This window comes from Sorangium sp. So ce145, from assembly GCF_051525985.1.
GTDB classification, from domain to species: Bacteria; Myxococcota_A; Polyangia; order Polyangiales; family Polyangiaceae; genus Sorangium; species Sorangium cellulosum_B.
Map to the genome: position 1 here is coordinate 4,359,802 of NZ_CP150315.1, position 57,671 is coordinate 4,417,472.

The 57,671-nt window shown below is 71.4% G+C and carries 36 protein-coding genes and 1 tRNA gene (2 of these 37 only partly in view); 16 read left to right on the forward strand and 21 right to left on the reverse strand.

Annotated features, from left to right (window positions below; genetic code table 11):
* A protein-coding gene (locus WMF34_RS16410; protein WP_437993846.1) for a DUF4112 domain-containing protein crosses the window boundary here: on the reverse strand, positions 1-165 show its start. It extends 342 nt beyond the left edge of the window; the window shows 165 of its 507 coding nt (coding positions 1-165); its start codon is at positions 163-165; its stop codon lies beyond the left edge, outside the window.
* 237 nt (positions 166-402) lie between these two features.
* Here WMF34_RS16410 and WMF34_RS16415 point away from each other — a divergent pair, with 237 nt between their 5' ends.
* Positions 403-1,968, forward strand: coding sequence for a hypothetical protein (locus WMF34_RS16415; RefSeq protein WP_437993847.1), 1,566 nt, complete (start codon positions 403-405; stop codon positions 1,966-1,968).
* Between the two features lie 112 nt (positions 1,969-2,080).
* Here WMF34_RS16415 and WMF34_RS16420 read toward each other — a convergent pair whose 3' ends face one another.
* The 5 genes from WMF34_RS16420 to WMF34_RS16440 all read right to left on the reverse strand — a co-directional run bounded on the left by WMF34_RS16420 (position 2,081) and on the right by WMF34_RS16440 (position 9,657).
* Positions 2,081-4,009, reverse strand: a complete 1,929-nt coding sequence (locus WMF34_RS16420) for a hypothetical protein (RefSeq protein ID WP_437993848.1) — start codon at positions 4,007-4,009, stop codon at positions 2,081-2,083.
* 115 nt (positions 4,010-4,124) lie between these two features.
* Positions 4,125-6,074 carry a molybdopterin-dependent oxidoreductase gene (locus WMF34_RS16425; protein WP_437993849.1) on the reverse strand — a complete coding sequence of 650 codons (1,950 nt, stop codon included), beginning with the start codon at positions 6,072-6,074 and terminating at the stop codon, positions 4,125-4,127.
* 111 nt (positions 6,075-6,185) lie between these two features.
* Positions 6,186-7,124 (reverse strand): hypothetical protein, encoded by a 939-nt coding sequence (locus tag WMF34_RS16430; protein ID WP_157906708.1) that lies wholly within the window; start codon positions 7,122-7,124, stop codon positions 6,186-6,188.
* Positions 7,125-7,317: 193 nt separating this feature from the next.
* Positions 7,318-8,370, reverse strand: a complete 1,053-nt coding sequence (locus WMF34_RS16435) for an RluA family pseudouridine synthase (protein ID WP_012235790.1) — start codon at positions 8,368-8,370, stop codon at positions 7,318-7,320.
* A gap of 87 nt (positions 8,371-8,457) precedes the next feature.
* Positions 8,458-9,657 carry a vWA domain-containing protein gene (locus WMF34_RS16440; protein ID WP_437993850.1) on the reverse strand — a complete coding sequence of 400 codons (1,200 nt, stop codon included), beginning with the start codon at positions 9,655-9,657 and terminating at the stop codon, positions 8,458-8,460.
* 208 nt (positions 9,658-9,865) lie between these two features.
* Between WMF34_RS16440 and glgA the strand changes: the two genes are divergently transcribed.
* The 6 genes from glgA to hflX all read left to right on the forward strand — a co-directional run bounded on the left by glgA (position 9,866) and on the right by hflX (position 18,198).
* The gene (gene glgA / locus WMF34_RS16445) at positions 9,866-11,320 is read left to right on the forward strand and encodes a glycogen synthase GlgA (RefSeq protein WP_012235792.1); all 1,455 of its coding nucleotides are present in this window, start codon (positions 9,866-9,868) and stop codon (positions 11,318-11,320) included.
* A gap of 161 nt (positions 11,321-11,481) precedes the next feature.
* Positions 11,482-12,477: a hypothetical protein gene (locus WMF34_RS16450; protein WP_012235793.1), complete on the forward strand. Its 996-nt coding sequence runs from the start codon at positions 11,482-11,484 to the stop codon at positions 12,475-12,477.
* Positions 12,470-12,931 carry a FixH family protein gene (locus WMF34_RS16455; RefSeq protein WP_437993851.1) on the forward strand — a complete coding sequence of 154 codons (462 nt, stop codon included), beginning with the start codon at positions 12,470-12,472 and terminating at the stop codon, positions 12,929-12,931. Before WMF34_RS16450 ends, WMF34_RS16455 begins: the two co-directional genes overlap by 8 nt.
* A 35-nt stretch (positions 12,932-12,966) precedes the next feature.
* Positions 12,967-14,379: a WD40/YVTN/BNR-like repeat-containing protein gene (locus WMF34_RS16460; protein WP_437993852.1), complete on the forward strand. Its 1,413-nt coding sequence runs from the start codon at positions 12,967-12,969 to the stop codon at positions 14,377-14,379.
* A 232-nt stretch (positions 14,380-14,611) separates the two neighbouring features.
* Positions 14,612-16,534 (forward strand): GAF domain-containing protein, encoded by a 1,923-nt coding sequence (locus WMF34_RS16465; protein ID WP_437993853.1) that lies wholly within the window; start codon positions 14,612-14,614, stop codon positions 16,532-16,534.
* Positions 16,535-16,767: 233 nt separating this feature from the next.
* On the forward strand, positions 16,768-18,198 hold the full coding sequence (gene hflX / locus WMF34_RS16470; protein ID WP_012235797.1) for a GTPase HflX: 1,431 nt from the start codon (positions 16,768-16,770) through the stop codon (positions 18,196-18,198).
* Between the two features lie 51 nt (positions 18,199-18,249).
* On the opposite strand, the gene WMF34_RS16475 is transcribed toward hflX, so the two are convergent.
* Complete coding sequence (locus WMF34_RS16475) at positions 18,250-18,420, reverse strand: hypothetical protein (RefSeq protein ID WP_157906709.1); 171 nt, start codon at positions 18,418-18,420, stop codon at positions 18,250-18,252.
* Between the two features lie 82 nt (positions 18,421-18,502).
* On the opposite strand from WMF34_RS16475, the gene WMF34_RS16480 reads away from it, so the two are divergent.
* Both WMF34_RS16480 and WMF34_RS16485 read left to right on the forward strand, forming a co-directional pair.
* Positions 18,503-18,937 carry a DUF309 domain-containing protein gene (locus tag WMF34_RS16480; protein ID WP_437993854.1) on the forward strand — a complete coding sequence of 145 codons (435 nt, stop codon included), beginning with the start codon at positions 18,503-18,505 and terminating at the stop codon, positions 18,935-18,937.
* Between the two features lie 208 nt (positions 18,938-19,145).
* Entirely contained in the window at positions 19,146-19,538 is a 393-nt protein-coding gene (locus tag WMF34_RS16485) for a response regulator (protein WP_231864879.1), read from the forward strand.
* Between the two features lie 193 nt (positions 19,539-19,731).
* Here WMF34_RS16485 and WMF34_RS16490 read toward each other — a convergent pair whose 3' ends face one another.
* On the reverse strand, positions 19,732-20,478 hold the full coding sequence (locus WMF34_RS16490; protein ID WP_437993855.1) for a hypothetical protein: 747 nt from the start codon (positions 20,476-20,478) through the stop codon (positions 19,732-19,734).
* 474 nt (positions 20,479-20,952) lie between these two features.
* Between WMF34_RS16490 and WMF34_RS16495 the strand changes: the two genes are divergently transcribed.
* The gene (locus WMF34_RS16495; RefSeq protein ID WP_231864880.1) at positions 20,953-21,399 is read left to right on the forward strand and encodes an acyltransferase; all 447 of its coding nucleotides are present in this window, start codon (positions 20,953-20,955) and stop codon (positions 21,397-21,399) included.
* A 139-nt stretch (positions 21,400-21,538) separates the two neighbouring features.
* Here the strand turns inward: WMF34_RS16495 and WMF34_RS16500 are convergent, their stop codons facing one another.
* Complete coding sequence (locus WMF34_RS16500; RefSeq protein WP_012235803.1) at positions 21,539-23,137, reverse strand: L,D-transpeptidase; 1,599 nt, start codon at positions 23,135-23,137, stop codon at positions 21,539-21,541.
* 587 nt (positions 23,138-23,724) lie between these two features.
* The gene (locus tag WMF34_RS16505; RefSeq protein ID WP_012235804.1) at positions 23,725-24,480 is read right to left on the reverse strand and encodes a S1 RNA-binding domain-containing protein; all 756 of its coding nucleotides are present in this window, start codon (positions 24,478-24,480) and stop codon (positions 23,725-23,727) included.
* Positions 24,481-24,710: 230 nt separating this feature from the next.
* Here WMF34_RS16505 and WMF34_RS16510 point away from each other — a divergent pair.
* A tRNA-Lys gene (locus WMF34_RS16510) sits at positions 24,711-24,783 on the forward strand.
* Positions 24,784-25,683: 900 nt separating this feature from the next.
* Here WMF34_RS16510 and WMF34_RS16515 read toward each other — a convergent pair.
* The 11 genes from WMF34_RS16515 to WMF34_RS16565 form a co-directional block, all read right to left on the reverse strand.
* On the reverse strand, positions 25,684-26,103 hold the full coding sequence (locus tag WMF34_RS16515) for a DUF3037 domain-containing protein (protein ID WP_044965056.1): 420 nt from the start codon (positions 26,101-26,103) through the stop codon (positions 25,684-25,686).
* On the reverse strand, positions 26,084-26,872 hold the full coding sequence (locus WMF34_RS16520) for a HipA family kinase (protein WP_012235806.1): 789 nt from the start codon (positions 26,870-26,872) through the stop codon (positions 26,084-26,086). Before WMF34_RS16520 ends, WMF34_RS16515 begins: the two co-directional genes overlap by 20 nt.
* A gap of 162 nt (positions 26,873-27,034) precedes the next feature.
* Positions 27,035-28,426 carry an amidase gene (locus WMF34_RS16525; protein ID WP_012235807.1) on the reverse strand — a complete coding sequence of 464 codons (1,392 nt, stop codon included), beginning with the start codon at positions 28,424-28,426 and terminating at the stop codon, positions 27,035-27,037.
* A 14-nt stretch (positions 28,427-28,440) separates the two neighbouring features.
* The gene (locus tag WMF34_RS16530; RefSeq protein ID WP_012235808.1) at positions 28,441-28,806 is read right to left on the reverse strand and encodes a DUF4180 domain-containing protein; all 366 of its coding nucleotides are present in this window, start codon (positions 28,804-28,806) and stop codon (positions 28,441-28,443) included.
* A gap of 24 nt (positions 28,807-28,830) precedes the next feature.
* On the reverse strand, positions 28,831-32,166 hold the full coding sequence (locus WMF34_RS16535; RefSeq protein WP_437993856.1) for an NACHT domain-containing protein: 3,336 nt from the start codon (positions 32,164-32,166) through the stop codon (positions 28,831-28,833).
* Between the two features lie 41 nt (positions 32,167-32,207).
* Positions 32,208-32,957: a polyketide synthase gene (locus WMF34_RS16540; protein ID WP_012235810.1), complete on the reverse strand. Its 750-nt coding sequence runs from the start codon at positions 32,955-32,957 to the stop codon at positions 32,208-32,210.
* A gap of 1 nt (position 32,958) precedes the next feature.
* The gene (locus WMF34_RS16545; protein WP_012235811.1) at positions 32,959-33,735 is read right to left on the reverse strand and encodes an enoyl-CoA hydratase/isomerase; all 777 of its coding nucleotides are present in this window, start codon (positions 33,733-33,735) and stop codon (positions 32,959-32,961) included.
* Positions 33,723-34,985: a hydroxymethylglutaryl-CoA synthase family protein gene (locus tag WMF34_RS16550; protein WP_437993857.1), complete on the reverse strand. Its 1,263-nt coding sequence runs from the start codon at positions 34,983-34,985 to the stop codon at positions 33,723-33,725. Before WMF34_RS16550 ends, WMF34_RS16545 begins: the two co-directional genes overlap by 13 nt.
* 16 nt (positions 34,986-35,001) lie before the next feature.
* Positions 35,002-36,234, reverse strand: a complete 1,233-nt coding sequence (locus WMF34_RS16555) for a beta-ketoacyl synthase N-terminal-like domain-containing protein (protein WP_012235813.1) — start codon at positions 36,232-36,234, stop codon at positions 35,002-35,004.
* Positions 36,212-36,460 (reverse strand): acyl carrier protein, encoded by a 249-nt coding sequence (locus WMF34_RS16560; protein ID WP_012235814.1) that lies wholly within the window; start codon positions 36,458-36,460, stop codon positions 36,212-36,214. The genes WMF34_RS16555 and WMF34_RS16560 overlap by 23 nt, the downstream gene beginning before the upstream one ends.
* 2 nt (positions 36,461-36,462) lie before the next feature.
* The gene (locus WMF34_RS16565; RefSeq protein ID WP_437993858.1) at positions 36,463-37,842 is read right to left on the reverse strand and encodes a PfaD family polyunsaturated fatty acid/polyketide biosynthesis protein; all 1,380 of its coding nucleotides are present in this window, start codon (positions 37,840-37,842) and stop codon (positions 36,463-36,465) included.
* A gap of 569 nt (positions 37,843-38,411) precedes the next feature.
* Between WMF34_RS16565 and WMF34_RS16570 the strand changes: the two genes are divergently transcribed.
* The 5 genes from WMF34_RS16570 to WMF34_RS16590 form a co-directional block, all read left to right on the forward strand.
* Complete coding sequence (locus tag WMF34_RS16570; protein ID WP_044965058.1) at positions 38,412-38,618, forward strand: hypothetical protein; 207 nt, start codon at positions 38,412-38,414, stop codon at positions 38,616-38,618.
* Positions 38,619-38,949: 331 nt separating this feature from the next.
* Positions 38,950-39,264: an acyl carrier protein gene (locus WMF34_RS16575; RefSeq protein ID WP_012235816.1), complete on the forward strand. Its 315-nt coding sequence runs from the start codon at positions 38,950-38,952 to the stop codon at positions 39,262-39,264.
* A complete protein-coding gene (locus WMF34_RS16580; RefSeq protein WP_012235817.1) occupies positions 39,261-40,178 on the forward strand; it encodes an ACP S-malonyltransferase in 918 nt (305 codons plus the stop codon). Before WMF34_RS16575 ends, WMF34_RS16580 begins: the two co-directional genes overlap by 4 nt.
* Positions 40,179-40,225: 47 nt before the next feature.
* Positions 40,226-42,130 carry an asparagine synthase (glutamine-hydrolyzing) gene (gene asnB, locus WMF34_RS16585; protein WP_437993859.1) on the forward strand — a complete coding sequence of 635 codons (1,905 nt, stop codon included), beginning with the start codon at positions 40,226-40,228 and terminating at the stop codon, positions 42,128-42,130.
* A protein-coding gene (locus WMF34_RS16590; RefSeq protein WP_437993860.1) for an SDR family NAD(P)-dependent oxidoreductase crosses the window boundary here: on the forward strand, positions 42,127-57,671 show its 5' portion. The gene runs 4,348 nt beyond the window's last position; the window shows 15,545 of its 19,893 coding nt (coding positions 1-15,545); the start codon lies at positions 42,127-42,129; its stop codon lies off the right edge, out of view. Before asnB ends, WMF34_RS16590 begins: the two co-directional genes overlap by 4 nt.

Sequence of the window (57,671 nt, forward strand, 5' to 3'; positions counted from 1 at the left end):
GCCGACCCCAGGGATCAACCCGATCACGGCGTCATAACCGACCCGGTAGCCGACTCCAGGGATTCGGATGGAGTTGTCCAGAAAATGCCCGAGGGCGTTCAAGCGTTTTAGCCGGTCGTCCTCGAGATCAACCGCCTTCAGCGGGGCGAGGGGCGGCACGGGCATGGCGGACCCATCTCTGCGAAGCGGATCAGACATCCCTCGCAGTTTACTTCTCGCCCCCTCCAGCGGCGACTCAAGAGAGACCGCGGGGCGGCGTCGCAGGGACACGCGGCGCGGCGGGCGAGGATCGGGCAGGAGCACGCGGCCTCAGGAGGTGGCCGTGGGCGGGCGGGCGCTGCCGCCATTGCGGCGACGGCGCTGTGATCCATGCTGGCGCCTGCCATGCCGAGCCCGCGCGCCATGGTTCGCAGCTCTGGAGCGCGCCGAGCGCTGCTCGGCCTCGCCAGCGCGCTGCTCGGGACGCTCGGCGGAGGCGCGGCACGCGCGCAGGGAAGGTACGAATCCGCGCTGCTCGGCGGGCGATCGGCGCTCCTGGGGGGCACGGGGGTCGTGCTGGGCGTCGACGGCGCCGCGCCCTTCCTGAACCCAGCCACGATCGTCCGCATCGAGGACCGGAACATCGCGTTCTCGTCGGCGTTCTTCCGCTACGCGCACCGCACACTGCAACGGTGGCACCAGCCAGGGCCGGTCGACCCCGGCCTCTACGGCGATCTCCGGCTCGATCGCACGTCGGTGAGCGATCATGGGCTGGACAGCCTCCCCGACGCGACATGCTATTTCTTCAACTGGAAGAGCGGCGCACGAGGCGCGGAGTCGACGCGGGTGCCGGTCGGCCGCCAAGTCGTCGCCGCCTGCCTCGGCAAGACGGAGGAGAACGAGTTCGGGTTCGACGCGCTGCGATTCTCGGGGGAGTCCGCCTCGCGGCGCGTGAGCCAGGCGCAGACGCTCCGCTACGCGTGGGGTCGCTTCAGCGCCGGCCCTTCGTGGAGCTACAGCGCCACCTCGCGCCTCGCCGTGGGCGCCTCGCTCTCGCTCGTGCGCACCCGCTACACGAGCTCGCTCGGCGTCGCCAGCGTCGTGGAGGACACCAGCGCGGGCTCGGCGAGCAGCGCTACCTACCAGGCCGCGCTTTCGGGCGATTCATGGGACCTCCTGGCGCACCTCGGCGTGACGTACCGGCTGAACCGGGTGTTCTCGGCCGGGATCAGCCTGCGGACGCCCAGCGTTCATGCCGTCGACTCCCTGGACGCGAGCTACGTCGACACGCGCGCCGACGGGACGGCGGCGGCGCGCTACTGGGCCGGTGAAGGGGAGTTCGTGGCCCCCTCCCCAGCCCGCGTCGCGGTCGGCGCGAGCGCGGAGTGGAGCAGGCTGCGGCTGGAGCTCGACGGATTCTTCTACATGGGCCAGCGCGAGTTCGCGCGGATCACCGCCGATCGCGAGGAGATCGCGATCGCGGGGGGCGCAGTGACGAGCCGGGCGCGGGGCCGCCTCGACATCGTCGAGGCGGCGGCGCCCATCGTCAACGTCGGGCTCGGCGCCGAGGTGTTCCTCACGCGCGACCTCAGCCTCGTGGGCGGCGTCGCCTCCGATTTCAACGCGCTGTCGAGCCTGCGAGGCCCCATGTCCGCCGAGTCGAAGCTCTTCTTCGAGCGGATGAGCGGCGCCCACGCGTCGCTCGGGTTGGTCTCCTATACCCGGTACGGCGACCTCGTGTTCGGCGCGCGACTCGATTACGCCGCCGGGCAGATGGCGGCCGTCAACGCGTTCGCGTCGCCCGTGCGGCTGGATCCCATCGACTGCAGCGAGATCGGCGCGACCCTGGTGCTCGCCGGGAGGATCAGCCTGCGCACCGTGGAGGACGTGGCGCGCGAGATCGGCGACGCCGTGGAGGGCTCGGCCGCCGCGCCCCCCGAGCGGACCAGGCCGAGGGAGCCGATGCGGGCGCCTGCGCGAGAAGACTGAGCGGCGACGCGCGCGCCGCGGATGATCGATCGGGCGCCGCGTGCGTCCGGCGCGAGGAGCTGCGCCCGCAGCTGCGCGTGAAGCCTGGTCCGCTCGGGGGGCGCGGCGGCGCTCAGGCCGCCCCGGCGTCCGGCGGGCGCACCCCGGCGCGCTCCGCGAGGGCCTCGGCCTCCGCGAGCGCTTCCGTCTCCGCGAGGGCCTCGGCCCCGGCGAGCGCCTCCGCGTCGCCTTGCTCCCTCAGGCGCTCGAACGCCGCGAGCGCCGCCGGCGCGACCGCCGAGAGCCAGCGCCGGCTCGCGGCGTCGAGCCGGAGCTCCTCGCGGAGCCGCTCGACCTCGCCAGCGCCAGCGGCGCCCGGGCTCGCCGCCGCGCGGCACACGTCGGCGAGCAGCTCGTCGCGCGCGTTCAGCGGCAGGTCCGCGTCCCGCTCGGTGATGCGCGCGGCCCCGGCGATGTCGCCCTCGCGCGCGCGCAGCGCGAGCGCCACCCGCATCCTGGCCCTCTCCAGGAACGGGTACGACGCGTACCGCTCCGCGAGCAGCGCCATCTCGGCGCGCGCGTCGGCGCGCCGGTCCATCGCCGCGAACAGGAACGCGCGCTCGGCCAGGAGCGCAGGCAGCAGGATGTCCGCCGCCATCGCGCGCGCCGCCGCGGTGCCCAGCCGCGCGAGCCCCGCCTCGCACGCCGCGAGCGCCGCCGGCAGCTCCCCTTGCCGCTCCGAGAGCTCGGCGAGCGCGAGGTGCGCCTGCGCCGCGGCCGCGGGCACCATGCTCCGCGTGAGGGCCTCGAGCTCACCCTTCCCCCGCTGCTCCTCGCCCTTCGCCACGGCGACCTGGGCGGCCATGAAGCGCTGCGAGAGCTTGCGCGCGCGCGCCATGTTCACGAGCACGGCCCCGACGAGCATCACGATGAAGATGATCGGCAACGCCAGGACGATGGAGAGCGGTCCGAAGATCGGCTCCGCTGGCAGGCGCTCGACCTCGGGCGCCACCGGCGGCGCCCGATCGGAGCTCAAGAGCTGCCACACCCCCAGGAACAGCATCACCAGGGCCACCCACAGGAGCAGCACGCGGCGCGCCGCCTTCGTCACCGGCTGGCGGTTGCTCCCCGCGCGCCCCTCCGCCGCGGCGCGCGCGGAGGCGTCCGCGCGGTCCACCTCCGCGCGCGACAGCTCCTCGACACCGCCCGCCGCCATCGCGGGGGCGCGCATGAACGGCGCCGCGTCGGGCGAGATGCGCGCCGCCCAGTCCGCCGCCGAGAGCTCGCCTCCGGCCTCCGGCTCCCGCTTCGCGCCGGTGCGGTAGACCGAGCTCGCCTTCGCCTTCAGCATGCGCTGGTAGGCGCGGACGAGGGCGCGCTCGCGCGGGCGCGTGTGCTCGACGAGGAGGCCCCGCTCGCGGAGCAGGTGCGCCCGCAGCGCCTCCCTGTCGCCCGAGCGCTCCAGGAGCACCGCGGCCGCGAGCTCCGCGCGGGCGAGCACCTCGGGCGACGCCAGGGCGCTCGTCCGTACGAACTCGATGTCCGCCGCGGCGCCGTCGCGATCGCTCGTCGAGGCGCGGAGCAGGGCCCTCAGCGAGCGCGCCGCGGCGATCGTCGCGTGCTCCAGGTGAAAGGAGAGCGGGTCGGTGCGGCGGGTCACCGCCGCGTCGGCGCGGGCGAGCGCGCCCGCGAGATCGCCGCGCTGCATGGCGGCGAGCGCGCGCTGGACGTCGATGACGCGCAGGACGTAGCGCGAGCGGCACGTCGCTTCCGCGTAGTCGAGCAGCTCGGCGGCGTCCTCGCGCTGGCCGGACGCCGCGAGGTTGTACGCCTTGTTGACGACCTGCACGGCGACGCCGATCGATCGGGCGCGTAGCCCGATCGCGATCAAGAGCGCGCCGGCCATCCCGAACGGCACCCCGGCCGCGACGCTGCCGATCCCCGCCGCGCTCACTCCCGCGCCCACCAGCGCCATCGCCCCGCCGATCGCGATCTGCCGGTTCGCGAGGCGGCGCGCCGCGTGCGGTGTGATCCCGAACCTTGCAGGCAGCTCTCTCGCCATCCCGCGAGCGTAAGAGACCGCCGGCCGCGCGGGCCAGGGGATCTCGCGGGCGCGGCCTGGCCGACCGGAGCGGGAGCTCCGTCGCGCCCGGAGCGCGTCCGCGGCGCGCCGCGGGCTAGGGCAGGGGCGCCGGCGGGTCGATCGGCTCGACGCGCACCCGCTCCTCGTAGAGCGCGCCGCCCTCGCCGATGTCGGTGGTGCGCGCGGTGATCAGCGCGTTGGCGCAGCGGCCGTCCCGGAGGTGGCCTCCCTTCGGGAGGAGCGCGACGTCGCGGCGCTGGGCAGGATCGTGGCGGAGCAGCGCCGTCATGGCGCCGACGCGCGACGTGATCCGGCAGGCGCCGCCGTCGGGCACGCCGCCGGCCGCGTCCGGGTGGACCGTGACGACGGCCGGACCGTGCTGGGGTCGCGCCCACTGCGACGACTGGGACTTCTCGGTGGAGAGCGCCATGAGCAGCAGCGGGAACTCGCTCGCGTCGGGATCCACGCGCTCCTCGGGCGCTTCGGTGATGAGGTTGACCCGGCCGCTCGGGGTCGGGAACTTGCGGTCCTCGAACAGCACCTTCGGCGCCAGCGGGTTGCGCACCGGCCCGCGCTCCAGCGTCTCGAGCGTGACGCCGAGCGGCGCGAGCCTGGGCTCGGTGACCCGCCGCTTCCAGTCGCGGGCGCTGCCGTCGAGCGCGCCGCCGAGGCCCACGCGCCGCGCGAGCGCCTGCATGATCTCGAGATCGCTCTTCACCCCCGCAGGGGGCGGGACCACGGGCGTGGCGACGCCGAGGTAATGGTGGCCGTAGGCGCCGACCACGTCGTCCGCCTCGAGGAGCGTCGTCGTGGGCAGCACGAGGTGGGCGACCCGCGCCGTGTCCGTGAGGAAGGAGTCGACCACGACGACGAGCTCACGCGTCCGGAGCGCCTCCGCGACGGTGTCGGACGCGGGCAGCATGGCGACCGGGTTGCCTGCAGTCACCCAGACGGCGCGGATCGGCGGGTCGCTCATCTCGAGCACCTCGCGCCCGAGCAGGGGCTCGCAGACGGTGCGGGGCGCCGGGCGCTCGCCCTCGAACGGCGAGAGATCGAACGCGCGGCGCCGCTTGAAATAGAACGAGACGCCGCCGCCCGGGATGCCGAGGTTCCCGCTCACCGCACCCAGCGCGTCGAGGGCGCGCACGATCGCGCCGCCCGTGGTGCGCCGGCCCATGCCCCAGCCCACGAGGATCGCCGCGGGCCGCTCGGCGAGGCGGCGCGCGAGGTCCAGGGCCGCGCGCTCGGGCACGTCGGCGTCGCGGCACCACGCGGCGACCGAGCTCCGGCGCGCGAGCGCGCGGAAGGCGTCGAGGTGATCGCAGTAGTCCGCGGCGCGCGGATCGGCCCACCTCTCGTCGAAGAGCACGCGCGCGACGGCCATCGCGAGCGCGAAGTCGCCGCCGGGGCGCGGCTGGTAGAACGCCCCGCAGAGCGATGCCGTCCTGTGGTGCACCGGATCGATGAGCACGAGCTCGGCGCCGCGCGCCTTCGCCTCGCGCAGCACCGGGAGCGTGTGAGGGCTCGAGGTGAAGACGTTCTTGCCCCAGAGGAGGATGTGCCGGGCATTGAGCAGATCGGCGAGGTCATGGCTGTCCTCCTCCCCGAAATCGGCGAGCTGCGCGGCGTCGCCCGCGCCGGAGCAGATGTCGCCGCGCTTGACCGTGACCGGCCCGAACCGCGCGAAGAACGCGTCGGCGATGCCCGTGAGCATCCCGAGCGAGCCGCCGCTCCGGTAATGGAAGATCGCGGCCGGGCCCGACTCGCGCCGGATCGTGAGGAGCTGCTCGGCCGCTGTGTCGAGCGCTTCCTCCCAGGAGACGGGCGTGAGCTCGCCGCCCTTGCGGAGCAGCGGCGTCGTCAGCCGCTCGGGCGAGTACTGGGTCTCCAGGAAGCGCGACGTGCGGTAGCAGAGGAAGCCCCGCGTGATCGGGTGGTCCGGATCGCCGCCGAGGCGCACGACGCGGCCGTCCTCCACGGTGGCCACGATGCTGCAGGCGTCGGGGCAGTCGCGGTTACAGGTCGTCTTGCGGAGCTCCTGCATGGCGGCAGCGTAGATCGAGCCCGCGGGGCGGTACACCCGCCCCGCCCCCCGGAGGTCCGTCCGGACCTGGTCGGGCTTCCACGCCGCGCCGGGGCGGCTCCGCGCGCCGGATCAATCGGCCGCGAGCCGCTCGGGCGCGTACTCCCGCGAGTCGTCGCCCGAGACCTCCTGGGCGATCGCCCGCAGCTGCTCGTAGCGCTCGCGCAGGAGCGACCACAGCCGATCGCGGATGTCCCTCGAGTCGAGCCGCTCCGGCGGGCGCGTGTTGCTGAGCAGCCACTTCGCGGTGCTGTTCAGCTGCGTCAGCTCCTCCCTCGTGATCGGGATCCGGCTCTGCACGTGGCTCCACCGGTCCAGGATGAGGTTGGTGATGGTGGCCGTCGCGCTCGCGGGATCGCCGGCGACGAGCGCGCGCCGGACGATGCCGAAGGTCTCCGGGACGATGCTGCGCGGGAAGTACACCTCGGCCGTGGCGAGCGTCGGGCGCAGCGCCCCGTACAGCAGATCGAGCTTCTCGACGATCTCGGGCGGCGGCGCGATCTCGGGCTGCATGCGCGTCACCGCGTAGTCGAGCGCCATCGCGAGCTCCGGCAAGCTGCGGATCGCGTCGAAGCGGGACTTCGGCAGCCGCCGCCGGTGGCGCGCCGGATCGCGCGTGACGGACTGCACGGCGCGCCGGACGATCGCGAGCACCCCGCTCGCGTCGCCGCGAAAGGCCTGCACGTTGGCCGCGGGCAGGTCGCTCGCCGGCATCGCGTACCGCTCGTAGCGCTCCCGATCCAGGCTCTCGTCGCCCCGGGCCCGCGGGTCGGCCTGCAGCGGCGCGGCGCCGGCCGACGAGGTCGCTGCGGCCCGCTCCGGGCCCCCCTGCCGCGGCTCTCCGGCGCCGGCAGGCGCTCCCGGAGAGGGCGCCGCCGCGTCCTGCATCGTCTCTCCCGGACCAGGCGCCGGCCCGGATGTCGTGCTCTGGGCGGTGCTCTCGGCCTCGAGCGGTGTGGACCGGAGCGCTGGATCCCGCAGCGCCTCGAGGTCGTCTCGCGCACGCGTCATCTCGGCCATCGTACGTAAGTCGGCACTTCGGCACAAGATCCGCAGGCGCTCGCGCGGGGCTCCGGTCTGCAGCGTCCATGGCGCGCCGCAGGCGCCGCCTCGCCCACCGGTGTCATCGCGTCCCGCAAGCGTCACCCCGCACACACACGAGCGGAGGGGTGGCCCGCGATGGATCCTCCGCCTTCCGCGTGGATCACGCGTCGAGCGCGTCCCAGAAGGTGCGCAGATCGTCCGAGAGCGGCGCCTCGATGCGCACGCGTTCGCCTGTCATCGGGTGCGTGAGCTCAAGGAGCGCGGCGTGGAGGGCGTGACGGTCGAGCTCGAGCGCGCGGCGGTCGTCGTCGGTGAGCACGCCGTCGGCGCCGCGCGCGAACATGCCCTCGTCCGGGCCGTAGAGCTTGTCGCCGACGAGCGGGAGGCCGCTCGCCGCGAGGTGGACCCGGATCTGGTGCTGCCGGCCGGTCTCGAGCGTGCAGCGGACGAGCGCGTAGCGCCGGCCGGTGAGGGGATCGGCGCGGCGGCCCAGCACCTCGCACGCGGTGGCCGACGCGAGGCCGCGGCCCGGCGGCGCGACCCGCATCTTGACCTTGTAGCGGCTCGCGTCGTCGAGCTCGAGCGGCAGCTCGACCCGGAACGTATCGCGCTCGGGCCAGCCCCAGGCGATCGCGGCGTAGCGCTTGACGACGCCGGTGCGCTCCTCGAACTGCGCCTTCACGGTCCGGTCGGCCTCGGGCGTGCGGCAGAGCAGCAGCACGCCGCTCGTCTCCCGGTCGAGCCGGTGGGCCAGGAACAGCCGCTCGCCGGGGCGCGCGGCCTCCATCATCTTGATCACGGTGCTCTTGTGGTACCGCGCCGTGGGGTGCACCGGCAGGCCCGCCGGCTTGTCGATGGCGAGCAGCGCGTCGTCCTCGTGGAGGACCGGGATCGGGGTGTCGGGCGCCTGCTCGTCCCACGGCTCGCGCCAGAGGAGGATGCACTGCTCCGGCCGGACGCGATCGCTGCCGCGCAGGCGCCGCGCCTCGGGCGAGTAGGCGCCGCGGGCGACGATCTCGGCGGCGCGCGTGCGGCTCGTCCGCTTGAGCTGGGTCTGCACGAACCGGTCGAGCCGCATGCCGGCCGACTCGGGCGGCACGCGCAGCACGGTGACGACCGACCCCTCCGGCACCTCCGCGGGGCGCACCACCGGCGTGCCGCGGCCGAATGGGCCGCTCGTGCCGGCGAGCTCTCGCGCGCTGATCCTGGTCATGGGTCGAGCCGGCCTTCGCCTTTAGCAAAAGCGCCGGCCCGTGGCGCGGAAAAGGGGCGGCGCGCGCCCGCGCGCCGTTCGCCGGGTTTACTGGGGGACGAGGATCTCGCAGGGGAAGTCGAACGAGATCTCCTGCGCGTCCTTGAGCTGCTCGCAGGCGTCGCCGACGAGGGTGAGCTGGGTGGCGCTCTCCATCGTCCAGCCGTTCTGCGCGTCGTAGGGCACGGGCGTGCCGTCGAGGAGCACCTGGCCGAGCGACGCGTTGCGGAGGTCGACCTCGATCGACCCCTGGAGGTCGAACGTGCAGCTCTTGACGCCGGCGATGGCCGCGTCGAGCTCGTCCTCCAGGGAGGACGCGTCGGTGGGATCCGGCGTGTAGTACGTGGCGGTGCCGCCGGCGTCGGCGTAAGTGCCTGCGCCGAGGAAGCAGTCCGCGTCCGTGCCGCTCCTGGGCCGCTCGACCGGCTGGCCCGCGCCGGCGTTCGCCACGTCCTGCAGGTGCTGCGCGAGCGCGCCCGACCCGAGGCCGAAGACGAACGTGCCGATGCCCTGCTCGTAGGCGTCCTGCACCGCGCCGACGACGTCGTCGCGCGCGCACTCGGCCCGCACGTCGTCGCAGCGATCGGGCTCGCCGTCGGTGACGAACAGGATGTACTTGGGGCCGGGCTCCGGGAACGCGAGGAGCTCCGGGACGACCGTCTCGTTGAACGTCATGGCGGTGGGCGTCTCGAGCTTGCCGGGCGGCACCGTGGAGGCCTCGTCGTAGGCGGCCGCGATGGCGGCGTGGTGGTTGAGGGCGATGCCGTCGGCCCCCGCGAGCAGCGGGCACTGCTGGTTGGCGGTCCCGGTGAACGTCAGGAAGCCGAACCGCACCCTGTCCTGCAGCCTGTCGACGACGCTGAGCACCGCGGTCTTGAGCGGATCCCAGAAGCCGCTGCCGTACATGCTGCCCGAGCGATCGACGACGATCATCACGGTCGGCGTCTGCGGCTCGAACGTGATGTCGAGCTGCTGGCACGCGCCGCCGCCGCCGCCGTCCGTGCCGCTCGATCCGTGCGAGCCGGCGAAGTCGAGCCCCGCGCCGCCATCGCCGAAGCCCGAGCCCGATCCGGGGCCGACGCCGCCGACGCCGTCACCCGCGCCGCCGCTGCCGCCATGGCCACCGATGCCGCCGGAGCCCTGGGACGAACCGTCTCCGTCGTTCTTGCCGCCGCAGCTCACGGCGATGCCGGCGGCGAGGACGGCGAGGACCAAGGAAAGCCTGGGAAAGTAAAGCGTACTGCTCATGGAGAAACGATACACAGCGCGGGACGGCCCGTCTCCGCCATGTAGGGGGCCCTGGAAATGGATGCGGCGCGGATGGAAAGTTGCTCCAAAACGGCGCGCGTGGCGCTGCCTCTGCGGCGACATCCGGGCGCTGGCCAGCGTTCAGCGCCGCTGTGGGTTCGGAAGCCGCGCTGTACGCGCCCCGGTTCGTGCTACACACGGCGCCCGCATGGACATCCTCTTCGCTGCGTCCGAGATCGCGCCCATCATCAAGGTCGGCGGCCTGGCCGACGTCGTTTCGTCGCTCTCGAAGGCGCTCCGGCTGCTCGGGCACAAGGTGACGATCGCGCTGCCGCGCTACCAGGCGCTCGACTCGAGCGGGCTGATGATGGCGCGCCGCCTCACCCCGATGCCGCTCGAGGTCGACGCGAAGGTGTCGCCGGGCGGGCCGATCCAGGTGACGCTCTTCGACGGGCGGCTCAGCACGGGCGTGGAGCTCGTCGTCCTCGACGTACCAGGCTTCCACGATCGACCCGGCATCTACGGCGAGGAGGGGCGCGATTACGAGGACAACGCGCGCCGGTTCTCCCTGTTCTCCCGCGCCGTCGTGGAGCTCGTCCGCCAGCGCGCCCGCTCGGGCTCGCCGTTCGATATCGTCCACGCCCACGACTGGCCCACGGCCATGGTGCCGTACCTGCTCCGCCACCAGCCGTCCGCGCCTGGCCGGACCGTGCTGACCCTCCACAACGCCGCGCACCAGGGCCTCTTCCCGAAGGACGCGCTCGCGTACCTCGGCCTCGACGACGACCACTTCCGGCCCGAGCGGCTCGAGTTCTACGGCCAGCTCAATTTCCTCAAGGGCGGCATCCTGGCCGCGGACGCGCTCACCACCGTCTCGACCACGTACGCGAGCGAGATCCTCACGCCGAAGCAAGGCGAGCGCCTCGATGGCGTGCTCCGCACCCGGGCGAACCAGCTGTCCGGCATCGTCAACGGCATCGACTACGCCGTCTGGAACCCGATGACCGATCCGGCCATCATCGCCCGCTACGACGCGGAGGACGTGAGCAACAAGGGCCGCTGCAAGAGCGCGCTCCTCCAGGAGCTCGGGCTCGAGATCCGGCCGGATCGCCCGCTCCTCGTGTCCATCGGCAGGGTGGTCGCGCAGAAGGGCAGCGACCTGCTCGCGAACGCCATGCCGAAGATCCTGAAGGGCGACGTCAGCGTCGTCGTGGCCGGCGAGGGCGACGCCGAGCTCATGGAGAAGCTCTCCGCCGCCGCGGCCAAGGCGCCCGAGCGGGCGAAGTTCCTCGGCGGGGTGAGCGAGGCCGTCGTGCACCGGCTCATGGCCGCGGCCGACCTCGTGGTCGTGCCGTCGCGCTTCGAGCCGTGCGGCCTCGTGCAGCTGTACGCGCAACGCTACGGCGCTGCCCCGGTGGCGTGCAGGACCGGAGGCCTCGTCGACACGATCGTCGACATCGACGCCGCCCTGGAGACCGGCACGGGGTTCCTGTTCGACAAGCCGACGGCCACGTCGCTGCTCGGCGGCGTCCAGCGCGCCCTCGCGGCCCTCACGTCGCCCCGCTGGCCCGCGGTCCAGCGCCGCATCATGCGCCTCGACCTCGGCTGGGACCGCCCCGCGCGCCGCTACGTCCAGGTCTACCGCCAGGCCCTCGCCAGCTGAGCGCCGTCGCCGAGCCCAGCGCGCGGTCGCGAGGCGCTGCGCGCGGAACGGAAACGGCTCGGGACACCGCGTGAAGGTGGGGCCCGACCGAGATCAGGCGGCCTCCGCGCGACAACGTGTCGCATTGGCGCGGGGCAGGAGCCTCGCCTATAGGAGCGGCCGTGCTGGCCAGAGCCGTCGCCGGTGTGGTGCTCCTGCTGTCGCTCGCGGTGCACCCGAGGGCCGCGCGCGCGTCGGCCTGCTGCGGCGCGGGCCACGGCATGGCCCAGTGGCTCGCTCCCTCGGAGCGCGCCGCGGCGAGCTTCTCCGTCCGGCTCACCGAGCAGCTCGGGGCGTGGGCGGTGGACGGAGGCTTCGACACGTCCGGCGAGGGCGTCTACCACCGCGAGCTGAAGGCCGAGGCCGGGTGGCTGGTGCGGGCCGGGGATCACCTCCAGCTCGCCGTGTCCGTTCCGATGATGGTCACCTGGAGCGGGGTGGGGCTCGGCGCCACGTCGTCCGGCGGCGGGCCGGGTGACCTGGGCGCGGCAGCCAGGATCGACCTCATCGACGGCGCGGCGTCGCCGTGGATCCCGTCCGCCGCGTTCACGCTCGGCGTGACGCTCCCGACCGGGCGCGGCCCGAGCACCGGGACGGCGCTGCCCGACGCCGGCGTGAGCGGCGCGACCGGCGCCCGCGCGATGGGCGTCGACATCACGGGCGCCGACACGACCGGCCTCGGGGTGGCCGAGATCCGGCCGGGGATGGTCTTCGAGAAGTCGTGGGGCTCGTTCCACGCGCTGCTCGCCGCCTCGACGAGCGTCCGCACCAGCCACCGTCTCCCCGACGGCGACGCGGTGCGGTCCGCGCCCCGCGTGCAGATCCTCGCCGCGGCGGGGCCCTCGTGGCCCTCCGGCGCCTCGCTCACCGTGGGCGCGCTCCACGAGCGCGAGGGCGCGCCGCGCGAGGACGAGCCTGGCCCGGGCCCCCGCAATCCCATGGGAAAGGAGCGCGCGCGGACGGCGCTGCTCGCCGTGCTGGCCCACGACATCGGCGCGCGCTGGACCGCCGTCGGCAACCTCCAGGTGGACGTGCCGATCTCCGGGATCGGCCGCAACGAGGGCGCGTTCGCCGCCCTGTCCGCAGGCCTCCGCTACGTGTGGGGAAGACGTGATTGAACCTCGTGAACAGCCCTCGCCGAAGTCACCTGCCAGGCGCCGCTGGGCGCGCGCCCGCGCCGCCCTCCTCGTGGCGCTCGCCGTCCTCTCGCCGGCGGGCTGCGGATCCCGGGACGTGGAGCCGGACGACGGCCACCGGCTGGACGTCGGTGCGAACGGGCGCATCGAGTTCGCTGTGGAGTCGACCGAGCCGATCAAGCGAGGCTTCAACACCTTCCACGTGCGGCTCACCTGGACCGACTCGCGGGACCCGGCGCAGCGGATGAAGCTCCGCTGCTACGCCAGCATGACGGGCATGGGGCACGGGTCCGTGCACGAGGGCACGGAGATCGAGCCCGGCCTGTACGAGGTCGCCGACGTGCCCTTCGGGATGGGGGGCCTCTGGGACGTGCAATGCCGGGCCCTGACCTCGTCCCTCATCGACGAGGCGGCATTCGAGTTCGACGTCCACTAGGCTCAGCCCTCGTGCGAGCCCCTACAGAACGCTCCGTGCGAGCCCTCCCTGCGCTGACGCGTCACTCCCACAGCGGGCCAGGCGCGCGGCGGCGCGGTCCCCTCTCGTCCTGCGCGGCGGCGCTGCTCTCGGTCGCGGCGCTGCTCTCGGTCGCGGCGCTCTCCGCGCCGGCCTCGGCCAACGGCCGCTTCCCGGCCGCGGGCTTGATCGCGTCGCACCCGAGCGACCCGTCGCGCCTCATGGTCCGCGCGACCTACGGCCTGCTCGCCACGCACGACGGCGGCGAGCGCTGGCGCTGGATCTGCGAGCCGGTCGTCGGCTTCGGCGGGAACGAGGATCCGATGCTCGCCTTCCTCGCCGACGGGACGATCATCGCCGGGGTCTTCGACGGCCTCAGCGCGTCGAAGAACGGCGGCTGCGACTGGTCGTTCGCCCAGGGCGATCTGATGAACCGCTACGTCATCGACCTCTCGGCCGATCGCGAGGACCCCTCCCGTGCCGTGCTCGTCGTCAGCGCGGGGCTCGGGGCGGGCCAGTTCCTGACCCAGCTCTGGGAGACGAGCGACAACGCGGACAGCTGGACGAAGGCCGGCGTCGATCTGCCCGGGGACTTCCTCGCCCACACGGTCGACGCTGCCCCCTCGGACCGCGCGCGCGTCTACGTGAGCGGCCGCTACGGCGCGCCCGACTACGCCGGGGCCCTCCAGCGCACCGACGATCGCGGCGCGACCTGGGAGCGGCTCGACATCCCGGGGAGCGACGACATGCGCCTGCCGTTCCTGGGCGCGATCGATCCCGTCGACCCCGACATCGTTTACGTGCGGCTCGACGGCGATCCGACCGACGCGCTGCTCGTCTCGAAGGACGGAGGGCGCAGCTTCACCACCGCCTTCGAGAGCGCCGGCGACCTCCTCGGCTTCGCGCTCTCGCCGGACGGCGCGACCGTGATCGTGGGCGGGCCCCAGGACGGAATCTGGCGCGCGCCGGCCGCGTCGCTCGAGTTCGAGAAGATCTCGGACGTCGGCGCGCGGTGCTTGACCTGGACCACCGCGGCGCTCTTCGCCTGCGGGGACGAGTTCACCGACGGCTTCACGGTGGGCCGATCGATCGACGACGGCGAGAGCTTCTCCGCGCTGCTGCACCTCGACGGGCTCTGCGGGCCGATCGAGTGCGCACCGGAGAGCGGCGCGACCTCGACCTGCGCGCCGCTGTGGGGTGCGACGGCGCTCACCATCGGCTCGCAGCAGTGCGACGGCGCCGGAGCGACCGGCAGCGGCGGCGGGGGCTCCGAGCCGCCGCCAGCGGAGGCGTCGGACGGGTGCGGGTGCAAGATCGGTGCGGCAGGCGCGGGGCGGGGCGAGGACGCCGCGCCGCCCACCAGCGGCGCGATCGGGTTCGCGCTCGCGGCGGGCCTCGCGAGCGCGCGGCGGCGCCGGCGCGCACGCTAGCGCGGCGACCCAGGCGAGCGCGGTGGCGCAGGCGTGCAGGCGAGCGCGACATAACCGCTTATGGAAGAGCGCTCGCATCGCGCGGGCAGAAGGGTACGGACGGAGAGGGCGGACCGACTCGGCGCCGTCCGCGGGGGCGCAGGACGGGCAAGCCGCCGGCGGTTCGTTTCTGGATCTACGTCCTCGTGGGCTGGCGTAGACTGAGGGTGCCGCGGCTCCGGCCAGCGCGTGAATGGCCCCTAGAGACCTTCCCAGATCGCCGCTCGCCGTCTTCCTGCGCGCTCACAGCGGGGAGATCCTGGAGGCATGGGAGCGCGCCGAGCGTCGCCGCGCGCCGGGCGAGCAGTCCCCCGGCTACATCGCGCTGCGCGAGGAGCTGCCCTCCATCTTCGCGCGCCTCGCCGAGCGCCTCGAGGCGGCCGTGTCCGCCGCGGCTGCGCCGCCGGGCGACCAGGAGCAGGACGCGTGGAGCGGCGTCGAGTCGGTGTCGGTCGAGTTCCCCGAGCCGCTGCTCGGCTTCCGCGTGCTCGACAAGCTCCGCGACGGGTTCGAGCTGGAGGACGTGGCCGCGCAGTACTCGGTGCTGCGCCGCTGCGTGCTCCGGATGCTCGAGCGGACAGGCACGCAGCCGTCGTGGGTCGAGATGACGATCCTGCACGAGGTGCTCGATCAGGTGATCATCGATCCGGCGACGCGGAGCGCCGCGCTGCGCGAGCGCGCGCTCGGCGCGCTGGATCGCGTCTCGGCCGAGGGCATGGGCAACGTCCACATCGATCGGCTGCTGCGGCGGCTGGTGGAGGTGCTCGTCGAGTCGGCGCGGTCGGTCGACTGGGCGGTGATGCTGCTGCTCGAGGGCGAGGTGCTGCGGATCCGCGCCGGCATCGGCGTCGACGAGGCGCTGTGGGGCCTGCGCGCCTACAGGCTGGCGGAGGGCTTCGTCGGGCGCGTGGTCCGCGAGCGGCGCCCGGTGGCGCTGCGCTCGGCCGCGCCGGATCCGCTGGCCACCGACGCCGGGGGTGGCGCGGCGGGGCCGGAGTCGGGGGCGCAGAGCGAGCGCCCGAGCGACGCGCTCCACGCGCTCTACGGCGTGCCGATGCTCTCGGAGGGCCGCCTCGTCGGCGTCACGGTCGTGAGCTCCCGCCGCGTGGCGGAGTTCTCCGAGGGGGACCGGCTGCTCTTCAAGAAGGCGGCCGAGCGCGCGGCCGCGCTCGCGACCCAGGCCCAGCTGCGCGAGCAGCTCGCCGCGGAGCGCGGCCGGTTCGAGGCGACGATCCAGCGGCTCCCGGTCGGCGTGGTCGTCGCGGAGGGGACGTCGGGCGCCGTCGCGCTCAACAACCGGCGGTTCGCGGAGATCGTCCGCGGCCCCGAGGAGACCCCGAGCAACGCGCCGCTTCGGACGCTGCTCAGCGAGACCGACGACGACCAGCGCGCGCGCTGGCTGCTCCACCGGGCGCTGCACGGCGGCGAGACGGTCTCCCGCGACGAGATGGAGTTCGTCCGCGCGGACGGAGAGCGCCGCCTCGGGAGCTTCAGCGTGGCCCCCGTGCGCGACGCCGACGGGCGCATCACCGCGGCCGTGATGACGGTCGAGGACGTGACCGAGCTCAGGAAGGCCGAGCGCGCGCGGCAGATCCTGATCGACGCGAGCGCGCTGATGGCGGAGTCGATCGACCACGACGGGACGATCGAGCAGGTGGTGCGCCTCGGCGGCGAGCGCTTCGCGGACCTCTGCGCGCTCGATCTCGACGACGGCGGCGGCGCCCCGCGGCTCGTCGCGTCCGCGCGCCTGCCCGAGGCGCGGGCGCTCCTGCCGAGGCTGCTCAAGCACCCGCCGCTGCTGCTCGGCGACACCGCCTCGCTGGCCGAGGCGACGGCCCGCAGGGAGGCCACGCTGATCCCGCTGGTCACCGATCCGTGGCTGCAGCGGATCGCCCGCGGGCCGGAGCACCTCTCGGCGCTGCGAGAGCTCGGCGCCCGCTCGGCGATCCTCGTGCCGCTCGCGGCGCGCGGCCGCAAGCTCGGCCTGCTGAGCCTCTGGACCGTGGAGCGCGAGCTCCGGCAAGACGACACGGGCGTGGCCGCGGAGCTCGGGCGCTTCGCGTCGCTGGCCATCGAGAGCGCGCGGCTGCACGGCGAGGCGGCGCGAGCGAGGTGACGCTGCTCGTGCGCCTCGCGATGTGAGGCGGGCGTGCTCGGAGGGCGACGCCCGCCACCGGTGTCGGGCTGTCCCCGCCCGCCCTCGTGGTCCGCGTCGGGGCGAGCTCGGCGGTTCGCCGGAGCGAGCCCGGCGGTTTCGTCCGAGGCGACGCGGCGAGGCGCGGGCGAGCGCGCGGCGGCTTGCGTCGCGGGGGTGGATGAGGCGAAGCTCCCGCCTTCGCACACGACCGTATGACCACCACCAACCAAGAACGTCCCCTCGCTGTGCTCGTCGGGGTGCAGCTCCCCGGCGTCGACGATGTAGAGCACGCCGCCGATCTCGCCGAGCTCGGCCGCCTCGTGCACACGCTCGGCTTCGACGTAATCGCGACCGTGTCGCAGCGGCGCAGCGCGCTCGCGGCGGCCGCGGTGCTCGGGGAGGGCAAGCTCAGGGAGCTCGCGGAGCTCACGGGCGGCAGCGGCGTCGTGCCCTCGGGCGCGCCGGAGCGGAAGAACAAGGCGCGCGCGCGCCGGGCCGCGGAGAGCGGTGAGGGCGACGAGGACGACGTCGAGCTCGGCGGAGACGACGGCGACGGCGCGGGCGACGACGGCGGCGCGGAGCCGCGCGCGGGCGGCGCCGGGCAGGCGGCGCGCCTGGCGACGGTCGTGGCGGTCGATCACGACATCTCGCCGAGCCAGGCGCGCAACCTCGAGCGGGCGACGGGCGCGCAGGTGCTCGACCGGGCGGGCGTGATCATCGAGATCTTCCACCGCCACGCGCGGAGCCGGGAGGCGAAGCTCGAGGTCGAGATCGCGCGGCTCAACTACGTCGCGCCGCGGCTCCGGGAGACGGGCGGCGGCGGGGACCGGCAGCGCGGCGGGATCGGCGGCAAGGGCGCCGGCGAGAGCGCGCTCGAGCTCGATCGGCGCAAGATCCGCGATCGCATCGCGGAGCTGAAGGAGGAGCTCGCCGCGGTCCAGCGCGAGCAGTCGACGCGCCGCGCGCTCCGGCAAGGGCAGCGCCGCGTCGCGCTGGTCGGCTACACGAACGCGGGGAAGTCGTCGCTGATGCGGGCGCTGACGGGCAGCGAGGTGCTCGTCGCCGACAAGCTCTTCGCGACGCTCGACACGACGGTGCGCGCGCTCCACCCGGAGGTGCGCCCGCGGATCCTCGTCTCGGACACGGTCGGCTTCATCAAGAAGCTGCCGCACGATCTCGTGGCGAGCTTCCGCTCGACGCTGGACGAGGCGCTCGAGGCGTCGCTCCTGCTCTACGTGGCCGACGCGTCGGATCCGACGTTCCGCGATCAGCTCGCGGTGACGCGCGGCGTGCTCTCCGAGATCGGCGCGAGCGAGGTGCCGAGCCGGCTCCTGCTGAACAAGGTGGACCGGCTCTCCGAGGAGGAGCGGGACGCGCTGCGCCTCGAGTTCCCCGAGGCGACGCAGCTGTCGGCGAAGATCCCGGACGACGTGGCGGCGCTGCGGGAGGCGATCATCGCGTTCTTCGAGCAGTCGATGGTGGAGGCCGAGCTGCTCTTGCCGTACGCGAAGCAGGGCCTCATCGGGGAGATCTACGAGAACGCGCGCGTGCTCTCGGAGGAGTACGACGACGTCGGCGGCCGGCTCTCGGTGCGGGCGCACGCGGCGGCGCTCGATCGGCTGCGCAGCCTGCTCGCGCGCTGAGGGCGCGGTGGCCGGCGCGGACGCGCGGGGCCTCGGCGCGGGCGAGCGGGGTCAGCGCGGGCGGGCGGCGCGGGCGCGCGCGGCGTCAGCGTGCGCGGCGATGGCGCGCGCCTCGTCGGCCAGCATGCGCCGCCGTCGCCTGCGGCGGCGCAGGAGGATGCCGATCGCGAACGCCAGGAGGTGGAGCCCAGCAATCACCGCGACGAGGATCCACCGCTGCACGCGCCGAGCGTAGCACCGGAGCGCCGGAGCGCGGGCGTCCGGGGCGCGTGGTACGCTCCGCTGTCCGCTGTCGCTCCGCGCCATGAGCTCCTCCACCGACGCCGCGCTCGAATCGATCGTCCAGCGCGGGCTGGAAGCCTACCGCGCGGGGCGGTTCTTCGAGGCGCACGAGCTGTGGGAGTCCGGATGGCGAGACGAGCCGGACCCCGTGAGGAAGACGTTTCTCCAGGGGCTCATCCTCGTCGCCGCGGCCATGCACAAGCTCACGAGGATGCAGAGCCCACCGGGGGCGTTGCGCCTGCTCGACAAGGCGCGCGCTCGGCTCGCGGGCACGCCGGATGGCATGGGCGGGCTGGCGATCCCGCTGCTCGTCGACGACATCACCCGCGCAGCAGCCGTGATCGAGCAGCTCGCGAGCGGAGAGAGAACCGAGATCGACGCCTCGCTTCTGCCCAGGATGGAGATCGCGGGCGATGTCGCGCCGCCCTCGCCGTCCGGGGCGCGTTTGCGGCCGTGAGCGTCTGACCCGAACGGGCTCCGCAGTCGATATTGCGCTCGTCGCGTGCGACATGGGACGCGGGCGTGACATCGTTTGCCTGAGTGGTGTTCGCGCATGGGAAGCGCCCGTGTGGGGGGATATCGTGGCAGACGGGTACTGTGGAACCGGAGTGGAGGGGACGGCGAGCGCCGAGCCTCGGGCCAAGCTGCAAACCGAAAGGAGCCGCGTGACACGGCGCAAGCAGATCCTGATCGTGGATGACGACCAGGAGATCCGGGAAATGCTCGAGATCACGCTGGAGGAGGAGGGCTATGACGTCCTCTCGGCGAGCGACGGCGAGGCCGCGCTCGCGCTGCTGGAGCGCAACCGGCCGAATCTCATCCTGCTCGACATGCGCATGCCGGTGATGGACGGTTGGGGGTTCGCCCGCGCGTACGCGTCGTGTCCGGGTCCGCGCGCGCCCATCCTCGTGATGACGGCCGCGGTGGACGCCGGCACCTGGGCCCGCGAGGTGGGCGCGTGCGCGTCGGTCGCAAAGCCGTTCGATCTGAACCGCTTGCTCGATTCGATCGCGGCGCACGCGGGGTGCCCGTCCGGCCCGAGCCCTGCCTCCGCCTGAGCGGGTCCGGGCCGGGCGCGGGCCTGGCGCGCGCTTGCGGGGGGCATGCCGGGCGCGAGCCCGGCGCGCTGCCTGAACGAGTTATCTGAGCGGGGTCGCCGGGCGCCAGCCGGGCGTGCTGCCTGAGCGGGTTCATCCCCGGCATGAGCCCGACCGAGGCCGCGGCGGAGCTGCTGAGGGGCTCGGCGGCGGATCAGCCGCCCGTGGCGCGGCGCATCGCGCAGAGGAGGTCGCCGCGGCACGGGTCGGTGGGAGCGCGGCGGTCGGTCGTGTTCGGCGCCGCAGGGGCCGGCTTGGCGCGCGCAGGCGCGGCTGCGCCCGTGGCCCGTACGCGGTGCTCGGGCGCGCGCTGCGAGGCGGCGACGCCGTCGGGCGCGTCGCCAGAGCTGCTGCGCTCGGCAGGAGGCGCGACCGGCGCGCGCTCGGCGGGCGCCTCGACACGCGGGAGCCGCGCCTCGACCGCGCGGGCGGCGGCGGCGAGGCCGGCCGCCGCGCGAGGGCCGGTGGCGGCGGCATCCGGGGCAGAGATGCCCGCCGTGAGGGCCGCGATCGCGGCGGCGCCCGCGAGCAGGACGGCGACCGAGCGGGCGCGCCACGCGCGCGCCGGCACGTCGAGCGCCGGCGCCTCGGGCACGGGTGCGGACGCGGGCGGCTCGCCGAACGGGAAGATCGGCAAGAGGTCGAGGACCTGGGGGCGGGCGCCCTCCTCGCCGGCCTTCAGCGCGGTGAGGTCGATCTGCCCCGAGGACGCGTCGCACGCGTCGCACTCCTCGCTCGCGGCGCGCGCCGCGGGCGGGGTCGTGACGGCGGCGTCCTCCGTGATCGCCGGCGTATCCAGCGAGGGCGCGTCCACCGAGAACGAGACCGATGTGTCTTCTCCGGGGCTGGTGGAGGCGGCTCGCGGTTCGTTCGACCACTCCTCGTGCTGCGTGTACTTCATGGTTGCTCCCGCTTCAGCCGTATCGATCGAGCGCTGGAGTCGCGCGCCTGCGCCGGCCGGTCGGCGTGTCCTTTCGAGATTTGGACATGCACGCGCGCGCGTGCTTGGGCCCGCCGCGCGCCCAGGCCCACGCTGATCGGCGGCGGTCGCCGAGCGCCGCGAGCGATTCCGCCCCGCGCGCGCGCCGGCGTTCGCCGCGCTCGCCGCGTGCCTCGCGTCCGTCGCGCTCGCCGTGTTCGCCGCGACGCACGCGCCTGCTACCGAGGTCGGGGAGCACCTGAAGCGCGCCCGTCGGCGGCGTTCGCGATCTTGCGAGCGGGCTCGTGACGCCCATACTCTGGCCGCTCGGATCGCCGAGGGCGTGCAGCCGGCGCGCCTCATGACCGCGTGCGCTCGGGGAAGTTGGTTGCGATCGGGGCGTTCCTCGTCGAACAGAAGTTCCCACGCAAACGCGAATCGGATACTTGAGGTGAGATGAAACCTACACGGCTCTTCACGGTTCTGGGGGCGCTGATGTTCCCCCTTGCAGTGGCTCTGGTCACCAGCGGGTGCCCCAAGAAGGAAGAGGACGAAGTCCCGCCGGTGCCCTCGGCGCCCGTCGTGCCGACGCCGGCCCCGACGCCGACCCCCACGACGCAGATCGTGCCCGAAGAGGACGCCGGGGCGGATGCGGCGGACGCCGACACGGCGGACGCGGACGCTGGAAAGAAGGTGGTCGGCACGGGCGATCCCAGCGGGATCCGCAAGTGCTGCGCGGCGCTGCGCCAGAACGCGAAGTCGGCCCCGCCCGAGCAGCAGGGCGGCTACCTCGCGGCCGCGTCGGCGTGCGACGGCCTGGCGAACTCGCCGCAGGGGCGGCAAGCGCTCTCGACCCTGCGCGGCCTCCTGGTCGGCGCGCAGATGCCGGCGTCCTGCCAGTAACGGGACGGACGGGAGGGCCACAGCGGTCGGGTGAGCAGGCCCCCGCCCAGCTTGCCAGATGCACCTGGCGAGCTGGGCCGGTCGTCCGGCTGTCGTGAGGGGGTCGGGCGGCCGGAGCCGTCAGCCGTGCACGGAGCCGTCAGCCGTGTACATAGACGAGCGTGCCGCCGCCCTCGATGTTCATCGCTCCGTGCCACTCGGGCGGGACGGCGGGCTCGGTCCACTCGAAGAGCCAGGCCGCGTCGGCAGGGGCCAGGTTGATGCAGCCGTGGCTGCGCGCCTTGCCGAACTCGTCGTGCCAGTACGCGCCGTGCAGCGCGTAGCCCCCGTGGAAGTACTGGGTGTACGGCACGTCACGCAGGTCGAACGCCGCCTCGGACGCCTCGTCATCGCCGTCCATCGTGGTCGAGACGTGCTTCGCGTGGATGTAGAACGAGCCACGGACGGTGGCGTCGGTCTCCTCGGGATCGGCCATGCCGCTGCGACCGCTGGAGATGAGCGCCGCGAACACGGGGCGCGTGCCCTCGTAGGCGACGAGCATCTGGCGGCGGATCGAGATGTCGATCCACTTCTTGCCGGCGCGCGCGAACCCCTGAGGGTCCTTGCGCAGCTCGGCGATGACGAGGTGGTCGGCGGCGAGCCATGAGCCCTCGGTGGTCTCGAGCAGCCCCTTGGCGCCGCCACGCGTGCGGCCGGTGAGCACCCACCCCGAGCGGTGCGGCGCGAGGCCCGCGTCGACGAGCGCGCGGCCCGACGCGGAGGGGCGCTGCCGCGTGGTGCCGTGGACGCGGACGAAGGCAGGGGCGCCCTTCAGGGCGGGATCGGGGCGGGGATCGGTGCCGGGCGGCGGGGGAGGCAGCTCGTCGGCGGGCAGCTCGGCGATGGAGAAGCGCGCGGTGTCGGCCGGTGGAGCGGCGGCGGGCGTCGGGGCGGCAGAGGACGTGGGGGATGCCGACGACGCCGCGGCGGCCGCCGATGCCGTGTCGGAGGCGCTCGCGGGGACCTCGGCGCCCTCGGCGTCGAGATCCTTGATGATCACGCCGCGCATCGCGCTGAGGCGCGCGGGGCGGGTGCGATCGAGCGGGATGAGGTCGAGCTCGGTCGTGAGGCCGAAGCGGCGGTTGGTCCACTCGAAGGTCGTGATCAGGCCGAAGGCGGAGCTCTCCTTGGTGCGGCCCGTGTGCACCGAGTAGTGGAGCTTCTCCTCGGCGCCGTACGGCTTGGGGAGATCCCGGCCGGCGAGGAGGAACTCCGGCACGGGATCGAGCGGCAACGACGAGGGCGCGACAGCGGCGCGGGCGAGGTGGACGCCGAGCTTGGACCCCTCGACGCGGCGCTGATCCTCGACGGTCGGGAGCCGGAAGTAGAGGTGCGGCGGGGGCGAGCCCGACATGACGTAGTGATAAGGCACCGGCGCACCACGGCGCGGGCCGCGCACGGCGGCGGCGACCACCTGGTGCTCGAGCGCGAGCGACGCGCCCTTGCCCACGCAGACGTAACCGCGCGGCGCGATCCGGTACCAGCCGCCGGCACAACCGTCGGTGCCCGCGGGGAGCTCGGCCCGATCGACGACCGCGCCGGCGCGCAGGTAACCGAGCTTCGTCGAGCGCTCGTCGGGAGCGACGTAGATCCAGGTGCGCATCGCGATGCTGGCGATCTTCGCGCCCCGGCCCGGGAGCGTGGCCTCCTTCGAGGACGGTGATGCGGCGGCCGGCGACGCGAGCGACGCAGGGGACACGGCGTCCGGCGCGGCGGACCCAGGAGAGGGAGCCAGCGGTTCGGCCGAGGAGAGACCCGGGACGGCGAGGGCGGCACCGGTGGCGAGCGGGGCGGTCGCGTGGGCGGCGCCGGAGCGGTGATCGTCGGTGGCCCTGCCGGGCGGATCCTGGGACGGAGCGCAGGCCGCGACCGAAAGGACGAGCGGGGAGGCGCCGGCGAAGGCGACAGCGAGAGCGCCAGCGCGGAGCAGGGCGCCGGAGAGCGAGCGGGAGGGCGCCGTGGCGCGAGAGCCGACGCGGGGGCGAGCGCGAGTGCGCGGAGAGCGCTGCGGTGCGGGCAGCGACGCGGGGGCGGAGGCTCGAGCGAGGGAAGGCATCGACGCGAAGGCGGAGGCAGGGAGAGCCAGGCCCGAGGTGCGAAGGCGCGCGGGCCAGCGGGCCAGCGGGCGACGGGAAGCCGAAGCTGGAGCCGCGGGGGGCTGAGCGGGCGAGGTGTATGCTGAACCGAGGGGGAGATGCAATCTCCTGCCGGCGGCGTGGGGGGAAGGAGAGGAGGGAGGCGGGAGGGGAGAGGGAGACGGGAGGGGGAGAGGGAGACGTGACGAGGCTAGCGCTTGACCTTCTTCGCGAGGAGGTCACCCAGCGTGCCGAAGTTGCGAGGCGCAGGCTTGGCGCCCTTGTCGTTGCCGCCGCCGGAGCGCTCGCCCTTGGCGTACGACTCGAACTGGCCGCGCTCCTCGTCCACGCGGAGCGCGGAGATCGAGAGGCGGATCTTGCCGGACTCGTCCACGTTGAGGATCTTCGCCTCGACGTCCTGCCCCACCGTGAAGTGCTTCTTCAGGTCGGCGGAGCGAGGCGTCGCCGTCTCGGCCGTCGGGACGAGGCCGCGGCCCGAGCGGCCCGAGGTGCCCGCGATCTGGACGAAGACGCCGTAACGCTCGACGCCCGTCACCTTGCCCTTGACCCGCGCTCCCTCGACGAGCAGCGGCGCGCCGCCCGCGGCAGGCGCGGAGACCGCGAGCGACGTCCCGCCGTCGCCGTCGTCGCTCGCGCGCACGACGACCGGCGTGAGGCGCACCTGGCCGGTGCCAGCGTCGACGCCGGATACCACGGCCGAGATGCGCGAGCCGACCGTGACCCGGAGGTTGCCGTCGCCGTCGGCGAGCGCGACGCGCTCGAACATGCCCTCCTGCTTGCCGCCAAGATCCGCGAAGACCGCCTCGCGAGCGATCGCGACCACGGTCACCTCGACGGTCTCCCCCGTGTGGTACTGGCGGCGACGCTGCTTGCCAGCTCCTTCGGACTGCTCGAAGAGCGAAGCGAACGATTCCTTGGAGGCGGCGGAAGGGCGTGACGACGACATGGCGCGACCTCATAGCGCGAGGCGAGGGCGCGAGGAAGGCGGCGGTGAGCGGGAAGCGAGGGGAGAGGCGGGAGGAGGGGGAGGGGGCCGAAGCAGGGGCAGGGGCCGAAGGGGGAGGAGAGGGGGACGGGACCGGGGAGAGGACGGGGAGGGCGGAGAGCAAGGAGGCGGCGGGAACGGAAAGGTGGAACCTGGCGGGGGCTTCTGCTAGCTTCGCCGGCCGCTGAATCGGGTCGATAGCTCAGTCGGTAGAGCTGCGGACTTTTAATCCGTAGGTCCAGGGTTCGAGTCCCTGTCGACCCACTAAGTAACTACGCGGAACTGCTGACCTTTCCGACCGGTACCCCCGCCTGTTCCAGGTTTTCTCCACAGACCGCCCCGGCAGGCGGCCCGTCGAGCAGCGCGATAGCGGTCCGCTTCGCGCTCGGCGACAGGTGCATGTAGCCCATGGTCGTCGAGACTCGCGGTGCCCGGCACGCGGGAAGCCTGGCGTGGCCGCCACCGGTCGTGGCGGGCGACAGCGAGCCCTGCGGGGAGCGATGAGGCCGGGCAGGTCCACCCCGCCGAGATCGGGAGCTCGCGCGCAAGGCGACTTGCGGCCGAGGAGCGACGGCGCATTCGCCGGGCACGCTGGCGCTCGGTGAGCCCTTCCCGCTCTTCCCGCTCGACCGTGGGTCCCCCCCGCCCGAAAGGGGGCATCACCATGGTGAGAGAAACGGTTCCGTGGCGTTGCACCATCGCGCTTCTTGCCGTGCTGTCTTCGGGGGCGGGGTGCTCTCAGTCCCCTCCGATCGGACAGCTTCCTGTGAACGCCTCGCAAGAGGCAGCTCCCGTGGCGTCCGGGCAGACCATGGTCATGGGGATGGAGCGCGGGAGCGCGCGAACCCATGCGCCAAAGGCTGCATCCCTGGGCGGGAACGCCACCATGAAAGCGGAACCTCCTGCCGCCAGCACGGATATGCACTGCCCGGGCCAACCATGGAGGCTCCCGCTTCGGCCCCCGACGCTCGCGATGGTGAGTCGATCTCAGATGGACAGCGTCCACCGGCCGATGCGAAACCTCGTCTGCCCAAGCTCTGCGTCCAGAGCTCACACCAGAAGAGCAAGGTGGACTCATTCCACCCATCGAAGGATCTCCTCTCTCTGGTGAAGGCATATGATAAGTGCACCAGCTGCCGTCGATCCAGGGATCCGCGCAGGTCCTCAGACCCGCACGAGGCGATCGAGCAGCCACCCCAGGGTCTCGGCAGGATCGGCGCACAGCCCGGTGTGGGAGGGCGACGGCTGCACGATGGTACTCGACGGGGAGACCAGCCACCCAAACCGCTCCTCCTGAGGGAGCCCGGCGACATAGCCCGAGGCCGGATCGCCGGCGCACACCAGGCGCACAAACTCCAGGTGCTGGCGCACCGCCGGTAGATCGAGGTCCGGCGCCAGGGCGAGCAGGCGGCGATCGTCAGGCTCGCAGCGCACGTCGAGAAAGCCCCGGGAGCGACAGTGGAGCACCACCCCGACGTTGACGCGCTCGCCGCGCTCGATGCGCGGGACCACGCGGAGCACCGCATAGGCGAAGGCCTCGCGGGCCCCGAATCGGCCCGGAGGGCTAGCGCCTGGCCCGAGCATCGAGCGCCTCCTCCACGAATCCCCGCGGCGGAGCGAGGCGGCGGTTCAGATAGTCGGCGTAGGCCGCGCGGCTCTCCTCGGGGTCCGTCGAGGGCGCCCGATCGACCAGCCACGCATCCGGGATCTCCGCGACGATGCCCGCGATCTTCTCGGGCGTGAGCAGGGCGCTCTGCACGGCGTCCGCAGCCGCGATGTCGGTCGCATAGGGGAGCAGTATGTGGCTCTCGATCTGCGGGAAGCGATCGTGGGCCTCGGCCAGGGGATCGACGCCCTCGCTCCAGGCGTGATGGACGTACAGCGCCGCGCCGTGATCGATGAGCCAGAGCTTCCTGTGCCAGAGGAGCAGGTTCGGGTTGCGGGGAGTGCGGTCCATGTTGCTGACGAAGGCGTCGAACCAGACCACGGCCGACGCGAGCGCCGGATCGAGCTTTCCGCCGGTGAACGGCTGGAACGCGAGCGACCCGGGGAGGTAGTCGAGCGCGACGTTCAGGCCGGCGCTCGCCGAGAGTATCTTAGCGATCTCGGGGTCCGGCTCGGTGCGCCCGAACTCCACGTCGAGCTCGATGAGGACGATCTCCGGCACTGGCAGCCCGAGGGCTCGCCCGATCTGCCCCGCGACGAGCTCCGCGATCAGGGCCTTCGGCCCCTGGCCGGCGCCGCGGAGCTTCACCACGTAGAGGCCATCGTCGTCCGCCTCGACGATGGCCGGCACCGACCCGCCCTCACGGAGCGGGGCTACATAGCGGGTCGTGCGCACGGTCCGGATCATTCGGCACCTCGGGAGCGGAGCATATGCGTCTTCCGATCCCTGTCGAATCCATTCACCATTTTTACCTGATCATCCCATGCATCGATGAATGTCGGCCATCCGGGGCCGATCCTACTCCATCGCCAGCGCGGAAGGAAATCAACCTGAAGAGCGCCGGGTCGGTCACGCCGTGCGGAGCTGGCCGATCGTGTCGGCGATGAACCGCGCGGCGCGCAGGAGGCTCGCGTCCTGTCCGTGCTTCCCGACGACCTGCACGCCTACGGGCAACCCGTCCTTGCTCCTGCCGACAGGGATCACGACGCTCGGGTTGCCGAGCAGATTCACGAAGAAGGCGAATCCACCGACCGCGTTCCAGTATTCGACCTTCTTCTCTTTCCCGTTCACCGTCATGGGGACGGAGCGGCCAGTCTTTTGATGGCGGATGGCGACCGACGGAGTCGCGGGGACCACCCAACAATCGTATGCTTCAATGAAGCTCTCGAAGCGCCCCGACAGCTCGCGCTGCTCCGCCTTGAGCCTGGCGTAGCTGCCATCGAGCCCGCCGCGGAACGCCGAGCGCATCCACTCGAACATCCAGAACAAGCGATAGAACGCCGCGTCGGTCTCCTTCGTCTTGAATTCGTACATGTTCAGCATGAAATAGCTCAGGTTCGTCTTCCAGAGATCGAACGGAGAGGCGACCTTCTCGACCTGCGCCGCGCTCCCGCGCAGCGCGTCGAACGCCCTCTCGAGCTCCGCCGTTACCGCGTCGTCCATGGGGAAGGCGAACTCGTGCGTCCACGCGACGCGGGGCGGTGGAGCGCTCGTCGCGGCCGAGCATGACTCGCCGGAGAGCACATCATAGCAGAGCATGAGATCGCGCACCGAGCGCGCGATCGGCCCGATCACCGTCAGGTGATCTTCCCGGCGAGGGGCGGCGTCGAGCGGAAACGCCGGCCCGTCCGACGGCACCTTCCGCAGCGACGGCTTGAAGCCGTAGACGCCGCAGTAGCTCGCGGGCACGCGGATGCTCCCGCCCGTGTCGGTCCCGATGCCGAGCGCGGAGAGCCCGAGCGCCACCGCCGCGGCCTCGCCGCCGGAGCTGCCGCCCGACGTCCGCGTGTTCTCCCACGGGTTGTTCGTGGTCCCGAAGATGGGGTTGCTCGTCTGCAGGTCGCCGCACAAGGTCGAGCAGTTCGTCTTGCCGATCACGATCGCGCCGGCCTCCTGGATCCGGTCGATGGCAGCTGCGTCGCGCTCCGGGACGAAATCGCGGAGCCGCTCGTGGCCGGCGGTGGTCCGGAGGCCGGCGGTGTGCAGGGCGTCCTTCACTGTCACCGGGACGCCGTGCAGCGGTCCGACGGCCTCGCCGCGCGCGAGCGCGAGGTCGGCCGCGCGTGCTCGCGCGCGGGCGCGCTCCTTGTCCAGCGTTACGATCGCGTTGACCGCGCCGTTCAGCCGCTCGATGCGCGCATAGCATGCCTCGACGACGTCAGCGGCGGAGAGGCTCCGCTGCCGGATCGCCTCCGCCAGCGCGGAGGCGTCGTAATTTACCAGATTGTCCGCAAGCGTCATCGGCCCGGACCCTTTCATGCGTGGTGGCTGAAATATCGAATCGCCTCTTCCACGTCATGGACGAAGAAGATGTGTTGCCCTCGATTGCACTCGGCGATGAAGGCGTGAAGGGTGTCGCCGGGGTATTTCGAGAAATCGCCGAGGATCGCGACGCGGATACGGTAGTTGACGAAGATCTGCAAGAGCTCACCTGCGATCCCGGTCTTCAGGCGGAAGAAGTCGGGGTCGAAGCAGGTCTCGTCGATCGCGATGCCGGCCACGTCGGTGTAGCCGTGCCCCACCATCACGTCGAGCGCGTCCTGCCGTGCGCGGATGGGCTTGTCCGTCGAGGTGACATGGACGATCCGCAGCGAGCCTCTCTCGATCAACTCCGTTCCCATATCGATATCTCCTTCGGCGGTGCCCTAGGGGCGAGCGATCCCCTCGGGCAGCTCGCGCTCGATGCGCCGCTCGAACTCCTTTTCGCCGAGCTTGCCGCGCAGATCGAGGAGCCGCGTCCGCAGGCGCTCGACGAACGGCGCCTGCTGCGTCTCTAGGGCGCGCGTCCACAGCGCGCAGTAGTCGCGCAGAGCGTCGGCGTAGCTCCCCTGCTCATAGCGCACGTCGGCCTGCAGCGCCTCGAGCGAGTCGCCGAACCGCTTCGCGTCATCCATCGCTTTCAGTCGGTCCAGCGCCGACTGCGCGCCGGCGAAGGCGCCCCGCGCGGCGCGCGCCACGGCGACGTCGAAGAGCTGCTGCGCCTGGAACCCGGGCGGCGCGTCCGCGTACGGGATGTCGTGGAGGATCTCGTCCTCGAGACGCAGCGCCGCCCCCGCGTCGCCGAGCTCGACGTGACAGCGCGCGAGCGACCTGAGCGCCTGAACGGCGGCCGGCCACGCCCCGATGCGCTTGTAGAAGCGGTGAGCCTTCTCGTCGACGGCGATGGCCGTCGCCCAGTCCTGCCGGGCGCGGTAGAGCGCGTCGAGGAAGGTGGCGACCTGCTGGAACTGGCGCGCGCGGCGCAGCTCGATGGGCTCCGGCAGCGCGTCGAGCCACCGCTGCCAGGCGGCGGCCCCCTCGCACAGCGCCCGGTCGGCAGCGGCGCCGCTCGCGCCGAGCGCCTGTAGCGCGACGACCAGCCAGGCCAGCGAAGCCTCCGGCGGCGCCTCGCCGTCCACGTCGGGCACAGGCGACCGCTGCACGAGGCGGAGCGACCACGCGGCGCCCTCCGCTCCGAGCTGGGCCTGGCGCAAGAGCTGGTTGAACGCGTGCATCACGCCGAGGAAGCCGCGGAGATCGCCCGCGAACCAGAGGCGCTCGAAATGCGCGACCCAGTGCCGCCGGTTCATCAGGAGATAGTGCGTGAGCGCGGGGTTGGCCCGGCCCTGCAGGTGCGCGCTCAGGATCCGCAGCCCCTCGCAGAGCGTCTGGCTGAGCTCGAGCTCCGCGTCGGCCGAGCCGCCGTCCCAGCGCTCGCTTCGGCCGGCGAGCTCCAGGAAGGCGCGGCACCGCGGGTCGATCATCCGGCCGTGCGGGAGTCGCACGAGGAACCCACGCCGCTCCCACAGCGCGAGCCCCTGGGAGAAGACGGCGGACTCGTCGCCCAGCCGCGCCAGGAGCCTCTTCGCCGGCGCGAACGGCGTCTTTTGATCGACGGCCACCATCAGGATCTCGAGGAGCAGGCCGTCGACCTGCGCGCACGCGAGGAGCAGGCTCCTCCAGGGCTGCGGCATCTCAGCCCACTGCCACCCGTAGAACGCCTCGACCGGGGCGTGCCCCGTCGGGACGCGCGATCGTACCCCGTCGGCGACGCCCCTCACCGAGCCGTCGCGCAGGAGGCGGACCGCGCGCTCGAGGAGGAACGGGTGGCCTCGCGTCGCCGCGAGGAGCGCGGGCCAGTCCGCGTCGCGGTCCCGGCCCTGGAGGTCGCGCGCGCGGAGCTCGTCGGCCGCCAGCGCCTGCTGCTCGTCGGCGGAGAGCGGAGCCACCGGGAGCTCGACGAAGTCCGGCGCGAGAGCGGCGGCCTTGGTCGCCCCGATCGTGACCACGACGTGTCCGGCCGCGAGGAGCTCGCGGACGAACTCGAGCAACGGGCCGGCGGCTGCCCCCGGCGCACCGTTGGCGCGATGGGCGGCGCGATCCACGTCGTCGAGCGCGAAGCAGCAGCGGAGCTTCGCGAGCGCGACCCTCGTCTCGGCCTTTCGATCTGGCGCGAGCCCGAGGACCGGCGCGATCATCTCGAGTATGTCGTCCACCGAGTACGGTTCGGCGCCAAAGTCGAAGTAGAAGGCGAAGTCGACCGCGTCGCGCTGCGCGAGGTACAGCGCGACGCGGTGCGCGGCGTGAGACTTGCCGGCGCCGGGCTCGCCCGTCAGCGCGATCGCGCGCCGGCCCCGGGCGATGGCGCCGAGCGCGGCGACCGCGACGCCGTCGCCGGCGTGCCGGAGGAGGGGCGGCAGGAGCGTCGCGTGAAAGCCGAGCAGACGGCGCCGTGCGCGCGCGAGCGCCTGCGATTCTTCGAGGCTCGCGCGCGCCTGCGCCTGCGCGAAGAACGAGACGGACTGCCCGCCGTAGTGGACGAGCAGGGGCCAGGCGTGGAACGGGCGCGGCTCCGACGTGAAGCGCGATGCCTCCGCGCGCTCGCAGAGCGCGCGCCGGGCGTCGACCACCGCCTCGCCGAGCGTGAGGCCCGCGGCCAGGCGCGTGTAGACTTCCTGGAAGCATCGTCCGCTCGTCCACGGATCGGCCGCGTACGCCGCGGCGATGACGTTGCCGAGGGACGCGTCGCGCGCGGCGCTCGCGACGGCGCTCACCGCCGCGGGCACAGCGACGGGGTGGGCGCCGTCGAAGGCTCCGCGGGTGTCGACCGCGAGCGCCGCCACCTTGCTGCGCACGAGCGCCCAGGCGAGCTCCGCCACCGCCACGCGCTCGAACGGGCCGTCGGGCCCGCCGAGGAGCACGCTGGCGATGCCGCCGTCGAGGACGATCGGCCCATCGTAGTGGAGGACGTGCACCGGGCGCCGGCGATCGACGAGGCGCGCCTGGAGCTCGGCCCAGCCCGCGGGGAAGATCTCGTAGTCGACGGCCCCCTCGGCGCCGAGCGACTCCGCGGCCCACTCGAGCGCGTGGCTCGAGGCGAACGGCAGGAGATCGCGGAGAGCCCTCGACACGACGTGGAGGATCCGCAAGGGCGCGTCGGGCGGGGGTTGCGGCGCCGGCGCGTCGCCCCGCATCTGCGCCTTCAATGCGGCCACCGCCTCCGGCTCCGGCGGCGTCACGCCCAGCTCGTAGGCGATCTGAGAATCGTCCTCCGAGCGCCCTGCGCGATGAAAGCGGCGGACGAAGTGCGCCGCCAGCGTCGACCACGGCTGGTCGGCGCCCGGCAGCACCATGAGCTCCCACGGCGCCGCGAGGAACGAGGCGCGCGACGACTCGATGAGGACGCCGACGCGGCGCGGCTCGCGCTCCCCGATCGCCGAGGCGAGCGCGGCGGGGCGCTCCTCGCCGTTCGCGAGGCGCTCGCCCATCGCCCGCCCTACGTCGGCGATGGCGCTCGCGACGCCGCGATCGTCGGGCGGCAGCGCCGTGGTCTGGGGATACTCCGCGAAGTACCAGGCGAGCCGTGCGTCGAGCTCGGCGCCGGCGAGCGCGGCGTTCGCCGAGGCGGCGAAGGTCTCCTTTCCCGCGGGGCGTTCGATCGAGATGTCGATCGCGTCTTCCCGCTCGCCCGCGCCGGGCCTGTCGACGATTCTCACGTGCATCTCGTCCTCGATGACCTAACGATCGCGGGGCTCGCCGGGCGCTACGCTCCGAAGCGGGACTTGATCCGCTCCCGGACCTCGGGGTGATGAAAGGTCTGCTCATGCATGGCGACCTCCATGTCGGCGACCACGGGGAGCCGTGCTCGGAGATCGGCGACCAGGTGGCTCTTCAGGATGACGAGCGAGCGGCGCGGCTTCTCCGCGAGCTGTCGCGCGAGCTGGTACGCGTGCGGCAGCACCTCCGCCCTCGGCACGACCGGGAACGACACGCCCCGCTGGGCCAGCTCGGCGCCCCGGTAGCTCCCCGCCGTCATGAGCATCTCCTGCGCCAGCGGGAGGCCCAGCTTCTCGCGCAAGATGAGCGTCGAGCCGAAGCCGGGCGTGAATCCGTATTTCATGAAGTTGGCGGTGTAGACGCTCTCGCGGCTGAGGACGACGAAGTCGGCGAACAGGCCGAGCGCGAAGCCGCCGCCGATCCCGTGCCCTTGCATGGCGGAGATCACCGGCACCTCGCAGGCGAGCGGGAGGTGGTAGATCGGCGTGTCGGTGAACTTCCCCTGCCCACCGGAGAGGCTCAGGAGCCCCTCCTGCGTGCCTCCCGAGCAGAAGTAGGTGTCGTACCCGGTGACGACGACGACCTTGCAATCCGGATCGGACGCCACGCGACGGAACGCGTCCACCAGCCCGGCGCAGATCCCCTCGGAGAACGTGTTCTTGTACGTGCGATCTTCCATCTTGATCTGCACGATGGAAGGCTCGACGGTCGTGAGGTGAACGACGGGCGTTGCCATGTTAGGGGCGCTCCCAGGGGAAGATCCCCTCATCGACGTAGCGCATGATGCCCTCGATGTTGCGCGGATCGGAGAACACCTCCTTGTTCGTCGCGAGCGCCAGCGGCCGGCTCGCGGCGACGGCGCCGCCGAGGGCTGACGAGAACCGCTTGTAGCGGGCTACCGCGGTCTTGCTCAACCTCCGGAGGCGCGAGAGGTGCCGCCGGAGGAGCGCGTCGCTGTTCGCGTCGTACGCGTCGACGAGACCGTACGCCGCGGCTTGTGACACGTCGAGCGGATGAGTCATGAGGGTCATATAGTGCGCCTTCTGGAAGCCCACGCGGCGCACAAGGAACGGCATGACGCAGGCCGGGATCAACCCGAAGAGGAGCTCGGAGAGGCTGAACGTCGCTGTCGCGTCGGCGACCACGATGTCGCTCGCCGCGACGAAGCCGATGCCGCCGGCGTTCGCCTTCCCGCGCACGTGCGAGATCACGACGTACGGGCCGGTGGTGAGCCGCATCCAGAGGTCGTACAGCGGCTCGGGGCCGCGCATTACGCCCTGCGCCGCCCGTATTGCCGAGAAGTCGGCGCCGAAGCAGAACGTCTCCGGGAGCCCCTCGATCACCACGATGGTCGCGGCGTCCTCGCAGCGATCGAGCACGTCGGAACATTCGTCGATCAGCCGATCGTCGATCGTGTTCTGCGCCTCGGGTCGGTGGATCTGCATGAAGCAGATCCCGTCCTGGTTCCTGACGCGCAGCGTCTGGTAGGGAGGGACGGCGGTCACGGCGTCCACTCGTACTCGCGGTGGAAGTTCGCTACCGCCCGGAGCTTCAGACGGCGCTCCCCTTCGCGGACCGGCTTCGCCGCCGGCAGGCCTGCCTCGCGCACCTCGACGTCCCGCGTGCCGAACCGGAGCTGGCTATTTCCGCGGATCAGGTAATCGTACTCTGCGATCGACAACGGGTGACGGTCGTCGAGCTGCCGGTCGATGCGGAGCTCGCGCACGGCTTCCTGCCCCTCGCGGCGTACGACGCCGCTCAGGAACTCGGAACAGCACCCCGAGCCGTACGAGAAATACCCGATGCGCTCCGGTGCCTGGAAGTCGCCGTGGGCGATCGTGCTCACGAGCGACAGCAGCGACGTGGCGCCCATGATGTTGCCGACGCGCTGGCAGTAGACGAGCCCCGGGCTCACGCGCCGCGCGAAGTCCTCCTCGATCTCCGCCGGCTTCGCCCGCGCCATCTTGCGCATCATGGTGCGGTGCGCGCCCTTCACCATCCCGCCGAACGGCGTGTGGAACGCCAGGTATCCGAACGAGCGCACGTAATCGACGTCGCGGACCCTCTTCTTGTATTCGAGGAATGCGTTCTCGCAGCAGTCGAGGTACGAGAGCAGCGATAGATCGGCGTCGCCAGCCTCGATGTCGGGAGCCGGACGGCACGTATCCATCACCTCGTAGCCGTAGTAACCGCTGGCCCCAACGTCAAGCTGGAAGACGCGCGGGCGATCGCTGACGAGGAGCGCGACGGCGCCGGCGCCGGCGCTAGGCTCCGCGAACGCCGCCTCCGGCGCCGGCGCGTCCGCGCCCTCGGCCACCATGTAGCGCGAGATGTCCGTCGCCACGACCAGCGCCTTCGCCCCGGGCGATACCTGCGAGAGCACGAAGCTCACGGCCGCCTGGAGCCCAGCGGTTCCGGAGTAGCAGGCCTGCTTGATCTCGAAGAGACGGCAGTTGCGACTCAGCCTCAGGTGATGGTGCAGGTACGTGCTGATCGACTTGCCGAAGTCGATGCCCGACTCCGTGCACGTGATCAGCATCTCGATACGATCCTTCTCCGCGGTGGAGAGCGCGTCGACGATCGGCCGCGCGGCGTTCGCGCCGAACGTCACAGGATCCTCGTAGGGCAGGGCGACCGTCTTCTCCATCATCAGGAGCCCCTGGAAGCGGCCCGCATCCAGCTTCCGGTGTCGCGCGAGCTGCGCAACGTCGAGGCACGCCGTCCCGCAGAACGCGTTTATCGCTTCGATTCCTACTGCCATCATGCCGCCGCTCCCTAGGTCATCCGCTGTACTTGCGCAGACACAAGGCTGTGTTGATCCCGCCGAAGCCCATGCTCAGCGTGAGCGCGGTCTTCATCGTGTGCGCGACGGCCTCTCCGCGCACCCAGTTGAATGACGGGTCGATCGGGTCGTCGAGATTTCTTGACGGGTGCAGCCGACCTTCCTGCATCTGAAGGAGCGTCGCGATCACCTCGACCGCGCCCGCGGCGCTCAGCCCGTGGCCCACCAGCGATTTGGTCGCGTTCAGGCGAGCGTGGGATAGCCCGCAGGCGCGGAGCGCCTCGAGCTCCGTCTCGTCGCCCACCACCGAGCCCGTGCCGTGCGGGTTCACGTAGTCGATGTCAGCGGGCGCGCACCCGGCGCATCGCAGCGCCCTGCGGATCGCCTCGACCTCGCCGTCGAGCGACGGATCCGGGTTCCGGTTGGCGTCCATCGCGATCCCCCAGCCCGACAGCCAGGCGTAGGGTCTGACGCCGCGGCGCGCAGCGCGCGGCAGCGCCTCGACGACCACCGCGCCGCAGCACTCGCCGTAGATGAACCCGTCGCGAGCGCGGTCGAACGGGCGACACGCCCGCTCGGGGGCGGCGGCGTGGCGCTCGGAGCCCATCGCGCCGAGGCTCGCGAGCCCTTGGCACTCCCAGAAAGAGATATCCATCAGCGCGCCGAGGGCGATGCACACGTCGACGTGGCCGGCCTGCACCGCCTGGATCGCTTGGATGATCGCGAGCTGCCCGCTCGCGGACGCGCCGCCCGCGGTGTACGCGAGCCCCCGGATACCGAACTGCTCGGTGCAGAAGCCGCACAGATCCGTGTCCATGAACGACACGCCGTAGGTCGGCCGGAGGAAGTCTGCCCGGCCCGCGTACTCCTCGTGCGCCAGGACGAGGTCGCGCTGCTGCACGTTCGAGCCGCCGACGATGAGGCCGATACGCCGCGGATCGACGTCGTCGAGGCGCGCGTCGCGCCATGCCTCGTGCAATGTCGCGAGGGCGACCCGGGCGGAGAACGACGCCTTGCGCAGCGTCTGCGGCGCCATACCCTCCGGAACCTGGAGCGAGGCGATCTCGGCCCCCAGGAAAGCAGTGCCCTTCTGGCGCCCGGGTCGCTGCATCACCCCGAAGGCCGACTCGCCGCGCAGAAGGGCACGCGCGAACGCGTCGCGCGTCTGCCCGATCGCCGAGGTGACGCCGACGCCCGTGATGGCCGCTTCAGGCTCCCCGGAGCTTCGCATGCAACAGATCCGCAAGCTCGCCGATGTTGCTTGGACCGAACGTCTCGACCCGCGGGATCTTGAGCGACAGCGACTCGAGCGTCAGCATGACGATCTCGGCGCGGTCCACGGAGTTGGCTCCCAGATCCTGCAACCGGTCGCTGTCCTGGAACCGGTGCTGCTCCAGCTCGGGCAGCACCTCGCGCGCATGGCGGGCGATTAAATCGAATATTTCTTGCCGGTTCATGATTACGAGCTCACAGATTGAGAGGGCTCGGCGGCTTCCTTCATCGCGCCGAACCGTGCGTTCAACAGATCAGCAGTCCCTTCCATGATGCGTCGAGCGATGTCGGCGACATAGCGGTTCTGCCACGGCTCGATCGCGGTCCCCTTCGTCCATTGGTTGAACGCGCCCAGCGCGGGGCCGCAGTGGATCTGGTAATCGAGACGCTGGTCCTCGACGCCCTCCAGGGCGAGGCGCGTCGTGTGGGCGAAATACCACCGAAACACCGCGGCCATCTTCTGCTTCGGGCTGCGCTCGATCTCCGCGAGCCTGTGCGGGTAGGTCCTCGCGTAGTAGCTCCTCGTCTCGCTCCAGACCGCGTCGAACGATCGCCGGAAGTACTTCTCCTGGATCTGCTGCCGGGTCTTCGCGTCGATCTCCTCCAGCGAGCCGTGTCGCATGTAGAGCTCGTGGAGCTTGTTCGCCCGCGCCGGGAAGAACAGCCCGCGCCGCACGACTTGAATCTTCGACCCGAGCTCGAACATGTCGCCGGCCGGCGCGTACGTCGTGTCCTGCACGTTCAAATGCTGGAGCAGCGCCTTCACCGGCTCGCTCGTGCCCGCTTCGCGCGTACACTGGTTGATCGAGCCCGTGAGGATGAAGTCGGCGCCCATGACGAAGGCCGCCGCGGCCGCGTGAGGCGTGCCTATCCCGCCCGCCGCGCCGACGCGGATACGCTTCTCGTAGCGGTACCTCGTCATCATCTCGTCGCGGAGCACGAGCATCGCCGGCAGCAGCGCGAACGCGACGCCCTGATCGGTGTGGCCCCCCGAGTCCGCCTCCACGCAGACGTCGTCCGCCATCGGCACGAGAGGAGCGAGCGCGGCGTCCTGCTCGGTGAGCTTCCCCGACTCGACGAGCTGTCGGACCACCGCCTCCGGAGCGGGCTGCATGAAGGCCGCCGCCACCTCGGGCCGCGACACCTTGGCGAGGACGCGCCGGGGCGCGACCAGGGTCCGCCCCGCGCCGCTCGCGAGCCCCTGGAGCCGGTACCGCACGAGCGCTGGCGTGACCCGCATGTAGGCCGCGGCCTCGACACACCGCACCCCGTGCCGCAGATAGAGATCGATCGTGCGCTCTTCCAGCTCCGGCGACTCGAGGTTCGAGAGCAGGTTCATTCCATACGCTCTCCCCGCGATCACGGACTGGATAGAGCGAATGGACGCCTCGATCTCGCGCTCGTCGAGCCCACCCGTACCGAGGTACGCGATGAAGCCCGCCTTGCCCATCGCGACGACGAGCTCCTTGGACGCGATGCCCTTGTACATCGCCCCCGCGACGTAGGCGTAGTCCACGCCATAGTCCGCCTTGAACGAGCGATCGCCCAGGGATTTCGCGGTGATCATCGAGGAGCTACCGCCGTTCGACGTAGGCCACGGATCGCAGGGAGTCGTCGTATCGAGAGCGATTCCCTTGAGATGCGAAAACGCACGTACAACCCCTTCAATCAGGGCAGGTTCGAGCCCTCTCCGCGAATCCTGATATCGTCAGCGACTCATTCGTTCGCGACGCCCGTGGCAGATACCACGCTGCACCGAGGCGCGCAAGAGGGGAACCCAGCGCGGGGATGTCCCGTCTATGGGATATAAGGAGTCCCTCGCCCCATGGATGCTACACGCGCCGTTTCGCCGTCGATGGGCGCACCAAGTGTGTATGTGGATAATTTCAATGTGGATTCAATTTGAACGCACGCACTGATGAGACTGGAGGAGGGTGCGGGCTGACGGCGCGACGGCGTCGTACGTGACGAGTTACATAACGAGTGCTGAGTGCGCCGTACGCGACGAGCGCGCCACCAGTACGCTACGACGCCGCGCCGAGGTCGAGCAAAGCCGTCGGTGCGCTTACATCGGCTTGACGGGCGCGCGCGGCACGATAACCTGCACGGCTGCTGCGTGGGTGCATCGAGCGGGGCGTGCTCGCCGACGAGGTCGAGACGCTGCACGAGAGAAACGCGCGGCTGGAGCGAGAACGCCGGCACCTTGAACCACAGATCGAGCGGATCCCAGAACGTCTCCGCACCCTGCTGACCCAGGCCGGTGACCATGTCCACTCCCTCGCGCGCGCCTTGCCCCACCTCCCGGACCTGGCCGACGGGGAGGGGCGCTGTCGTCGATGGTGACGCTCGTCTGCTCCGGTCTGCTTAACCGATTCTGGACGGCGTCAAGTGAAATGCGCGGCTGCCTCGTTACCTGTCTGCAACCCTCTGTCACACCGCATGGCGCATCCGCTCATCCTCGCGACCCCTTGGTGCAGTGATATTGAAATCGCCCTGAATGGAACCGGCAAGGGACAAGGAAACAGAACGGCACAAGGCAGAAACAGAATCAGAAACAGAAAGAAGCTGTTCCCATGGCTCATGCGGGTGTCGCGGTTGCTTTGCTCCAGCCTTGACAAGGCAACAGGCGCAGATATGGTCCGCCGTCTGACACTGCTGCCTGCGGGATTGGTCCATGAGCTATTTCAGAGGCGTTCAACGCCCGGAGCTCGTCTCTATGGAAGCGATTGTCAAGAGGTATCTGTCCGAGCGGCTCTTGATCGAATTCGACGGCGAAAGCGGAGTCGACGCAGACAGCGATCTGTTCCAGCTCGGCTTGATGGATTCTCAGGCCTACGTCGAGCTCATCCAGTTTGTCGAACGTGAGTTCGGCCTGAGATTCACGGACGAAGAGCTCCTGTCCAACGTGGTGGTCTCGCTGTCCGGGATCGTCTCGCTTGTGTCCGGTGCAATGGACGAACGCGCGCGTCAGAACGCGCTCCGGGGATGAAGGCCCTCCTGTTCCCCGGGCAAGGGGCGCAAGATCCGGCCATGTGTGCGGGGGTGGTGGGGCACCCCCGGTTCGCCGAGCGATACGGCGTGATCTGCGATTCGACGCGCACCGACGTCTTGCGGAGGATCCAGGAAGGCGACGCCGGGATCCTCGATCAAAACCGGTTCAGCTCGCTGATGACCGTGTTGGTCAGCGCGATCTTGCTCGACATGCTCCGGGAGCGTGATGCGGCGACCCCTGAGTATTTCGCCGGGTACAGCGTCGGTCAGTGGTCGGCCATGTACGCCGCGGGGATGCTCACGTACGAGCAGACGATCGAGGCGCTCGTCGAGCGCGCGCGCCTCATGGACGAGTGCGTGGACCGTCGCCCTGGCGCGATGTGCGCGGTGATCGGGCTCCGGGAAGCGGTGCTCGAGCAGGTGCTGGCCGACCTGCGCTCGCGGGGGCATCTCGTGTTCATCGCGAACTACAACTGCGTCGGGCAGTACTCGATCTCCGGCGCCGTGCCGGCGATCGAGCTCGCCGAGGAGGAGCTGCGAGCGCACCGGCCGAAGAAGATCGTCCGGCTGCCGGTCAGCGGCGCATGGCACTGCCCGATGCTGGAGGACGCGCAGGTGAGATTCGCCGAGGTGCTGGCGGGCGTCCGCTTCGGGCCCCGCGCGGCGCCGGTGCTGGACAACGTCACGGGGGACTGGCTGCCCGACGAGCCCGAAGCGCTGCGCGACGGCCTGGCGCGCCACATCAGCCACCCCGTGCAGTGGGAGCGTGGGATCAAGAAGCTCGCTGCGCTCGGGTGCCGTCGGTTCGTCGAGGTCGGGTACGGGAATAGCCTTACGAAGTTCGGGTTCTTCATCGATCGACAGGCCGAGTTCAGCGCATTCCACGGCGAGGGCGTTGCATGTGCGGGATAGCAGGTTTGTTCCAGGAAGAGCTCTCGCCGGAGGCGCGCCGTGATTGCGTGGTGCGAATGCTGGCGCGCCTCCGCCACCGCGGCCCCGACGAGATGGGGTACTACTTCGACGACTCCGTCGCGATCGGCAACGCGCGCCTCAGCATCGTGGATCTCGCCGGCGGCCAGCAGCCGATCGGCGATCCGACGGGCCGGTACTGGATTGTCTTCAACGGCGAGATCTACAACTACAAGGAGCTCGGAGCGGAGCTGGCCGCCGCCGGCCACCGGTTCGCCTCGAGCTCCGACACGGAGGTGCTGCTTCACGCGTGGATCGCGTGGGGCCCGGCGGCGTTCACGCGTCTGAACGGCGCGTTCGCGTTCTGTATCTACGATCGGCGCGACAAAACGCTGGTGCTGGCGAGAGATCGGTTCGGCAAGCGGCCGCTCTACTACGTGCGCGACGCGGAAGGGGTCGTCTTCGGCTCGGAGCTGAAGTGCTTCCTGGAGTACGAGCCGTTCCGCTTCGAGCTCGACCCTGGACAGCTCGCGTCGATCTTCCGCATCTGGACGCCGCTGGAGGATCAATGCGGGTTCCGCTCGGTGAGGCAGGTCCCGGCCGGCGCGTACGCGCAGGTCACGGGGAGCTCGTTCGACATCGTTCACTACGCGCCGCTGAGGATCGATCGCCCCCCGCCCGACCTCTCCGAGCAGGAGGCCGCAGCGCAGGTGCGCGACGCGCTCTCGAAGAGCGTGCAGCTCCGATTGCGCAGCGACGTCGAGGTCGGCACCTACCTGAGCGGGGGGATCGACTCTGCGATCGTCGCGACGTTGATCGCGGAGAACTCGACCGGTAGAACGAAGAGCTTCTCGATCCGCTTCGAAGAGGACGAGTTCGACGAATCGGGCGACCAGGAGCTGATGTCGTCCTTCCTCGGGACGGAGCACGCATCGATCCGGATCGGGAGCCAGGAGATCGTCGACGCCTTCCCCGAGGCGCTCTGGCACGCCGAGGTCCCGGTGTTCCGGACCGCGTTCGTGCCGATGTTTCTCCTGTCCCGGCTGGTGAAGGACCACGGCATCAAGGTGGTGCTGACCGGCGAGGGCGCGGACGAGGCGTTCCTCGGCTACGACATCTTCAGAGAGACCCTGCTCCGCGCCGAGTGGGCGGAGATGGAGCCCGCCGCGCGGCAGCGCAAGCTCTCGCGCCTGTATCCGTATCTGCGGCAGTTCGACGAGCGGAACCACGCGGCGCTCGCCGCGCTCTTCGAGCGGCTCTCGCGCGATCCGCCCACCGATTTCTTCTCGCATGAGCTGCGATTCCTCAATTCGCAGCTCTCGGCGAGGTTGCTGGCGGGGCGGCACGACGCGCTCCGGCCCCTGACCGAGCACGTCGCGGCGCCGCACGAGCGGTACGCGCCCCTCTCGCGCGTCCAGAAGGCGCAGTGGCTGGAGTTCAAGACGTTGCTGGCAGGATATCTGCTGTCGACCCAGGGCGACCGGATGAGCCTCGCGCACGGCGTGGAGAATCGCTGCCCGTTCCTGGATCCGGACGTCGTCGCGCTGGGGTGCGCGACGAGCCTCGCGTTCGACGACGGCTTCGACGAGAAATACCTGCTCAAGAAGGCGTTCGCCGCAAAGCTGCCCGAGCGAATTCTGAAGAAGCCGAAGCAGCCTTACCGCGCGCCGGACGCGAGCGCGTTCCTGAAGCGCCAGCCCGACTACCTCTCCGTGATCCGATCCAAGGCCGAGCTCGAGAAGATCGGCGTGCTGGATGTGAAATTCTGCGCGGCGTTCGTCGAGCGGATTCTCTCGAAGCCGGCCGAATCGATCAGCCAGGCGGAGAATCAGACATTTCTGTTCCTTCTCTCGACGGCGCTGCTCCACCGGCGCTTCGTGGAGCGTGACGTGCCGGCGCCGCCGACGATCGAGCCGCTGCTCGTCCGGCGGTTCGACGGGAGGCTCATCGCATGAAAGATGAGAAGAAGAGCCCGGACCTCGGCGGGTCGGATGTCGCCGTCGTCGGCGTGGGGGGCCGATTCCCGCAGGCTCGCGGGCCCGAGCAGCTCTGGGAGAACCTGCGCAGCGGCCGGTGCGCGATCACGGCAGTGCCGCCCGGGCGGTGGAGCGATGCGGCGCGCGCGGGCGAGTTCCGCGGTGGCTTCGTGGAGGACGCGGACTGCTTCGACGCCGCGTTCTTCAAGATCTCGCCGAAGGAGGCCGAGCTCATGGACCCGCAGCAGCGAATGCTGCTCGAGGTCCTCTGGCACACGCTCGAGGACGCGCGCGTCAAGCCGTCGTCGCTGGAGGGACGGAAGATCGGCGTTTTCATGGGGGTGTGCAACGACGACTACGCAGAGCTCCTGCACGAGCACGACGCGTATGACGCCAGCCTCTACGGCTCGACCGGGACCTCTGGCTCGATCCTCTCCAACCGCGTCTCGTTTTTCTTCGATTTCCGCGGGCCGAGCGTCACGGTCGACACGGCGTGCTCCAGCTCGCTCGTGGCCGTGCACCTGGCTGCGAGGGCGATCCGTGCGGGGGAATGTGAGGCGGCGCTCGCGGGCGGCGCCAACCTCTGCTGGACGGAGAGTCGCTTCTTGGCCTTCAGGAGCGCCGGGATGCTGTCGAAGGACGGCGTGTGCAGGACGTTCGACGCTCGGGCCAACGGCTACTTGCGTGGCGAGGGCGCCGGCGCGGTCCTCCTGAGGCCGCTCCGCGATGCGCTTCGCGACGGTGACTACATCTACGGTGTCATCAAGGGGGGAGCGATCAACCACGGCGGCCGAACGCGCGGGTTGACCGTCACGAGCCCGGCGCAGCAGCGCCAGCTCCTGATCGACGCGTACCGCGACGCCGGTGTGCACCCCGACACCGTCGGCTACATCGAGACGCACGGGACCGGCACGTCGCTCGGCGATCCCATCGAGTTCCTCGGGCTCAAGCAGGCGTTCGAAGCGCTGAGAGAGCAGGGCAGCGAGCGGCGAGTGCGGCCCGGAACGTGCGCGCTGGGCGCGCTCAAGACCAACATCGGCCACCTCGAGGCCGCGGCCGGCGTCGCCGGCCTCATCAAGGTGCTCCTGTCCCTGAAGCACGGGGCGATCCCCGGAAACCTCCACTTCGACGAGCTCAATTCGCGGATCTCGCTCGACGGAACGTCGTTCTACTTCCCGACGAGCACCCGCGCATGGCCCGCGGGCGAGCCGGGTGACGGTGCGCCGCCGAGGCGCGCAGGCGTGAGCGCGTTCGGGTACGGCGGCGCGTACGCGCACGTCGTCGTCGAGGAGCACTGCGCGCCGCCGCCCGAGGCGAGCGCGCCGGCCCCCGGCCCCCACCTCGTCGCGCTGTCGGCCCCCACGCCGGCGCGGCTGCGCGCCTGGGCGGAGGCGCTCGTCGAGCACATCGGGGCGAGAGCGGTCGAGGCGCCGGTTGCGCTCTCGGAGCTCGCTTACTCCCTGCAGACGACGCGCGAGGAGTTCGAGGAGCGACTCGCGCTGATCGCGGAGGACTCCGCGGCGCTGTCCGAGCAGCTGCGAGCGTTTGTCTCGGGCGTCGACCCTGCCGGTTGCTTCCGAGGGAATGTGCGGACGGCGAAGGGCGCGCCGGTGGACGCGGCGGTCGTCGACGCGCACATCGGCGGCCGGGCGCTGTCGTCGCTCGCGGAGCTCTGGGTCCGCGGCCAGTCGATCCCGTGGCGCGGCCTGTACGCCGGCGCCGTCCCCCGCACGATCGCGCTGCCGTTGTTCTCGTTCGAGCGGCGCAGGTACTGGGTGACGCGGCGTCAGGTCGCCCCCGCGCCCGAGGTCTCGCCCACCGTGGCGCCGCCTGGCCCGGCCGCGATCGAGAAGCCAAGCGGCATCGCGCTGCGAGCGCCCGGGGAAGAGCGGTTCGCTGCGCCCGCAGTGTCGTCGGGCGTCGAACATACGGTGTCGCTCTCGCCTGTGGGCGCCGCCGTGAACCAGGCGGCGGTCGTCGCCGGGTCGGCCATGGGAGCCGCGCCGTACGGGGGCGGTTCACCAGCCGGCGGGGCGGCCTCGTCGGCCATCGCGGGCGTCGAGCGGGTGACCCCCCGCGCGACCGAGGGCGGCGTGGGAGGCCACATGCCAGGAACGACGGCGACCGCACGCGACCGGCGCGCGTCGCCCGTGGATAACGCAGCCGGCGGGCGATCGCTCGCCGCGTTGGAGCAGGAGCTCACGGGGAGTCTGGCCGAGGCGCTCTTCATGGACCGGGCGGACGTCGAGCCCGACCGTCCTTTCATGGAGCTCGGTCTCGACTCGATCGTCGGCGTCGAGTGGGTACGGGTGATCAACACGACGTACGGGCTGTCGCTGCCGGCGACGTGCGTGTACGACCATCCCACGATCCGCCGCCTCGCGGCCCACCTGTCGTCGATCGCCCCGCGCACGGAGGTATCGGCGGTCGCGCACCGCCGCCCGCGCGGCGGCGCGGCCGAGGCTGGACGCGCGCGAGCGCACGACCTCGGGGCGCTGGAAGAGGGGTTGACGAGCAGCCTGGCCGAGGCGCTCTACACGGACCGTGCGGAGATCGATCCGGATCGTCCCTTCACGGAGCTCGGTCTCGACTCGATCGTCGGCGTCGAGTGGATACGGGCGATCAACAAAGCGTACGGACTATCGCTGCCGGCGACATGCGTGTACGACCACCCCACGATTGGCCGCCTGGCCCGGCACCTTTCGCCGATGCTCGGCGGAGCGGGCGCCGGCCCGTCGGCGCAGCATGGCGGGGAGGATGCGCTGCATCTCTCGCGCGACGATGCTGAAGGGCAACCTCGCGACGCGCGCGTCGGGGCGGCGCGATCGAGCGAGCTCGACGCGCTCCAGGTCGAGCTCGCAAAGAGCCTTGCGGACGCGCTCTACATGGAACCCGGCGACGTCGACGTGGACCGTCCGTTCGTGGATCTGGGGCTCGACTCGATCGTGGGCGTCGAGTGGACACGGGCGATCAACAAGGCGTACGGCGTGTCCCTGCCGGCGACGCGCCTCTACGACCACTCCACCGTTCGACGGCTCGCGGCGCACCTCTCGGGCGAGCTCGATGTGCGTGCAGCCGCGGGGAGACCTGTCGCGACCGAGCGAGAGCGCCCCGCTCTCGGGGGCGACATTGCAGCGCGTCCCGCGCGCGAGCCCGAGGCGCGCGCCCCGCGCCCGGCACCTGAGCATGAAGGCATCGCGGTTATCGGGATGTCGGGGGCGTTTCCGAAGGCGAGGGACCTGGACGAGTTCTGGGAGAACATCGCGCGCGGCGTCGACTGCGTGACGGAGATCCCGCCGGATCGCTGGGCGATCGCGGAGCACTACGACCCGAGGCCGGACGCCCCGCGCAAGACCTACAGCAAGTGGATGGGGGTGCTGGACGACGTGGATCGGTTCGATCCGCTGTTCTTCGGCATCACGCCGACGGAAGCCGAGCTGATGGATCCCCAGCAACGGCTGTTCCTCGAGCACTGCTGGAGCTGCATCGAGTCGGCCGGGATCGATCCGCAGCGGCTCTCGGGGAGCCGCTGCGGGGTCTACGTTGGCTGCATGCCGGGCGACTACGTCCGGGTGGGCGACGGCACCGATCTCACGCTGCACTGGCTGATGGGCAGCTCGTCATCGATCCTCGCTGCGCGGATCTCGTACTGCTTGAACCTGAAGGGGCCGTGCCTCGCGATTGACACGGCCTGCTCGTCGTCGCTCGTCGCGATCGTCGAGGCGTGCGACTCGCTGCTGCTCGGGCGGAGTGATCTCGCCCTCGCGGGCGGCGTGAGCGTCGCCGTGCGGCCGGAGACCCATATCATCGGCAGCGGCGCGGGGATGCTCTCCCCGCGCGGGCGCTGCTTCACGTTCGACGCGCGCGCCGACGGCTTCGTGCCGGCGGAGTGCGTCGGCGTCGTCCTCTTGAAGCGGCTCGCCGACGCGGTGCGGGACGGGGACATCATCGCCGGGGTCCTTCGTGGATGGGCGCTGAACCAGGATGGGCGGACCAACGGCATCACCGCGCCCAGCGTGACCTCCCAAGCCGCGCTGCAGAAGCAGGTGTACGACCATTTCGGGATCGACCCCGAGACCATCTCCCTCGTGGAGGCGCACGGCACCGGCACCAAGCTAGGCGACCCGATCGAGGTGCAGGCGCTGACCGAGTCGTTCCGAGCGTACACCGACGAGCGGGAGTACTGCGCGCTCGGCTCGGTGAAGAGCAACATCGGTCACGGGCTCGCCGGCGCCGGCGTTGCCGGCGTGCTCAAGGTCCTGCTCGCGCTTCGACACGAACGGCTGCCGCCGACGATCCACTACGCGACGCGGAACGAGCACATCACCTTCGAGGGAAGCCCATTCTACGTCAACACCGAGCTCCGTCCGTGGGCGCGGCGGGCGGGGTCGCCGCGGCGCGCTGCGATCAACTCGTTCGGCTTCAGCGGGACGAACGCGCACGTCGTGATCGAGGAGGCGCCGCCGCGCTCGGGCGAGGTGACGTTCGCGGAGGCGGGTCTGCCGGTGCTGATCGTCCTCTCGGCGAAGAGGCCGGAGCGCCTCGAGGCGTACGCTGCGAAGCTCGCGCGATGGCTTGAACGGCAGCCGGCGCTCGACCTGACCGCCCTTGCCTACACGCTCCAGATCGGGCGAGAGGCGATGGCCTGCCGGGCGGCGTTCGTGGCCGACGGCCGGCGCCGGATCGTCGACGTCCTCGGCGAGCTGGCGCGAGGTGTCCGCGCTCCCGGGGTCTTCATGGGGCAGGCGAAGCGCCGCGGCGAGACGGGGGCGCCGTCCGCGAGCGATGCAGCCACGGGCCGGCTGCTCGGTGCCCGCGCGCGCGAGGAGCGGCTGAGCGAGCTGGGCGAGCTCTGGGTGCAAGGAACGACGATCGCGTGGGATGCGCTGTACCAGGATCGTACGCCCGCCCGCCTGAGCATTCCGACCTATCCGTTCGCGAGGGAGCGGTATTGGTTCCCGTTGCCCGGCGGCACGGCGTCTGCCCCGCTCCTCTTCGAGCCACGCTGGGACGCGAAGGAGGCGGCCGGCGATGCGCGCGAGGGCGACCGCGCCGCGGCGCGGTTCGCGAGGCGCTGCGTCCTCGTGGAGCCGGCGTACGAAGACGCGGCGCGCGCGCTGGCGAGCGCCTGCCCCGGGACCGAGATCGAGGCGCTGCGAGTCCACGGCGGCACGCTGGCAGATCGCTTCGCGGGGCGTGTCGAGCAGGTGTTCGAGCGCGTCCGCGAGCTCCTGCGCGATCGGCTCGACGGGCGAGCGCTGCTCCAGGTCGTGGTGAGCCACCAGGGCGAGGGGGCGGAGGCGCTCGCGGGGGTCTCCGGTCTGCTGAAGACGGCGAGCCGGGAGAACCCCGACCTCGTCGCGCAGCTCGTCCAGATCGCCTCGCCGATGCGGGCCGACGAGCTGGCAGCGAGGTTGCGGAGCGACGCGGCGGCGAGCGACGATCGGGTGATTCGCTATCGCGAGGGCGGCCGGTACGTCGCGACCGTGGCCGCGCTCGCACCGGCGCCGGACGACGGCGCTCGGGCGCCGGGCGCGCAGGCCGGCTGGAAGAGCGATGGCGTGTACCTGATCGCCGGCGGAGGCGGCGGCATCGGGCGGATCGTCGCGCGCGACATCGTCGAGCACGCCGACGGGGCGACGGTGCTCCTCGCGGGACGCTCGCCGCTCACCGGCGAGCTGCGCGCCGCGCTCGATGCACTGCGCGCGGAGGGCGAGCGGCGGCGGGCGCGCGTCGAGTACCTGACCATGGACGTCGCGGACGTCGCCGCGGTGGAGGGGCGCGTTCGAGACATCCTCGAGCGATACGGCCGTCTGAGCGGCGTCATTCACGCGGCAGGCGTGCTCCGCGACGGCTTCATCGTTCGAAAGCAGACGAGCGACCTGCATGCCGTGCTCGCGCCGAAGGTGCGTGGCGTCGTCCACCTCGATCGCGCGACCGCTCGTCTCCCGCTCGACTTCTTCGCGATCTTCTCCTCGATCGCTGGCGTCTTCGGAAACGTGGGGCAGGCGGACTACGCGGCGGCGAACGGCTTCCTGGACGGGTACGCCGCCTACCGCGATCGGCTGGTCGCGGACGGGGAGCGCCGCGGGCGGACGATCGCGATCGCGTGGCCCCTGTGGGCGGACGGCGGGATGCACGTGGATCCCGTCACCGCCGAGGCGCTCGATCGAGCCGGGCTCGCGCCGCTCTCCGCCGCGCAAGGGCTCGCCGCGCTTCACGAGGCGCTCGCGTCGAGCCGTGCGCGTGTCGTCGTCCTCGCAGGTGGGATCGAGCGGCTGCAAGCCATGGGGGTGGCGACGGGTCCGGCGCCCGCTCCGGCGACGCGGAGCGCCGCGGCGACGGCCGCGCAGGCGGTGCGCGAGGCGGCGCCGATCACCGCGGCGCGCGACGCCGCGGCGATCGATCCGCGACTCCTCGAAGAGAAGACGCTGCGCAGGCTCCGCGGGCTCTTTGCTGACGTCACGAAGCTGCCGTCGAGCCAGATCGATCCAGAGGAGTCGCTGGAGCTGTATGGGATCGACTCGCTCCTCATCATGCGCCTGAACGAGGCGCTGTCGAAGGTGTTCGGCGACATCTCGAAGACGCTCTGGTTCGAGTACCAGACGCTCGCCGCGCTCGCCGGCCACCTGAGCGCGCGTCACGCCGCCGCGTGCGCGCGCTGGACCGGAATGGATCGCCTCGCCGACGCTCCGGTCCACGCGAACGAGCCGGGCGGCGCCATGGCCCCGCTGGACGCGGGGGCGCGACGCGACGAGGCGCCTCTGCCGCGAAGCGAGGAGGCTGCCGGGGCGCGGCCGGCGCGCGGCCCCATCGCGATCATCGGCCTCAGCGGCCGGTACCCGCAGGCGGAGGACGTCGGCGAGTTCTGGGAGCACCTCAAGGCCGGGCGGAGCTGCACTCGCGAGATACCCGCCGATCGCTGGTCGCTCGACGGTTTTTACGAGCCCGACCCCGAACAGGCAGTGATGGAGGGGAAGAGCTACGGCAAGTGGGGCGGTTTCCTCGACGGCTTCGCCGACTTCGATCCGCTCTTCTTCAATGTCTCGCCGCGCGAGTCGATGAACATCGATCCGCAGGAGCGGCTCTTCATCGAGTGCTGCTGGAGCGTGCTCGAGGACGCCGGCTACACGCGCGACCTGATCGCGTCGCAGCACGGGGGGCGGGTCGGCGTCTTCGCCGGGATCACGAAGACCGGCTTCGATCTCCACGGCCCGGAGATGCGCCTCCACGACCGACAGAGCTTTCCGCACACGTCGTTCGGCTCGGTGGCCAATCGCGTCTCCTATCTGCTGAACCTGCGCGGCCCGAGCATGCCGATCGACACGATGTGCTCGTCGTCGCTGACGGCGATCCACGAGGCGTGCGAGCACCTGCTGCGCGACGAGTGCGAGATCGCGATCGCCGGCGGCGTGAATCTTTACGTGCACCCGTCGACGTACGTCGGGCTGTCCGCGCAGCGGATGCTCTCCCGGACCGGGCACTGCAAGAGCTTCGGCGAAGGGGGCGACGGCTTCGTCCCCGGCGAGTGCGTCGGGGCGGTGCTGCTCAAGCCGCTGCAGCGGGCGATTGACGACGGTGATCACATCTACGCCGTGGTCAAGGGGACGAGCATCAACCACGGTGGCAAGACGAACGGCTACACCGTGCCGAATCCGGTGGCGCAGCGCGAGCTGATCCTGAGCGCGCTCGCCAGGGCGGGGGTCGACGCGCGCGCGGTGAGCTACGTGGAGGCGCATGGGACGGGGACGGAGCTCGGGGATCCCATCGAGCTGGCGGGCCTGACGCAGGCGTTCCGAGCCTGGACGGAGGAGCGAGAATACTGCGCGATCGGGTCTGTGAAGTCGAACATCGGGCACTGCGAGAGCGCGGCTGGGATAGCGGGTGTGACGAAGGTGGTGCTGCAGATGAAGCACGGGGTGCTGGTCCCGTCGCTGCATTCGGAGCGGCTCAACCCGCACATCGACTTCGAGAACAGCCCATTCTTCGTGCAGCGTGAGCTGTCGGCGTGGCGGCGGCCGGTGGTGAAGGTGGATGGGAAAGAGCGAGAGCATCCGCGCATCGCCGGGGTCTCGTCGTTCGGGGCGGGCGGGGCCAATGCGCACGTGGTGCTCGAGGAGTATGTGGAGCGCGCGGGCGAGCGGGGTGCGCTCGCGAGCGGAGCGGGGCGAGGCGCGGTGGCGGTGGTGCTGTCGGCGCGGAGCGCGGAGGCGCTGCGTCGGCAGGCGAGCCGGCTGAGACGAGCGCTGGAGCGGGGGGAGTACGGGGAAGGGGATCTGGAGGACATCGCGTACACGCTGCAGACGGGGCGAGAGGCGATGGAGCACCGTCTCGGGTTCATCGCCTCCAACCTGGACGAGGTGAAGTCGAAGCTGTCGGCGTACGAGCGAGGCGCAGGTGAGCTCGAGGAGTTCTGGCAAGGGGAGGTGAAGCGAGAGAAGGAGATGCTCTCGCTGCTCGGGTCGGACGAAGAGCTGCAGGAGGCGATCGGCAAGTGGGCATTGCGCGGCAAGTACGCGCGGCTCTTGGAGCTGTGGGTCAAGGGGCTTGCTTTCGACTGGTCGCGAGTGCACGCGGGGCGCAGGGCGAGGCGAGTGTCGCTGCCGACGTATCCGTTCGAGAGGGAGCGATACTGGCTGCCGTCGTCGAGGGGGAGGTCTGGGTCGGCGGGAGCGGGTGCGGGGCGTATTCACCCGCTGGTGCATGCAAACACCTCGAGCCTGTCGGAGGAGCGGTTCACGTCGGAGTTCACGGGGCAAGAGCCGTTCTTCGCGGACCACGTGGTGGATGAGGAGCGGGTGCTGCCTGGGGTCGCGTACCTGGAGATGGCGCGGCGTGCGGTGCAGGAGGCGGTGGGAGGCGAGGGGGAGGTAGGCGAGCACGGGATCGAGCTGCATCACGTGGTGTGGTCGCAGCCGATCGTGCAGCGAGGTGCGGAGGCCGTGCGTGTGCACGTGCAGGTCGAGAGCGCGGAGGGGTCTGAGCCAGCCGAGGGCTGGACGCTGCGCTACGAGATCTACTCTGGGGGAGCGGGCGTGTCGGGCGTGTCGGGCGAGCGTGTGGTGTCGGGCGTGTCGAGCGAGCGTGTGGTGCACTCGCAGGGCTACGCGCGGCTGGTGGAGAAGCAGCCTGCGCCGCGGGTTGACGTGAGCGAGCTGCGTTCGCGGTGCGAGCAAGAGCGGAGCGGTGCGTCGTGTTACGCGGCGTTCGATGCGATGGGCCTGCACTACGGGCCGTCGCATCGAGGGCTGGTGAGCGTGTGGCGTGGGGAGGAGACAGGCGGAGAGCGCTTCGCGCTGGCGCGTGTGCAGCTGCCTGCGAGCGCGATGTCCGGGCGGGAGGAGTATGTGCTTCACCCGTCGGTGCTGGACAGCGCGCTGCAAGCGACGATAGCGCTGAGCGATGGTCAGACGCTGACGCTGCCGTTCGCGCTGGACGCGGCGCAGGTGTTCGGAGCGAGCCCGCCGTCCGGGTACGTGGTGATCCGCGAGGAGCGTGGAGGCGAGAAGCTGACGCTGGAGCTGTGCGACGACGGGGGTGTTGTGTGTGTGCGGCTGGCCGGCTTCGCGAGCCGGGTGCAGCACCGGAGCGGGGTAGAGCTCTTGCAGCGGCGCTGGCGGCGCAGCCCGGTGGAGCATTCGGCGCAGAGCGGGCATGTGCAGCGATGGGTGCTGCTGGACAGCGCCTATGGCTCGCAGGCAGCAGCGCTGAGCGAGCGGCTGCCGGGAGCCCAGATCACGGCGCTGCGCGCCAGCGGCGGCGTGGCGGAGGAGTTCGAGCAGGTCGTCGAGCAGGTGATGGCGACGGTGCAGACGATCCTGCGGGAGCGGCCGCGGGGTGAGGTGCTGCTGCAGATAGCGCTGTCGCGGGGTGAGCGAGGCGAGCGGCTCGGTGCGGTGTCCGGGCTGCTGAAGAGCGCGAGCCAGGAAAACCCGAAGCTCGTGGGTCAGGTGCTGGAGCTTGAGGACAGCGCGACGCTGCTGGACAAGCTCGAGGAGAACGCGGCGGCGAGAGGCGATGTAGAGATCCGCTACCAGGGTGGGGAGCGGCAGACGCCGGCGCTGGAACCTGTGGTGGAGTCGCGAGCAGCAGCGGCCGAGGTGCCGTGGAAGCAAGACGGCGTGTACCTGATCACGGGGGGAGCGGGGGGCCTTGGGCTTCTGTTTGCGAAGGAGATCATCGACCGAGCGCCTGGAGCGACGCTGATCCTGACGGGGCGCTCGCGGCTGAGCGGCACGAAGCAAGCGGCGGTGGAGTCGCTGCGCGGTCGAGGTTCGCGCGTGGAGTACATGCAGCTCGACGTGAGCGACGGAGCAGCGGTGTCGCGAGCGGTGGAGCAGCTGCAGTCGGAGCACGGAGGGCTGAACGGGCTAGTGCACGCGGCGGGGGTGCTCCAGGACAGCTTCGTGGTGAACAAGACGGAGGCGCAGTGGCGCAGCGTGCTGGGGCCGAAGGTGCGTGGCCTCGTGCACCTGGATGAGGCGACGAAGCATCTGGCGCTGGACCACATGGTGGTGTTTTCGTCGGTGGCGGGGCTCGTTGGGAATGTGGGGCAGGCGGACTACGCGGCGGCGAACGCGTTCATGGCGCGGTTTGCGGAGCAGCGCAGCGAGCTTGTGCGCGCTGGCCATCGCCAGGGCCGGACGGTGTCGATCGATTGGCCGCTGTGGGAGAGCGGCGGCATGCAGGTGGACGCCTCGACCGTGCGGCGGCTGCGCCAGACATACGGCGTGACCCCGCTCGCGACCGAGCACGGCATCGCGGCGTTCTACCGGACCATGGCGAGCGGCCTCGCGCACGTCGGCGTCGTCGCAGGTGATGTGGCGAAGTGGCGCTCGCAGCTTGCGGCCACCCACGCGACCGCCGGCGAGGGGGACGCCTCGCACGACGCGGGCTCGACTGCCGTCGCGTCCGACGTCATGGAGGCGAAGGCAGCGCAGCTGCTCCGAAAGGTGCTGTCGTCGAGCTTGAAGGTGCCGCTGGAGCGGATAGAGGGGGACACGCCGCTCGACCGCTATGGGATCGAGTCGGTGATGGTGATGGAGCTGACGCGGGAGCTTGAGAAGACCTTCGGTCCGCTATCGAAGACGCTCTTCTTCGAGCACCAGGACATCCGGTCGCTGAGCCGGTATTTCGCGGAGGCGCATCGCCGTCGGCTCATCGAGGTGCTCGGCGGCGACGACGAGCCGGCGAAGAGCGCCGCGCGCCGGCCGCAGGAGCCGGCATCGGCGAGCGCTCCGCGCAGGGACCGCCTCGTCACGCAGCCGCGCGGAGGCGCTGTCGCGCGCCCGCTTCGGCCGCACGACATCGCGATCATCGGCGTGAGCGGGAGATACCCCGGCGCCGACGACCTCGAAGCGTTCTGGGAGAACCTCAAGTCCGGCCGGGATTGCATCACCGAGATCCCGGAGGACCGCTGGAGCTTGGAGGAGTTCTTCGATCCGCAGAGGGGGAAGCCGGGGAAGATCTATAGCCGCTGGGGCGGCTTCATCGACGGCGTCGACCGGTTCGATCCGCTCTTCTTCAACATCTCGCCGCGTGAAGCGCAGATCATGGACCCGCAGGAGCGGCTCTTCCTTGAGTGCGCGTACGAGACGATCGAGGACGCCGGCTACACGCGAGACGCGCTGAAGAAGCCCGCCGCGGCCGGCGGCCCGCCCGGCACCGTGGGCGTATTCGTCGGCGTGATGTACGAGGAATACCAACTCTTCGGCGCGCAGGCGCAAGTCCTGGGTCAGCCGTTTGCGCTCAACGGCAATCCTTCGTCGATCGCCAACCGCGTCTCGTATTTTCTCGATTGCCACGGGCCGAGCATGGCGGTGGACACGATGTGCTCGTCGTCGCTCACCGCGATTCACCTCGCCTGCCAGAGCCTGCTCCACGGCGGGTGCGATCTGGCGATCGCCGGTGGGGTGAACGTCTCGATTCATCCGAACAAATATCTGGCGCTGAGCCAGGGGCAGTTCGCGTCGAGCCGGGGTCGCTGCGAGAGCTTCGGGGAAGGCGGGGACGGCTACGTGCCGGCCGAAGGCGTCGGGGCGGTGCTGCTCAAGCCGCTGCAGCGGGCGATTGACGACGGTGATCACATCTACGCCGTGATCAAGGGGACGAGCATCAACCACGGCGGCAAGACGAATGGCTACACCGTGCCGAGCCCCGTGGCGCAGGCGCAGCTCGTCGCGCAGGCGCTCACGGAAGCCAAGATCGAGCCGCGCGCGGTGAGCTACGTGGAGGCGCATGGGACGGGGACGGAGCTCGGGGATCCCATCGAGCTGGCGGGCCTGACGCAGGCGTTCCGAGCCTGGACGGAGGAGCGAGAATACTGCGCGATCGGGTCTGTGAAGTCGAACATCGGGCACTGCGAGAGCGCGGCTGGGATAGCGGGTGTGACGAAGGTGGTGCTGCAGATGAAGCACGGGGTGCTGGTCCCGTCGCTGCATTCGGAGCGGCTCAACCCGCACATCGACTTCGAGAACAGCCCGTTCTTCGTGCAGCGTGAGCTGTCGGCGTGGCGGCGGCCGGTGGTGAAGGTGGACGGGAAAGAGCGAGAGCATCCGCGCATCGCCGGGGTCTCGTCGTTCGGGGCGGGCGGGGCCAATGCGCACGTGGTGCTCGAGGAGTATGTGGAGCGCGCGGGCGAGCGGGGTGCGCTCGCGAGCGGAGCGGGGCGAGGCGCGGTGGCGGTGGTGCTGTCGGCGCGGAGCGCGGAGGCGCTGCGTCGGCAGGCGAGCCGGCTGAGACGAGCGCTGGAGCGGGGGGAGTACGGGGAAGGGGATCTGGAGGACATCGCGTACACGCTGCAGACGGGGCGAGAGGCGATGGAGCACCGTCTCGGGTTCATCGCCTCCAACCTGGACGAGGTGAAGTCGAAGCTGTCGGCGTACGAGCGAGGCGCAGGTGAGCTCGAGGAGCTCTGGCAAGGGGAGGTGAAGCGAGAGAAGGAGGTGCTTTCGCTGCTCGGGTCGGACGAAGAGCTGCAGGAGGCGATCGGCAAGTGGGCATTGCGCGGCAAGTACGCGCGGCTCTTGGAGCTGTGGGTCAAGGGGCTTGCTTTCGACTGGTCGCGAGTGCACGCGGGGCGCAGGGCGAGGCGAGTGTCGCTGCCGACGTATCCGTTCGAGAGGGAGCGATACTGGCTGCCGTCGTCGAGGGGGAGGTCTGGGTCGGCGGGAGCGGGGCGTATTCACCCGCTGGTGCATGCAAACACCTCGAGCCTGTCGGAGGAGCGGTTCACGTCGGAGTTCACGGGGCAAGAGCCGTTCTTCGCGGACCACGTGGTGGATGAGGAGCGGGTGCTGCCTGGGGTCGCGTACCTGGAGATGGCGCGGCGTGCGGTGCAGGAGGCGGTGGGAGGCGAGGGGGAGGTAGGCGAGCACGGGATCGAGCTGCATCACGTGGTGTGGTCGCAGCCGATCGTGCAGCGAGGTGCGGAGGCCGTGCGTGTGCACGTGCAGGTCGAGAGCGCGGAGGGAGCTGAGCCAGCCGAGGGCTGGACGCTGCGCTACGAGATCTACTCTGGGGGAGCGGGCGTGTCGGGCGAGCGTGTGGTGCACTCGCAGGGCTACGCGCGGCTGGTGGAGAAGCAGCCAGCGCCGCGGGTTGACGTGAGCGAGCTGCGTTCGCGGTGCGAGCAAGAGCGGAGCGGTGCGTCGTGTTACGCGGCGTTCGATGCGATGGGCCTGCACTACGGGCCGTCGCATCGAGGGCTGGTGAGCGTGTGGCGTGGGGAGGAGACAGGCGGAGAGCGCTTCGCGCTGGCGCGTGTGCAGCTGCCTGCGAGCGCGATGTCCGGGCGGGAGGAGTATGTGCTTCACCCGTCGGTGCTGGACAGCGCGCTGCAAGCGACGATAGCGCTGAGCGATGGTCAGACGCTGACGCTGCCGTTCGCGCTGGACGCGGCGCAGGTGTTCGGAGCGAGCCCGCCGTCCGGGTACGTGGTGATCCGCGAGGAGCGTGGAGGCGAGAAGCTGACGCTGGAGCTGTGCGACGACGGGGGTGTTGTGTGTGTGCGGCTGGCCGGCTTCGCGAGCCGGGTGCAGCACCGGAGCGGGGTAGAGCTCTTGCAGCGGCGCTGGCGGCGCAGCCCGGTGGAGCATTCGGCGCAGAGCGGGCATGTGCAGCGATGGGTGCTGCTGGACAGCGCCTATGGCTCGCAGGCAGCAGCGCTGAGCGAGCGGCTGCCGGGAGCCCAGATCACGGCGCTGCGCGCCAGCGGCGGCGTGGCGGAGGAGTTCGAGCAGGTCGTCGAGCAGGTGATGACGACGGTGCAGACGATCCTGCGGGAGCGACCCCGGGGTGAGGTGCTGCTGCAGGTGGCGCTGTCGCGGGGTGAGCGAGGCGAGCGGCTCGGTGCGGTGTCCGGGCTGCTGAAGAGCGCGAGCCAGGAAAACCCGAAGCTCGTGGGTCAGGTGCTGGAGCTTGAGGACAGCGCGACGCTGCTGGACAAGCTCGAGGAGAACGCGGCGGCGAGAGGTGATGTAGAGATCCGCTACCAGGGTGGGGAGCGGCAGACGCCGGCGCTGGAACCTGTGGTGGAGTCGCGAGCAGCAGCGGCCGAGGTGCCGTGGAAGCAAGACGGCGTGTACCTGATCACGGGGGGAGCGGGGGGCCTTGGGCTTCTGTTTGCGAAGGAGATCATCGACCGAGCGCCTGGAGCGACGCTGATCCTGACGGGGCGCTCGCGGCTGAGCGGCACGAAGCAAGCGGCGGTGGAGTCGCTGCGCGGTCGAGGTTCGCGCGTGGAGTACATGCAGCTCGACGTGAGCGACGGAGCAGCGGTGTCGCGAGCGGTGGAGCAGCTGCAGTCGGAGCACGGAGGGCTGAACGGGCTAGTGCACGCGGCGGGGGTGCTCCAGGACAGCTTCGTGGTGAACAAGACGGAGGCGCAGTGGCGCAGCGTGCTGGGGCCGAAGGTGCGTGGCCTCGTGCACCTGGATGAGGCGACGAAGCATCTGGCGCTGGACCACATGGTGGTGTTTTCGTCGGTGGCGGGGCTCGTTGGGAATGTGGGGCAGGCGGACTACGCGGCGGCGAACGCGTTCATGGCGCGGTTTGCGGAGCAGCGCAGCGAGCTTGTGCGCGCTGGCCATCGCCAGGGCCGGACGGTGTCGATCGATTGGCCGCTGTGGGAGAGCGGCGGCATGCAGGTGGACGCCTCGACCGTGCGGCGGCTGCGCCAGACATACGGCGTGACCCCGCTCGCGACCGAGCACGGCATCGCGGCGTTCTACCGGACCATGGCGAGCGGCCTCGCGCACGTCGGCGTCGTCGCAGGTGATGTGGCGAAGTGGCGCTCGCAGCTTGCGGCCACCCACGCGACCGCCGGCGAGGGGGACGCCTCGCACGACGCGGGCTCGACTGCCGTCGCGTCCGACGTCATGGAGGCGAAGGCAGCGCAGCTGCTCCGAAAGGTGCTGTCGTCGAGCTTGAAGGTGCCGCTGGAGCGGATAGAGGGGGACACGCCGCTCGACCGCTATGGGATCGAGTCGGTGATGGTGATGGAGCTGACGCGGGAGCTTGA

Excerpts from the sequence above, each read along its gene's own strand:
- WMF34_RS16415 (WP_437993847.1), top strand. The coding sequence starts at position 403 with ATGGTTCGCAGCTCTGGAGCGCGCCGAGCGCTGCTCGGCCTCGCCAGC.
- WMF34_RS16420 (WP_437993848.1), bottom strand. The coding sequence starts at position 4,009 with ATGGCGAGAGAGCTGCCTGCAAGGTTCGGGATCACACCGCACGCGGCG.
- WMF34_RS16425 (WP_437993849.1), bottom strand. The coding sequence starts at position 6,074 with ATGCAGGAGCTCCGCAAGACGACCTGTAACCGCGACTGCCCCGACGCC.
- WMF34_RS16430 (WP_157906708.1), bottom strand. The coding sequence starts at position 7,124 with ATGACGCGTGCGCGAGACGACCTCGAGGCGCTGCGGGATCCAGCGCTC.
- WMF34_RS16435 (WP_012235790.1), bottom strand. The coding sequence starts at position 8,370 with ATGACCAGGATCAGCGCGCGAGAGCTCGCCGGCACGAGCGGCCCATTC.
- WMF34_RS16440 (WP_437993850.1), bottom strand. The coding sequence starts at position 9,657 with ATGAGCAGTACGCTTTACTTTCCCAGGCTTTCCTTGGTCCTCGCCGTC.
- glgA (WP_012235792.1), top strand. The coding sequence starts at position 9,866 with ATGGACATCCTCTTCGCTGCGTCCGAGATCGCGCCCATCATCAAGGTC.
- WMF34_RS16465 (WP_437993853.1), top strand. The coding sequence starts at position 14,612 with ATGGCCCCTAGAGACCTTCCCAGATCGCCGCTCGCCGTCTTCCTGCGC.
- hflX (WP_012235797.1), top strand. The coding sequence starts at position 16,768 with ATGACCACCACCAACCAAGAACGTCCCCTCGCTGTGCTCGTCGGGGTG.
- WMF34_RS16480 (WP_437993854.1), top strand. The coding sequence starts at position 18,503 with ATGAGCTCCTCCACCGACGCCGCGCTCGAATCGATCGTCCAGCGCGGG.
- WMF34_RS16490 (WP_437993855.1), bottom strand. The coding sequence starts at position 20,478 with ATGAAGTACACGCAGCACGAGGAGTGGTCGAACGAACCGCGAGCCGCC.
- WMF34_RS16495 (WP_231864880.1), top strand. The coding sequence starts at position 20,953 with ATGAAACCTACACGGCTCTTCACGGTTCTGGGGGCGCTGATGTTCCCC.
- WMF34_RS16505 (WP_012235804.1), bottom strand. The coding sequence starts at position 24,480 with ATGTCGTCGTCACGCCCTTCCGCCGCCTCCAAGGAATCGTTCGCTTCG.
- WMF34_RS16515 (WP_044965056.1), bottom strand. The coding sequence starts at position 26,103 with ATGCTCGGGCCAGGCGCTAGCCCTCCGGGCCGATTCGGGGCCCGCGAG.
- WMF34_RS16520 (WP_012235806.1), bottom strand. The coding sequence starts at position 26,872 with ATGATCCGGACCGTGCGCACGACCCGCTATGTAGCCCCGCTCCGTGAG.
- WMF34_RS16525 (WP_012235807.1), bottom strand. The coding sequence starts at position 28,426 with ATGACGCTTGCGGACAATCTGGTAAATTACGACGCCTCCGCGCTGGCG.
- WMF34_RS16530 (WP_012235808.1), bottom strand. The coding sequence starts at position 28,806 with ATGGGAACGGAGTTGATCGAGAGAGGCTCGCTGCGGATCGTCCATGTC.
- WMF34_RS16535 (WP_437993856.1), bottom strand. The coding sequence starts at position 32,166 with ATGCACGTGAGAATCGTCGACAGGCCCGGCGCGGGCGAGCGGGAAGAC.
- WMF34_RS16540 (WP_012235810.1), bottom strand. The coding sequence starts at position 32,957 with ATGGCAACGCCCGTCGTTCACCTCACGACCGTCGAGCCTTCCATCGTG.
- WMF34_RS16550 (WP_437993857.1), bottom strand. The coding sequence starts at position 34,985 with ATGATGGCAGTAGGAATCGAAGCGATAAACGCGTTCTGCGGGACGGCG.
- WMF34_RS16555 (WP_012235813.1), bottom strand. The coding sequence starts at position 36,234 with ATGCGAAGCTCCGGGGAGCCTGAAGCGGCCATCACGGGCGTCGGCGTC.
- WMF34_RS16560 (WP_012235814.1), bottom strand. The coding sequence starts at position 36,460 with ATGAACCGGCAAGAAATATTCGATTTAATCGCCCGCCATGCGCGCGAG.
- WMF34_RS16565 (WP_437993858.1), bottom strand. The coding sequence starts at position 37,842 with ATGATCACCGCGAAATCCCTGGGCGATCGCTCGTTCAAGGCGGACTAT.
- WMF34_RS16575 (WP_012235816.1), top strand. The coding sequence starts at position 38,950 with ATGAGCTATTTCAGAGGCGTTCAACGCCCGGAGCTCGTCTCTATGGAA.
- WMF34_RS16580 (WP_012235817.1), top strand. The coding sequence starts at position 39,261 with ATGAAGGCCCTCCTGTTCCCCGGGCAAGGGGCGCAAGATCCGGCCATG.